48 protein-coding genes, 2 tRNA genes and 3 pseudogenes (1 of these 53 running past the window's edge) are annotated in these 56,840 nt (G+C 59.1%); 25 read left to right on the top strand and 28 right to left on the bottom strand.

Going from position 1 to position 56,840, the window contains the following annotated elements; translation table 11 throughout:
* The 6 genes from DK261_RS19550 to DK261_RS19575 all read right to left on the bottom strand — a co-directional run.
* On the bottom strand, window positions 1–2,143 hold a 2,143-nt coding region (locus tag DK261_RS19550), incomplete at its 3' end, for a pertactin-like passenger domain-containing protein (RefSeq protein WP_256597588.1).
* A gap of 540 nt (window positions 2,144–2,683) precedes the next feature.
* Window positions 2,684–2,757 (bottom strand) — tRNA-Gly (locus DK261_RS19555).
* 202 nt (window positions 2,758–2,959) lie between these two features.
* Window positions 2,960–3,844: an alpha/beta fold hydrolase gene (locus tag DK261_RS19560; protein WP_009047472.1), complete on the bottom strand. Its 885-nt coding sequence runs from the start codon at window positions 3,842–3,844 to the stop codon at window positions 2,960–2,962.
* A 353-nt stretch (window positions 3,845–4,197) separates the two neighbouring features.
* The gene (locus tag DK261_RS19565; protein ID WP_009047473.1) at window positions 4,198–4,890 is read right to left on the bottom strand and encodes a pseudouridine synthase; all 693 of its coding nucleotides are present in this window, start codon (window positions 4,888–4,890) and stop codon (window positions 4,198–4,200) included.
* A 33-nt stretch (window positions 4,891–4,923) separates the two neighbouring features.
* The gene (locus DK261_RS19570) at window positions 4,924–5,142 is read right to left on the bottom strand and encodes a cysteine-rich CWC family protein (protein WP_029526103.1); all 219 of its coding nucleotides are present in this window, start codon (window positions 5,140–5,142) and stop codon (window positions 4,924–4,926) included.
* Window positions 5,143–5,149: 7 nt separating this feature from the next.
* Complete coding sequence (locus DK261_RS19575; RefSeq protein WP_028681771.1) at window positions 5,150–6,637, bottom strand: sensor domain-containing diguanylate cyclase; 1,488 nt, start codon at window positions 6,635–6,637, stop codon at window positions 5,150–5,152.
* 259 nt (window positions 6,638–6,896) lie between these two features.
* Here DK261_RS19575 and DK261_RS19580 point away from each other — a divergent pair, with 259 nt between their 5' ends.
* A complete protein-coding gene (locus DK261_RS19580; protein WP_009047476.1) occupies window positions 6,897–7,343 on the top strand; it encodes a hypothetical protein in 447 nt (148 codons plus the stop codon).
* Between the two features lie 57 nt (window positions 7,344–7,400).
* On the opposite strand, the gene DK261_RS19585 is transcribed toward DK261_RS19580, so the two are convergent.
* A complete protein-coding gene (locus DK261_RS19585) occupies window positions 7,401–8,513 on the bottom strand; it encodes an enoyl-CoA hydratase/isomerase family protein (protein ID WP_110176177.1) in 1,113 nt (370 codons plus the stop codon).
* A gap of 131 nt (window positions 8,514–8,644) precedes the next feature.
* Here DK261_RS19585 and ung point away from each other — a divergent pair, with 131 nt between their 5' ends.
* Window positions 8,645–9,337: a uracil-DNA glycosylase gene (ung, locus tag DK261_RS19590; protein WP_009047478.1), complete on the top strand. Its 693-nt coding sequence runs from the start codon at window positions 8,645–8,647 to the stop codon at window positions 9,335–9,337.
* A gap of 172 nt (window positions 9,338–9,509) precedes the next feature.
* On the opposite strand, the gene DK261_RS19595 is transcribed toward ung, so the two are convergent.
* From DK261_RS19595 to DK261_RS19615, 5 genes are all read right to left on the bottom strand, one after another.
* Window positions 9,510–10,541 carry an AbrB family transcriptional regulator gene (locus tag DK261_RS19595; protein ID WP_009047479.1) on the bottom strand — a complete coding sequence of 344 codons (1,032 nt, stop codon included), beginning with the start codon at window positions 10,539–10,541 and terminating at the stop codon, window positions 9,510–9,512.
* Window positions 10,534–12,048 (bottom strand): tripartite tricarboxylate transporter permease, encoded by a 1,515-nt coding sequence (locus DK261_RS19600; protein ID WP_007930213.1) that lies wholly within the window; start codon window positions 12,046–12,048, stop codon window positions 10,534–10,536. The genes DK261_RS19595 and DK261_RS19600 overlap by 8 nt, the downstream gene beginning before the upstream one ends.
* Window position 12,049: 1 nt before the next feature.
* Window positions 12,050–12,508 (bottom strand): tripartite tricarboxylate transporter TctB family protein, encoded by a 459-nt coding sequence (locus DK261_RS19605; protein WP_106696711.1) that lies wholly within the window; start codon window positions 12,506–12,508, stop codon window positions 12,050–12,052.
* Between the two features lie 56 nt (window positions 12,509–12,564).
* A complete protein-coding gene (locus DK261_RS19610; RefSeq protein WP_009047481.1) occupies window positions 12,565–13,551 on the bottom strand; it encodes a tripartite tricarboxylate transporter substrate binding protein in 987 nt (328 codons plus the stop codon).
* An 81-nt stretch (window positions 13,552–13,632) separates the two neighbouring features.
* A complete protein-coding gene (locus DK261_RS19615) occupies window positions 13,633–14,925 on the bottom strand; it encodes an OprD family porin (protein WP_110176178.1) in 1,293 nt (430 codons plus the stop codon).
* Between the two features lie 235 nt (window positions 14,926–15,160).
* Between DK261_RS19615 and DK261_RS19620 the strand changes: the two genes are divergently transcribed.
* Window positions 15,161–15,832, top strand: a complete 672-nt coding sequence (locus DK261_RS19620) for a response regulator (protein WP_009042580.1) — start codon at window positions 15,161–15,163, stop codon at window positions 15,830–15,832.
* A complete protein-coding gene (locus DK261_RS19625; RefSeq protein WP_009047482.1) occupies window positions 15,825–17,210 on the top strand; it encodes a sensor histidine kinase in 1,386 nt (461 codons plus the stop codon). The genes DK261_RS19620 and DK261_RS19625 overlap by 8 nt, the downstream gene beginning before the upstream one ends.
* A gap of 17 nt (window positions 17,211–17,227) precedes the next feature.
* On the opposite strand, the gene DK261_RS19630 is transcribed toward DK261_RS19625, so the two are convergent.
* Both DK261_RS19630 and DK261_RS19635 read right to left on the bottom strand, forming a co-directional pair.
* Window positions 17,228–18,049, bottom strand: coding sequence for an HDOD domain-containing protein (locus DK261_RS19630; protein WP_016703253.1), 822 nt, complete (start codon window positions 18,047–18,049; stop codon window positions 17,228–17,230).
* 37 nt (window positions 18,050–18,086) lie between these two features.
* Complete coding sequence (locus DK261_RS19635; protein ID WP_110176179.1) at window positions 18,087–19,028, bottom strand: folate-binding protein YgfZ; 942 nt, start codon at window positions 19,026–19,028, stop codon at window positions 18,087–18,089.
* A 149-nt stretch (window positions 19,029–19,177) separates the two neighbouring features.
* On the opposite strand from DK261_RS19635, the gene DK261_RS19640 reads away from it, so the two are divergent.
* The gene (locus tag DK261_RS19640; RefSeq protein ID WP_007930227.1) at window positions 19,178–19,432 is read left to right on the top strand and encodes a succinate dehydrogenase assembly factor 2; all 255 of its coding nucleotides are present in this window, start codon (window positions 19,178–19,180) and stop codon (window positions 19,430–19,432) included.
* Entirely contained in the window at window positions 19,416–19,868 is a 453-nt protein-coding gene (locus DK261_RS19645) for a protein YgfX (RefSeq protein ID WP_110176180.1), read from the top strand. The genes DK261_RS19640 and DK261_RS19645 overlap by 17 nt, the downstream gene beginning before the upstream one ends.
* Here the strand turns inward: DK261_RS19645 and nadB are convergent.
* Complete coding sequence (gene nadB / locus DK261_RS19650; protein WP_110176181.1) at window positions 19,837–21,453, bottom strand: L-aspartate oxidase; 1,617 nt, start codon at window positions 21,451–21,453, stop codon at window positions 19,837–19,839. The genes DK261_RS19645 and nadB overlap by 32 nt on opposite strands.
* Window positions 21,454–22,023: 570 nt before the next feature.
* On the opposite strand from nadB, the gene rpoE reads away from it, so the two are divergent.
* From rpoE to DK261_RS19675, 4 genes are all read left to right on the top strand, one after another.
* Entirely contained in the window at window positions 22,024–22,605 is a 582-nt protein-coding gene (rpoE, locus tag DK261_RS19655) for an RNA polymerase sigma factor RpoE (protein WP_007930230.1), read from the top strand.
* A gap of 31 nt (window positions 22,606–22,636) precedes the next feature.
* Complete coding sequence (locus DK261_RS19660) at window positions 22,637–23,224, top strand: sigma-E factor negative regulatory protein (protein WP_016703250.1); 588 nt, start codon at window positions 22,637–22,639, stop codon at window positions 23,222–23,224.
* A gap of 8 nt (window positions 23,225–23,232) precedes the next feature.
* Window positions 23,233–24,195, top strand: a complete 963-nt coding sequence (locus DK261_RS19665) for a MucB/RseB C-terminal domain-containing protein (protein ID WP_041988725.1) — start codon at window positions 23,233–23,235, stop codon at window positions 24,193–24,195.
* Window positions 24,196–24,440: 245 nt separating this feature from the next.
* Window positions 24,441–25,868 (top strand): DegQ family serine endoprotease, encoded by a 1,428-nt coding sequence (locus DK261_RS19675; protein WP_009047488.1) that lies wholly within the window; start codon window positions 24,441–24,443, stop codon window positions 25,866–25,868.
* Window positions 25,869–25,944: 76 nt separating this feature from the next.
* On the opposite strand, the gene DK261_RS19680 is transcribed toward DK261_RS19675, so the two are convergent.
* Window positions 25,945–27,378, bottom strand: coding sequence for a M48 family metalloprotease (locus DK261_RS19680; protein WP_007930234.1), 1,434 nt, complete (start codon window positions 27,376–27,378; stop codon window positions 25,945–25,947).
* A gap of 97 nt (window positions 27,379–27,475) precedes the next feature.
* Between DK261_RS19680 and DK261_RS19685 the strand changes: the two genes are divergently transcribed.
* Together DK261_RS19685 and DK261_RS19690 are read left to right on the top strand one after the other, a co-directional pair.
* Window positions 27,476–27,715 (top strand): sulfurtransferase TusA family protein, encoded by a 240-nt coding sequence (locus tag DK261_RS19685; RefSeq protein ID WP_007930235.1) that lies wholly within the window; start codon window positions 27,476–27,478, stop codon window positions 27,713–27,715.
* Between the two features lie 41 nt (window positions 27,716–27,756).
* Window positions 27,757–28,827, top strand: a complete 1,071-nt coding sequence (locus tag DK261_RS19690; protein ID WP_007930236.1) for an AI-2E family transporter — start codon at window positions 27,757–27,759, stop codon at window positions 28,825–28,827.
* 71 nt (window positions 28,828–28,898) lie between these two features.
* Here DK261_RS19690 and DK261_RS19695 read toward each other — a convergent pair whose 3' ends face one another.
* Together DK261_RS19695 and DK261_RS19700 are read right to left on the bottom strand one after the other, a co-directional pair.
* Window positions 28,899–29,372: a peroxiredoxin gene (locus tag DK261_RS19695; RefSeq protein ID WP_009047490.1), complete on the bottom strand. Its 474-nt coding sequence runs from the start codon at window positions 29,370–29,372 to the stop codon at window positions 28,899–28,901.
* An 11-nt stretch (window positions 29,373–29,383) separates the two neighbouring features.
* Window positions 29,384–29,944, bottom strand: a complete 561-nt coding sequence (locus DK261_RS19700) for a glycine cleavage system protein R (RefSeq protein ID WP_007930238.1) — start codon at window positions 29,942–29,944, stop codon at window positions 29,384–29,386.
* 326 nt (window positions 29,945–30,270) lie between these two features.
* Here DK261_RS19700 and dapA point away from each other — a divergent pair, with 326 nt between their 5' ends.
* From dapA to DK261_RS33595, 8 genes and pseudogenes are all read left to right on the top strand, one after another.
* A complete protein-coding gene (gene dapA / locus DK261_RS19710) occupies window positions 30,271–31,149 on the top strand; it encodes a 4-hydroxy-tetrahydrodipicolinate synthase (RefSeq protein ID WP_009047491.1) in 879 nt (292 codons plus the stop codon).
* Window positions 31,150–31,166: 17 nt separating this feature from the next.
* On the top strand, window positions 31,167–32,279 hold the full coding sequence (gene bamC, locus DK261_RS19715) for an outer membrane protein assembly factor BamC (RefSeq protein ID WP_009047492.1): 1,113 nt from the start codon (window positions 31,167–31,169) through the stop codon (window positions 32,277–32,279).
* A 4-nt stretch (window positions 32,280–32,283) separates the two neighbouring features.
* Entirely contained in the window at window positions 32,284–33,042 is a 759-nt protein-coding gene (locus DK261_RS19720; protein WP_009042592.1) for an MBL fold metallo-hydrolase, read from the top strand.
* A 28-nt stretch (window positions 33,043–33,070) separates the two neighbouring features.
* Entirely contained in the window at window positions 33,071–33,781 is a 711-nt protein-coding gene (gene purC, locus DK261_RS19725; protein ID WP_038630839.1) for a phosphoribosylaminoimidazolesuccinocarboxamide synthase, read from the top strand.
* Between the two features lie 84 nt (window positions 33,782–33,865).
* Window positions 33,866–33,955 (top strand) — tRNA-Ser (locus DK261_RS19730).
* A 461-nt stretch (window positions 33,956–34,416) separates the two neighbouring features.
* Window positions 34,417–34,764, top strand: a pseudogene (locus DK261_RS33590) (phage tail protein); the annotation flags it as partial.
* 9 nt (window positions 34,765–34,773) lie between these two features.
* Window positions 34,774–34,968, top strand: a pseudogene (locus DK261_RS33940) (tail protein X).
* A 34-nt stretch (window positions 34,969–35,002) separates the two neighbouring features.
* A pseudogene (locus DK261_RS33595) lies at window positions 35,003–35,133 on the top strand (glycoside hydrolase family 19 protein); the annotation flags it as partial.
* 696 nt (window positions 35,134–35,829) lie between these two features.
* Here the strand turns inward: DK261_RS33595 and DK261_RS19755 are convergent.
* From DK261_RS19755 to DK261_RS19795, 9 genes are all read right to left on the bottom strand, one after another.
* Entirely contained in the window at window positions 35,830–37,398 is a 1,569-nt protein-coding gene (locus DK261_RS19755) for a hypothetical protein (RefSeq protein WP_124301216.1), read from the bottom strand.
* Window positions 37,392–38,519, bottom strand: a complete 1,128-nt coding sequence (rffA, locus tag DK261_RS19760; RefSeq protein WP_110176184.1) for a dTDP-4-amino-4,6-dideoxygalactose transaminase — start codon at window positions 38,517–38,519, stop codon at window positions 37,392–37,394. The genes DK261_RS19755 and rffA overlap by 7 nt, the downstream gene beginning before the upstream one ends.
* 33 nt (window positions 38,520–38,552) lie before the next feature.
* A complete protein-coding gene (locus DK261_RS19765) occupies window positions 38,553–38,927 on the bottom strand; it encodes an EamA family transporter (RefSeq protein WP_110176185.1) in 375 nt (124 codons plus the stop codon).
* The gene (locus DK261_RS19770) at window positions 38,924–39,841 is read right to left on the bottom strand and encodes a hypothetical protein (protein ID WP_110176186.1); all 918 of its coding nucleotides are present in this window, start codon (window positions 39,839–39,841) and stop codon (window positions 38,924–38,926) included. Before DK261_RS19770 ends, DK261_RS19765 begins: the two co-directional genes overlap by 4 nt.
* Entirely contained in the window at window positions 39,838–40,503 is a 666-nt protein-coding gene (locus tag DK261_RS19775; protein ID WP_110176187.1) for an acetyltransferase, read from the bottom strand. The genes DK261_RS19770 and DK261_RS19775 overlap by 4 nt, the downstream gene beginning before the upstream one ends.
* Window positions 40,500–41,135 (bottom strand): class I SAM-dependent methyltransferase, encoded by a 636-nt coding sequence (locus DK261_RS19780; protein WP_110176188.1) that lies wholly within the window; start codon window positions 41,133–41,135, stop codon window positions 40,500–40,502. The genes DK261_RS19775 and DK261_RS19780 overlap by 4 nt, the downstream gene beginning before the upstream one ends.
* Complete coding sequence (locus tag DK261_RS19785) at window positions 41,107–42,045, bottom strand: glycosyltransferase family 2 protein (protein ID WP_110176189.1); 939 nt, start codon at window positions 42,043–42,045, stop codon at window positions 41,107–41,109. The genes DK261_RS19780 and DK261_RS19785 overlap by 29 nt, the downstream gene beginning before the upstream one ends.
* Window positions 42,042–42,737, bottom strand: coding sequence for a WbqC family protein (locus DK261_RS19790; RefSeq protein WP_110176190.1), 696 nt, complete (start codon window positions 42,735–42,737; stop codon window positions 42,042–42,044). The genes DK261_RS19785 and DK261_RS19790 overlap by 4 nt, the downstream gene beginning before the upstream one ends.
* 1,029 nt (window positions 42,738–43,766) lie before the next feature.
* Entirely contained in the window at window positions 43,767–50,090 is a 6,324-nt protein-coding gene (locus DK261_RS19795) for a VCBS domain-containing protein (RefSeq protein WP_110176191.1), read from the bottom strand.
* Window positions 50,091–50,877: 787 nt separating this feature from the next.
* Here DK261_RS19795 and DK261_RS19800 point away from each other — a divergent pair.
* The gene (locus DK261_RS19800) at window positions 50,878–51,366 is read left to right on the top strand and encodes an Hpt domain-containing protein (protein WP_028681853.1); all 489 of its coding nucleotides are present in this window, start codon (window positions 50,878–50,880) and stop codon (window positions 51,364–51,366) included.
* A gap of 109 nt (window positions 51,367–51,475) precedes the next feature.
* On the opposite strand, the gene DK261_RS19805 is transcribed toward DK261_RS19800, so the two are convergent.
* Window positions 51,476–52,105 (bottom strand): response regulator transcription factor, encoded by a 630-nt coding sequence (locus DK261_RS19805; protein ID WP_009047547.1) that lies wholly within the window; start codon window positions 52,103–52,105, stop codon window positions 51,476–51,478.
* A 520-nt stretch (window positions 52,106–52,625) separates the two neighbouring features.
* Here DK261_RS19805 and DK261_RS19810 point away from each other — a divergent pair.
* The 4 genes from DK261_RS19810 to DK261_RS19825 form a co-directional block, all read left to right on the top strand.
* The gene (locus tag DK261_RS19810) at window positions 52,626–53,189 is read left to right on the top strand and encodes a fimbrial protein (RefSeq protein WP_009047548.1); all 564 of its coding nucleotides are present in this window, start codon (window positions 52,626–52,628) and stop codon (window positions 53,187–53,189) included.
* Window positions 53,190–53,213: 24 nt separating this feature from the next.
* Complete coding sequence (locus DK261_RS19815; protein WP_009047549.1) at window positions 53,214–53,981, top strand: molecular chaperone; 768 nt, start codon at window positions 53,214–53,216, stop codon at window positions 53,979–53,981.
* Between the two features lie 170 nt (window positions 53,982–54,151).
* The gene (locus DK261_RS19820) at window positions 54,152–56,719 is read left to right on the top strand and encodes a fimbria/pilus outer membrane usher protein (RefSeq protein ID WP_009047550.1); all 2,568 of its coding nucleotides are present in this window, start codon (window positions 54,152–54,154) and stop codon (window positions 56,717–56,719) included.
* Window positions 56,719–56,840 carry the start of a molecular chaperone gene (locus DK261_RS19825; protein ID WP_009047551.1) on the top strand. The gene runs 658 nt beyond the window's last position, so the window shows 122 of its 780 coding nt (coding positions 1–122); it begins with the start codon at window positions 56,719–56,721; the stop codon falls past the right edge of the window. Before DK261_RS19820 ends, DK261_RS19825 begins: the two co-directional genes overlap by 1 nt.

Raw genomic sequence — 56,840 nt, forward strand, 5'->3', positions numbered from 1 at the left:
AGGTCCCGACGTCCACGACCTGGCCCCTGTTGGCCAACGAGAAGGAGCCTGGACCGCCTTCGGTCTGGATAAGCTTCAGGGCGCCATTGGCCGTCGCAGGTTCGGTCCCGCTGTTGGCCACCAGTACGCGGTGATTGCCCTCGACGGTGCCTGCGACACGCAGCAGATCACCCTGGCCGGAGCCGATGTCGGTGCGCATTTCGAACAGGCCGCCACCCTTGAGATTGCCGCTGATGTCCAGCGTCTTGAAATCGCTTCCAGGGGTGTCGAAGGAAACGCTGCCCGTCGTGTCCAGGTCCGCTACTGCCGAGTTGCCGCGCACGCGCCAGACACTGCTGTCGTCGATGCTCAGTTTGTCCACGGTCCGCCCGTTCCGATCGAGCAGTGCGCCGGTCAGCATGGAATGGTCCTGCAAGCTCAGGCTCGCCGATCCGCTATCGATCGCTACATCGCCTTCGAGGCGGCTGCGCAGTGCATTGAGTTGCACGTTACGCGCGGCGATGTTCAGCTTGGCGTTGTCGCTGCCGGTCCATTCATCCTGTTGCAGGAGGGTGCCATTGCCGCCATTTCGCGATTTGCCGATGACCATACTATCGACCAGGTTCGCTGTCAGGCCGGAACCTTCGACGGTGATGCCATGCCCATCCTCGGTTTCGATATGGCTGTTGCGGATGGTGACTTCATTGTCGACTCCAGCCTTCATCGAGTAGGCCATTAAGCCGGCAGCGCCCGTACCGCTGGTGCGCATGTCAACGCCGTCCAGCGTGACCGTTGCGCCGCTGTTGCCCATCCTCAAGCCGGTGGCGAAATCTCCCGTGGTGCGTACTGTCGTCCCCGTGGCCTGCAGGCGACCGCCATTGACCAGCATGCCGTAGGCGGTCTTCCCATGGGTGGTCACCGAACCGCCTTCGAACGCGATATCGGACACAGCGGTACGCGACACCACACCGATGGCCGCCTGACCAAAGGTCTCGATGGCAACGTTACGGAGCGTACTGGTCGCGCGGCCGCCACTGCCGGTCCAGGCTTCGGATGAGTAGAGACCGTGGCCGCTGGTCCCGTGGGTGGTGATCGAACCGCCGTCCATGGTGAAAGTACCCGCGCGGTTGTCGACACCTACGCCATTGGCGCCGGTCATCTCGATGGTCGAGTCCTTGACGGATACGACCGCCTTGCTCGGCAGCCAGATGCCTGAAACCTGGGAACCGTTGCTGTCGATCTGTACGCGTTCCAGGGTGGCGCGACTCTCACTTTGTGCGTTGAGGCCATAGCCCGCCTCGGAATGAATCTTCACATCGGTCAACTTGGCTGTGGATTGGGTGATGCTGGCCCCCGAAGCGCTGCCCAGGTGAACACCGGAACTATAGGCGTCGATGGTGCTTTGGGAGAGCGAAAGCGTTCCCCCGGATGTCTCGATACCCCTTCCGCGGAGCGTGCGGATATCGGTATGGGTCGCAGTGACCGAGCCACGGTTGATCATGATGCCTCTGCTGCCCCATTGCGTGGCAGTGTCGTTGGCATTCAGCCTGGCCTTGTCCAGGACGATACTCCCACCGTCCTCGGCATTGACCGCGGCGGCTTCCGCTCCCCAGGCGGTAATTTCCAAGCCTTGAGCGGTAATTGTCGAACCTGCTCCCGCACTATTCAGGCCATGGGCGCCATAGCCCCGGGCGCTGATCGTCCCCCCGGTGACTTCGGCCTGGCCGCCCTCGCGGGCGTATACGCCGTGGGATTCCTGTCCTTCGGTGGTGATCGTGTTGCCATTCAGGGCGGCTTTGCTGCCGGCGTCCTGCACCACTACGCCTTGGGCATTGCGGTAGCCCTGGGTGTTGATCGTGCTATTGGACAGGTCCAGTGTCCCGCCCGATCTCAGGGTAATACCCGTGGCCCCGACTCCCGTATCGGCGATCCCGGATTCGATGCTGACGCGATCGCCCGCGAGAGCGTTGCCGGCCCCACTGATAAGGATGGCTGGAGCGACTTGCCGATTGACCACCGTATCGCCGGGATCGAGCAGCATGGATTCGCCATTGGGCGAGGACAGGTCGATGCTGGGATAGGTGGCCGCTGCTGCGGTCATGGAGAGTGACGGGAACAACACCGCCAGGATGGCGAGAGAGAGGCGAGTCGGCTTCAGTGTCATGGAGTAGGGCTCCGCTGGACGCCGCTCCACACGAATTATCGAATCATCAGACTGCGATATTGATGGATTTCATTCGTACAGAATCGATGGGCGTGAAGGGTTGGCAGGAGTGTCTCGACTGCGCCGACTCCACGAGTCGTCAACGATTCGTGAGTGTGCGACGAGTTCGAATGCGCAATTCTCCCCGCCGTTTCTGCACTGAGAACATAAGAAGGTTCTTAAAAACGGCCTTGTATGACACGGCGGCCAGAGCGTGTTTTTCCCGGCTCCCGCAGCGCTTCCAACGCAGGCAATGGCTGCCCCGCCGCGGCGTAACCCTTCAGTGGCTGCCAATACAATCGGGCAAACCATGGCTGCGACAAGGATGTTCATTGAGATGTTTCAGTAATATCTGACGCGGCAGGCCCAACAGAACCATCACGCTGGCGTGGGCTGGAAGTCTTGGTCGATTGGGGGAGATGGGGTTTTGCGTGTTCGCCTGGTAGTAGCGGCGTTTCCAGGCTCGTCCGCCTTGGGTCGAGACGTCCCGGAATGGGGAAGTGGAGCGGGTGAAGGGAATCGAACCCTCGTTATCAGCTTGGGAAGCTGGAGTAATGCCATTATACGACACCCGCTCGGAGCGGCTGACTTTGTACCAGAAGTGCGCGCGGATTTGAAGTTTTTCTTTACCGGGCCTGTGTCTGCGAGGCGGCGGGAGACGTGCACGGGCACGCTTCTACGCCGTCATCGCGGTGACGGGGCGAAGACCGTCTTGCGGTCTATCGCGAGCAAGCTCGCTCCTGCGGCAGGGGACGAGTTGCTCGCGATGACGCCACTTCAGATAGCCAGGGCATGGTGGTCCTGCAGGTAGTGATAACGCGGGCGACTGGTGTGCTGGGTCGGTTTGAGAAACCCCATCAGCGCGTTGCGGCTGTCCCGGCAGGCGGCCTTGTGTTCCATGTCGAGGAAGTGCCCGGCGGCCTGGATGGTGCTGAAGGTCGAGTGCCGGACATGGTTGCCGAACAGCCGGGCGTCATTGGCGGCGGTGTATTCGTCCCATTCGCCGTTCATGAACAGCACCGGTACGTCGATGTTCTTCGCCGCTTTCAGGTAGCACTGGCGGTCGCTGTTGAGGACATGGCTGATGTGGAAGTGCATCTGCCCGTATTCATGCTCGGCCAGGGTGCTGACGTGGCGATAGTTGAAGCGCTTGAACAACGACGGCAGGTGCTTGCCGATGGTCTCGTTGACCAGGTGCCCGACCCGGTCGCGGTCCAGGCTGCCGAGGTAATCGACACCGCGTTCGAGGTAGTCGCGCATCGGCTCGTTGATCACTGGCGAGAACGAGCTGATCACCGCCTTTTCGATGCGTCGCGGGCGCTGTGCCAGGGCGAGCAGCGTCGGCGCGCCACCCCAGGAAAACGACATCACATGCTCGGCGGCGAAGTGGTCGATCAGTTCCAGGAGGATCTGTCCTTCGACTTCCTTGGTGAGCATTTTCTCGTGTCTGTTGTGGGCTTTCGAACGACCGGCGTAGGGCTGGTCGTAGAGCACAACGTTGAACTGCGGATGCAGGTTCTTCACGGTCTGCGCAAAAGACGCAGTGGTGGCCATTGAGCCGTTGACCAGAATGATGGTCTTTTCTGCGGCATCTGCGCGATAGAACTCCGTGTAAACCCGATACTGACCTTGTATATCCAGCACAGCGATTTCTGGCCTCATGTCATAAGACTCCTGGCAAGCGGGTATGCGCGCAACCGAGGGTGCACGAGATTTGTGACAGGTAGGCATACGCCTGGAATTTTTGAGCCCATGTCGATCCGCAACAGATGGTCGACGGGTGTTGTTATAGGCGGGCAATTTGCCGGACAACAGGAATGAGCACAGGCGGCTCGGACGGCAAAGGATTTCTTAGAAGTATGTTCGTGACTCATCGGTCACATTTCGGCCGACGGACTGATTCAAGCAGGGAGAACGCCGTCTCGCAAGTGCCGTTGGTAAATTGTTCGACAACTTTCGGCTGAATGGTCATCGCATCGTCGATGGCTTACAGCGGCTACAGAAATTGTAGGTGCTCAGATCAGGCGGATTTCTTCATCGGTCAGCGGCCGGTACTCGCCGGGCGCCAGGTTTTCGTCGAGGGCCAGCGGTCCCATGCGTTCGCGGTGCAGGCGCAAGACCTTGTTGTCGAAATGGCCGAACATGCGTTTGACCTGGTGGTAGCGGCCTTCGACGATGCTCAGCCGCGCGCACCGGGGGCCCAGGATCTGTAGCTCGGCGGGCAGGGTGGTGAGGTCCTCGAAGGCGAAGTACAGGCCCCGGGCGAAGGTCTCGGCGTACTCCGGGCCTATGTCCTGTTCGGTCTCGACGTAATAGCGCTTCGGCAGTTTGGTCTGCGGCTGGGTCAGGCGTCGCGACCAGTTGCCGTCGTTGGTGAGGATCAATAAACCGGTGGTGTTGTAGTCCAGGCGCCCGGCGATGTGCAGCTCGTGCTTGTCCGGTTCGTCCAGCAGGTCGAGCACGGTGCGGTGTTCGGGATCGCGGGTGGCGCTGACGCAGCCCATGGGTTTGTGCAGCATGAAATAGCGCGGCGGCTTGCCGGCCTGCAGCACTTCGTCGTCGAGCTCGACCCGGCTGAATTCGCGCACCTCGGCGTGGGGATCGCTGACCACCTGGCCGTCGATGCGGATGCGCTTTGCCACCAGCAACAGGCGCACCTGCTGACGATTGAAGCGGGGCAGGTTACTGAGGAAACGGTCAACGCGCATGGCTATCGGCAGGCTGGCAAAGGGCTGCGCATCTTACGGGATCGGCCTGGCGGCCGCTTGCAGTTGCGCCTCGACCCGGGCGCAGCGCGGACACAGGCAGGCACGATCGCGCAGCTCCGGCGGCAGCGCCTGGAGCACCGCCGGATCGATGCTCACGCTGTAGCACCAGCAGGCCTGGTCGGCGGTACGCGGGTCGGCCAGGCTGCAGTCGTTGCGGGCGCCGCAGGCCGGGCAGAGGCTGGGGCTGTTCAGGGTCGGTTCATTCATAACGGGAGTGAGGCATTTCCACGCAGGTTCGGTTACGGCCAGTCTGCTTGGCACGGTACATCGCATGGTCGGCGCGCGACAGCAGGCTGTGCAGGGTATCGTCCGCCTGCAGCGTGGTCACGCCGATACTGACGGTCAGCTGCATGTTCTTGCCCTCATAGGCGTAGCGCTGTTGCTCGATCAGCAGGCGGATTTTCTCGGCAATCTTCAGCGCCGTGGCGCTGTCGGTGTCCTTGAGCAGCACGATGAACTCTTCGCCGCCCCAACGGCAAACGATATCGGATTTGCGCAGGCAGCTTTCCAGGTGCCGGGCGAAGCCGCTCAGCACCTGGTCGCCGGCGAGGTGGCCGTAGGTGTCGTTGAGGCGTTTGAAGTGATCCAGATCCAGCAGCAGGGCGGTCAGCGGCTTGGGCTCGCGCTGGGCTTCGAGCATGGCCTGGGCGGCCAGCAGGTCGAAGCCGCGGCGGTTGTGCAGGCCGGTGAGGCTGTCGAGGGTGGCCTGGGTTTCGATCTTGCGCTGGAAGCGCCTGACCACGCCGTTGAGCAGGGCCAGCACGATCAGGGTGATGACCAGGCAGATCAGCAGGTTGAGGTACAGCGAGCGGCGGATATCGCCCAGGGCGCTGCCCTCGTGCTTGTCGACGAACAGGTACCAATTCAGCTCGGGAATGAAACGCACATTGAGGAAGTGCCGCTGGTCTGGGGCGCTGTACTCGTAGCTGCCGCTGTGAGGCTTGGGCAGCCTGGCCTGCAGGTCGCGCAGGTTTTCCAGTTCGGACAGCGATTGGCCGGCCCGCGCGCCCTGCGGACCGCCTTCGGCCCCGGTGAGGACGATCCGGCCCTGGGTATCGACGAAATACACACTGCGCTGATAACGCTGCTGGTAGCGGTCGATCAGCTTGACCACCGTATCCACCTTGAGGCCGACACCGGCAACGCCGATGAAATTGTCCTGGTAGTCGTAGACCTTGTAATTGATGAAAAACGTCAGGTTGTTCTGGTTGGCCTGGTCCGGATCGACGTTGATTTCATACGGGGTGGCCATGTCGCGGACGCGGAAATACCAGGCGTCGGGAGGGGTATCAGGGGCGATTTTTTTCAGCACGCCCTTGGCGTGGTAGTAGGTCAGGGTGCTGTTGGAGACGAAGAACGCGGTGTAGGCGCCGTAGTGGGTCATGACTTCGTTGAGGTAGCGGGTCATCTGCTCGGGATCGCGTTCGCCACCCATCACCCAGTCGCGCATGAAGGTATCGCGGGACATCATCGAAGAAATCAGGATCGGTCGTACCAGGTCTTTCTGGATCTCCGAATACACGGTGTCGGAAGTCAGCGGCAGCTCGGTGTTGACGATATTGTCGCGGATCGAGGTTCGCGAGGCGTAATAGCTGAGCAAGGACGTGGCCATAAAACCGCCACCCAGCAGCACGATGAGCGTGATGATCAACCAGCGCTGCGAATACAGCGGGGAACTAAGCGGCATGGGCGATCCCCTGGCAGTGACCCGATGCAAGCATTCTAGTGGCTGCGTCGACGAGTAGCGGCGTGATTTGATAGCTCGCCAGCCAGCGAAAACCGGGCCTTCTCGGATCCAAAATCCTCGCCTGGCGACTTGTATCAAGGTGTAACCAAAATCGCACCAGACCCGGTTTTCGCGGTCAGATATTCCGTCAGCCAGAACATCCTTGGCTGCCGCCGGCCAGCGTCGCTGGCATGGCCCATCAGCGGTCCAGGAGGCCGCCATGTATCGTCGAATTCTTCTCACTGCGTTCCTGGGTTTGGCTCTTTCTGCCTGCGTTCCCTATTACGACTACGACGGAGGTTCCACTTACTACCGCTCTGAGGTCTATACGACGCCGGCGCCGGTCTACTACGGCGGTTCCTATTATTCTTCCGGCCGCGGCTATTACGCGCCGCGTTATTACCAACCTGCGCCTCGCTACTATCAGCCAGCGCCCCGGTACTACCAGCCGCGGTATTACCAATCGGCTCCGCGTTACTATCAGTCGGCGCCGCGGGCGGTTTATCGCGCCTACCCGAACCGTGGCTGGGATGGCCACCGCCAGGGCTGGAACAACGACTATCGGCGTCATGACGGCCGCCGCGACCATGACGGCCGGCGTGGCGGTCGAGACTGGAGCGATCGCGGCCGCGACGATCACCGTCGTGACCGTCATCACAACCGCTGATCTGCCCACAACGAACAAGCGGCGCCTGGTGCGCCGCTTTTTTCATGGCGGGCTTTTTTAGAAGTCCGACAGATCCGCCAAGGGGTGACGGCCTTCCCAGGCCTTGTGGAAATGCGCCTGCACCACGGCGGCGGGAACGCTGTTGATGTCCGGCCAGTGCCAGCGGGGCTTGTGGTCCTTGTCGATCAAGCGCGCCCGCACCCCTTCGCTGAATTCAGGATGCCGGCAGCAGTTCAGGCTCAGGGTGTATTCCATCTGGAACACCTGGGCCAGGGACAGGTGCCGGGCCCGCTGGATCTGTTCCCAGACCAGGCAGGCGGTCAGCGGGCAGCCCTCGCCGAGGGTTTTCGCCGCCCGCGCGAGCAGGGCATCCGAGTGATTGTGCAGCTGGCTGATGGCGCGCCAGACACAGCGTACGTCGCTGACGTCCAGCCACTCGTCGATTTGCTGGCGCCGTGGCAGCCACTGGGCCGCGGGCATCTGCGCCATGGCTTCCTGTTGCAGGGCCTTGAGCAGGCTGTTGAGCTGCATCGGCGTCTGCTCCTGCCAGTTGAGTTGCAGCAGCCCGTCGATCAGCGCTTCCTGCTGGTCGTCCCGCAGGAAGCGGTCGGCCAGGCCCAGGTCGATGGCGTCGCGACCGTTCATATGCGCGCCGGTCAGGCCGAGGAACAGCCCGAGCTTGCCCGGCAGGCGCGAGAGGAACCAGCTGGCGCCGACATCCGGGTACAGGCCGATGCTGATTTCCGGCATCGCCAGGCGGCTGCTCGGTGTGACGATACGAATGCTGGCGCCTTGCAGCAGGCCCAGGCCGCCACCGAGCACATAGCCGTGGCCCCAGCAGATCAGCGGTTTCGGGTAGGTGTGCAGGCGGTAGTCGAGGCGGTATTCCGCGGCGAAGAACTGCCCGGCCAGCGGCGGTACTTCGCCGGGGTGGGCCAGGCAGGCCTGGACCAGGCTGCGCACTTCGCCGCCGGCGCAAAAGGCCTTGGCGCCGTTGCCGCGCAACAGCACACAGACCACCTGCGGGTCCTTGGCCCAGGCTTCCAGGCGGTCGCTCAACAGATGGATCATCGGCAGGGACAAGGCGTTGAGGGATTGTTCGGCATCCAGGCTGGCAATTGCGATGCGTGCGCCATCGGTGCCGGTGAGTTCTTCGAAGTGCAGATTCATCGTGACCTCGATCGGGAATTTGAGCGTTCAGTATGATCGCTATAGGCGAAAGTGGCGGTTCTGCGTCAGATCAATTGACAAGCGTGGTGGGCTTTCCTAGGGTGCGCCCATTGATTTTACCGGGTGCAACCATGACCGATGACGACCGTATCAAACTCGAACCCAGCTGGAAGCAGGCACTGCGTGCCGAATTCGACCAGCCTTACATGGCGGAGTTGCGCGAGTTCCTGCGTCAGGAACATGCCGCCGGCAAGGAGATCTATCCGCCGGGCCCGTTGATCTTCAACGCGCTGAATTCCACGCCGCTGGACAAGGTCAAGGTGGTGATCCTCGGCCAGGACCCTTATCACGGTCCGGGCCAGGCCCACGGCCTGTGCTTCTCGGTACAGCCCGGCGTACCGGCGCCGCCGTCCCTGGTGAACATCTATAAAGAGCTCAAGCGCGACCTGAACATCGACATGCCCAACCACGGCTACCTGCAGAGCTGGGCCGACCAGGGTGTGCTGATGCTCAACACCACCATGACCGTACAGCGGGCCAACGCCGCTTCCCACGCGGGCAGGGGCTGGCAGCATTTCACCGACCGGATCATCGAAGTGGTGAGCCAGCACCAGCCCCACCTGGTGTTCCTGCTGTGGGGTTCCCATGCCCAGAGCAAGCAGAAGCTGATCGATGCCACCAAGCACCTGGTGCTGACCTCAGTACACCCGTCGCCCCTGTCGGCGTACCGCGGCTTTATCGGTTGCGGGCATTTCAGCCGGACCAACAAATACCTCGAGCAGAATGGCGAGACGCCGATCGAATGGCGCTTGCCGCCGGTTTGATGGAGGGTTGAAGGCCGTCATCGCGGGTAAGCCCCGCTCCTACAGAAACAACGCAAAACCCTGTAGCCGCTGCCGCAGGCTGCGATAGGTCCGAAGGACCTCGGCGATTCTGTATATTGCGCCCCCTTCGGGGTCGATCGCAGCCTGCGGCAGCGGCTACGGGGGACCGGCTTCAGTCCGGTTTCTTGTCCCAATGCCGGAACAGCGGCTCGGCCAGAAACAGCACGAACAGCAAGCGCATCACCTGCATCGCCGTCACCAACGGCACCGACAGTTGCAGGGTCTCGGCCGTCAGGCTCATTTCCGCGATGCCGCCGGGCATCATGCCCAATGTCAGCGAACGCAAATCCAGATGAGTCAGGGCGCTCAGGGCCACGGCCGCGAGGCTGGCGATCAGCATGGTCAGCGCGGTGCCGACCAGGGTGCGGCCCATGAACGAGGGCGCACGACGGAAGAACTGGCGATTGAAGTGACAGCCAAGGCCGCTGCCGATCAGCCACTGGCCGATCTGGCTGCCGCCGTCCGGCAGGCCGATGTGCAGGTCCCAGCCGATACTGACCGCGGCGCTGACCAGCAGCGGCCCGAACAGCCAGGGGTTGGGCTGGCGCAGACGCTGCCAGAGCCAGGCGAGCAGGGCGCCCGCCGGAAACAATACCGCCAGCCAGCGCCAATCGACGCTGGCCGGATGCAATTGGGGCACGCCTTCACCCAACAGGTACTTGAAGGCCGCCGGTACACACAAGACCACCACCAGCACCCGCAGGCTCTGCCCGGCCGCCACACGGCTGAGCACCGCGCCGTTGCGCGCGCCGAGGTTGACCATCTCGCCGGAGCCGCCCGGCATGCTGGAGAAGAACGCGGTGGCCCGGTCCTCACCGGTGCGCCGCAGCAGCCAAACCCCGACCACGCTGGACAGGCTGGTGACCAGGGCACCGAAGAAGATCAGGCCGAAATGGCTCATGACCTGCTCCATCACCACCGGGGTGAAGTGCAGGCCGATGCCGATCCCTACCACCCATTGCCCGCATTTGCGGCCGCCGGGAATTTCCCCCAGTTGCCAGGGCGTCAGGCAGCGCACCAGGATGATCGCCAGCAACGAGCCGACCATCCACGGCAGCGGCCAGCCGATCTGGCTGGCGAGGTAACCGCCGACCAGACCGACCAGGGGCGTACCCCACCACTGTTTGAAGCTGACCTCAGACATCGGCCACGGCGCGTTGCAGGGCCGAGCGCTTGCGCCAGATGCGGATCATCGGCATCAGCAGCATGATCACGGTCAGCACCCAGACGCCGACGGTGATCGGGCTGGACCAGAGGATTTCCATCGCGCCGTTGGAGATCGACAGCGCGCGACGCAGGTTCTGTTCCATCAGCCCGCCGAGGATAAAGCCCAGCAACACTGGCGACAGCGGGAAATCCAGCTTGCGCAGGATGTAGCCGAAGATGCCGATGCCGACCATCAGGAACAGGTCGAAGGTGGTGGCGTGCACCGCGTAGACGCCGATTCCGGTGATGATTGCGATCACCGGCACCAGGGCCCAGTTCGGCACGGCGAGGATGCGGGTGAAGACGCGGATCATCGGGATGTTGAGGATCACCAGCATGATGTTGGCGATGAACAGCGAGGCGATCAGGCCCCAGACGATGTCCGGTTGCTGCTGGAACAGCAGCGGGCCCGGGGTGATGTTGTACAGCGACAGGGCGCCGATCATCACCGCGGTGGTGCCCGAGCCCGGGACGCCGAGGGTCAGCATCGGCACCAGGGCGCCGCAGGCCGAGGCGCCGATCGCGGTTTCCGGAGCCGCCAGGCCGCGCTTGTCGCCCTGGCCGAACTTGCCGCTGGCGCCAGCGATGCGTTTTTCGGTCATGTAGGCCACGGCGCTGGCCAGGGTCGCGCCGGCACCCGGCAAGACGCCCATGATGAAGCCCAGCAGGCCGCAACGGATGTTCACCACGAACACCGACGCCGCTTCCTTGAAGTTGAACATCATGCGCCCGGTGGCTTTCACCGCTTCCTGGCCGCGATGGGTTTTTTCCAGCAGCAACAGGATCTCGCTGATGGAGAACAGGCCCAGTACCAGCACCACGAACTGGATGCCGTCGGTGAGGTGGATGTTGTCGCCGGTGAAGCGGTACACGCCGCTGTTGGCGTCGATGCCGACCGACGACAGGAACAGCCCGATCAGCGCCGCGATAAAGGTCTTGATCGGTCGGTCACCCGCCATGCCGCCGAGGCAGACAATGGCGAACACCATCAGCACGAAGTACTCCGCCGGGCCGAAGGCGATTGCCCATTTCGCCAGCAGTGGGGCGAACATCACCATGCCGCAGGTGGCGATGAAGGCGCCGATGAACGAGCTCCAGGCCGACAGCGACAAGGCCACCCCGGCCAGGCCCTGGCGCGCCATCGGGTAGCCGTCGAGGGTGGTCATCACGGTGGAGGCTTCGCCCGGGATGTTCAGCAGGATCGAACTGATCCGGCCGCCGTATTCGCAACCCAGGTACACCGCCGCCAGCAGGATCAGCGCCGACTCCGGTGGCAGGCCGAGGGCGAAGGCGATCGGGATCAGCAGTGCCACGCCGTTGATCGGGCCCAGGCCCGGGAGTAGGCCGACCACGGTGCCGATCAGGGTGCCGGTCAGGGCGGTGACCAGGTTGTAGGGGCTCAGCGCGACGCCGAAACCCTGGCCCAAATAGCCAAGCGTATCCATATCAGTTCTCCAGAACGTCGAGCAGGCCCAGGGGCAGTGGCACGTCCATCACCCGGTCGAAGAGCACGTACAGACCGATGGCCATCAGCGTGGTGACCACGGCGCTGGGCACCCAGCGGCCGCCGTACAGGCGCGCCATCGGAATGCCGATCAGGATGCTGCTGAGAATGAAACCCAGGGGTTCGAACAGACCGGCGAAGATCAGCAGCAGGACCACGCAGATGCTGATCTTGGTCAGGGTTTCACGGTCCAGCGGCGGCTCGTCTTCGCTGTGCTTGATCGGCGCCGGGCGAAACACCATGTACAGCAGCGCCAGGCCCATCAGCCCGAGCATCAGCAGGGGAAAGGCGCGCGGGCCGACCGGTTCGTAGGAAAAAGCGGCCTGGTAAGGCCAGGCCATCAGTGCCAGGCCCAGGCAGACCAGGAGCAGCAGCGAGGCGAAAATGCGTTGTAAGAGCATGGGAAACTCCTGGGCCCTACCCCCGCGAAAGGGGCAGGACCGCTAGACAGGGGCGATCACTGGATCAGGCCGAACTCTTTGGCCAGGGTCTTGTAGTCGGCCACCTGTTTCTTCACATAGGCGTCCAGTTCCGGCCCGGTCATGGCGAACGGGAAGAGTTCGCGCTGGTCGCGCAGCTTGGCGAACTCTTCGGAAGCCAGCAGCTTGTCGAAGGCGTCTTTCCACCAGGCGTAGTCTTCGTCGCTGACCTTCGGCCCGAGGTAGAAGCCGCGCACCACTGGCCAGACGATGTCGTAGCCTTGCTCCTTGGCGGTCGGGATGTCCTTCATTTCCGGCTCGTCCAGGCGCTTGTCGGAGAACACCGCGAGCAGGCGCATGTCACCGCTCTGGATGTGCGGCATGGAGTCGGAGATGTCGGTACTGCCGACCTGGATGTGCCCGCCCAGCAGTGCGGTGGCGATTTCGCCGCCGCCTTCCAGGGCCACGTAGCGCAGGTCGCGCGGGTTGATCCCGGCGGCCTTGGCGATCAGCGCGGTCTGCATCCAGTCCTGGCTGCCGACGGTACCGCCGGAGCCGATCACCACCGAGCTCGGGTCTTTCTTCAGGGCCTTGACCAGGTCGTCGAGGGTCTTGTACGGCGAGTCGCTCTTCACCGCGATGGCGCCATAGCTGGTGCCGACCGCGGCCAGCCAGCGCACCGCGCTTTCATCGAAGCGGCCGAACTTGCCCTGGGCCAGGTTCAGCAGCGAACCGCTGGACCAGGCCACCAGTGTGCCGGCGTCGGCCGGACGCTGGGCCACCACCGCGTTGTAGGCCACCGCGCCGACACCGCCGGGCATGTAGGTCACGCGCATCGGTTTGGTCAGCAGCTTTTCGTTGACCAGCGCGCTCTGCGCCAGTTTGCAGGTCAGGTCGAAACCGCCGCCGGGGGAAGCCGGGGCGATGCATTCCGGGCGCTTGGGTTCGCCACTGGCGGCGACTAGTTGACCGGCGAACAGCATACAGCCGGCGGCGAGGGCCAATTTACGCAGTGATGGGTTCATGCTTGTCTCCACAGGAGTTGTTGTTGTGTATTGCATGCCAGGGGCTTCGGCAGGTGTCAGCACTTGCCGAAGGTCGGTCGATTACCAGAGCGCCAGGCTGTAGCTCACCAGCAGGCGCACTTCATCCGCATCGCGGGCCGAATAGTTGGAACGGTAGGTGGCGTTGCGCAGGCGCACCGCGACGTCCTTGAAGGTGCCGCTTTGCACCACGTACTTGATCTCGGTGTTGCGTTCCCATTCCTTGCCGGTGTCGCCGTTTTTCAGGGCGATGTTGTCACCGCTCAGGTAGCGGGTCATGAAGGTCAGGCCGGGGATGCCGAGCTTGCCGAAGTCGTAGTCGTAGCGGGCTTGCCAGGAGCGTTCTTCGGCGCCGGCGAAGTCGTTGATCTGCACGAAGTTGACCAGGTATGGGTCGGCCCCGTCGAGGTAGGGGAAGGCGCTGTCGCCGGACATGTGCTGGTAGCCGGCGCTGAGTTTATGCCCGTTCAGGGCATAGCTCACCAAACCGTTGAGGGACTTGTTGTCGATCTTGCCGCCGCGGGCCTGGCCCTGGTCGTCACTGACGGCGAAGCGCAGGTCCGTGGCGAAGGTGCCCGGGCCCATTGGCTGCGAGGCGAGGAGGCCGAAGAAGTGCTGGTTGTAGACCTCGGCGAGCTGGGCGAAGTGGTAGCTGCCGGTGATCTTGTCGGTGAACTTGTAGTCCAGGCCGCCGAAGTCGAAGTGCTTGCCGGCGACGGTGCCGGCGAAGCGGCTGTTCTTGTTGTTGAGGGCGATGTCCTCGAAGTCGGTGCTGTCGCGATCCTTGGCTTTCTCCAGGCGCCCGCCGGTGAAGGTCAGGTTCTTGATTTCCTTGGAGGTCAGCAGGCCACCCTCGAAGGTCTGCGGCAGGATGCGCCCGTCGTTGGGCTTGATGGTCGGCAGTTCCGGGATCAGGCTGCCGATCTTCAGTTCGGTGGCGGAGATCTTCACTTTGCCGGTCAGGCCGACCTTGGAGTACTCGTCGGCGGCGCGCCCGTCGTCGTGGGTCGGCAGCAGCCCGGTGCCGGTGCGGTCGGGGCTGGAGTCGAGCTTGATGCCGAGCATGCCCAGCGCATCGAGGCCGAAGCCCACGGTGCCGTCGGTGTAGCCCGATTGCAGGTTGAGCATGAAGCCCTGGGCCCATTCGTCGCGCTTGGATTGCTGGGCACTGGTGCCGCTGCGGAAATCGCGGTTGAAGTACATGTTGCGGGTTTCGAGGGTGGCGCTGCTGTCTTCGAAGAAGGCGGCCTGGCTGATCGGTGAGAAACCGGCAAGGGCGGCGGCGCTGGCGAGGGCGGTGTGGCTGAGACGGGAAAAACGAACAGGCTGGCAGGCCTGAGGCTGCATGGACAGCATCGTGTTGTACTCCGTTATTGTTCTTATTGGCGAAAACGCTTCGAGGCGTTTTTCGGGAGGCCACCGGAGGTAGCCACGGAAGTCGAAACAATCCGTAACAGGACTCTAAAGGGCCAACCTTTCGCTAACCTTTCAGCAGACTTTCACGGTTTTCGGGCTTCACAGCAGCGGTCCCGGCTGTAAACTCCGCGGCAATAAAAAGTGCCGTCGATCCCCTGAACGAGGTAGGAAATCCATGCGCGTGCTTCTCGTCGAAGACCACCTGCAGCTGGCTGAAAGTGTCGCCCAGGCGCTCAAGAGCACGGGTTTGACCGTGGATGTGCTGCACGATGGGGTTGCCGCGGACCTGGCCCTGGGCAGCGAGGATTACGCCATGGCGATCCTCGATGTGGGCCTGCCGCGCCTGGATGGTTTCGAAGTGCTGGCGCGCCTGCGTGCACGGGGCAAGAACCTGCCGGTGCTGATGCTGACCGCGCGCAGCGATGTGAAGGACCGGGTCCATGGCCTCAATCTGGGGGCGGACGACTACCTGGCCAAACCCTTCGAACTGACCGAGCTGGAAGCGCGGGTCAAGGCCCTGCTGCGGCGCAGCGTGCTCGGCGGCGAGCGGGTGCAGCGCTGCGGAGTACTGGCCTACGACCTCGATACCCGGCGCTTTACCCTCGGTGAGGAACTGCTGACGTTGACCTCTCGCGAGCAGGCGGTGCTCGAGGCGCTGATCGCCCGGCCGGGGCGGGTCATGAGCAAGGAGCAACTGGCTTCCCAGGTCTTCGGCCTGGATGAAGAGGCCAGCCCGGATGCCATCGAAATCTATGTCCATCGCTTGCGCAAGAAACTCGACGGCCAGCCGGTGGCCATCGTCACCTTCCGTGGCCTCGGCTACCTGCTGGAAAGCCGCGATGCATAGGCCCAGCAGCCTGCGCTGGCGCCTGCTGTGGAACCTGGCGCTGCTGCTGGTGGTATTGATGCTGGCCAGCGGCCTGAGTGCCTACTGGAACGGTCGCGAGGCGGCGGACACCGCCTACGATCGGACCCTGCTGGCCTCGGCCCGCACCATCGCCGCCGGCCTGTCCCAGCGCGACGGCGGCCTGAGCGCCAATGTGCCCTATGTCGCCCTCGATACCTTCGCCTACGACAGCGCCGGGCGGATCTATTACCAGGTCAACGATATCCACCAGAAACTGATTTCCGGCTACGAAAACCTGCCCGGTCCGCCGCCGGGCACGCCGCGCACCGACGATTATCCGGCGCTGGCGCGGTTCTACGATGCCACCTATCAAGGGCAGAACGTCCGGGTGGTGAGCCTGCTCAAGGCGGTCAGCGAGCCGAACATGAACGGCATGGCGGAGATTCGCGTGGCGGAGACCGACGAGGCGCGGGTCCGCATGGCGCGCAGCCTGATGGCCGATACCCTGTTGCGCTTGGGCATGCTGGCCATGGGGGCCTTGCTGCTGGTGTGGTTCGCGGTCAGCGCCGCGTTGCGCCCGCTGGAGCGTTTGCGCAGCGCGGTGGAAGAGCGCCAGCCCGATGATTTGCGCCCCTTGCCGCTGGTCGAGGTGCAGCGCGAGCTGTGGCCACTGGTGCGGGCGCTGAATCACTTCACCGAGCGGCTGCGTGGGCAGTTCGAGCGCCAGGCGCAGTTCATCGCCGATGCCGCACACGAATTGCGCACCCCGTTGGCGGCACTCAAGGCGCGCCTGGAACTGGGGCTGCGGGCCTCGGAGCCCGAGACTTGGCGCAGTACCCTGGAAAGCGCCGCCCAGGGCACCGATCGCCTGACTCACCTGGCCAATCAGTTGCTGTCCCTGGCGCGGATCGAAAACGGTGCCCGGGCGATTGCCGAGGGCGGCGCGCAATTGCTCGATCTCAGCCAGCTGGCCCGCGAACTGGGCATGGCCATGGCGCCCTTAGCCCACGCCCGGGGGATCGCCCTGGCCCTGGAAGCCGACGAGCCGGTCTGGCTACGCGGCGAGCCGACCCTCTTGAACGAGCTGCTGAGCAACCTGGTGGACAATGCCCTGGCCCACACCAGGCCGGGCGGAAACGTGATCCTGCGGGTCAGCGCGCCGGCGGTGCTGGAGGTGGAGGACGACGGCCCGGGGATTCCGCTGGAAGACCGCGACCGGGTATTCGAGCGTTTCTACCGGCGTAACCCCCATGTCGCGGGTTCCGGCCTGGGCCTGGCGATTGTCGGCGAAATCTGTCGCGCCCATCTGGCGCAGATCAGCCTGCACGATGGCGCGCAGGCGGGGCTGAAGGTGCGGGTGAGTTTTAACGCGGGCTAGGGGCTTGCGGTACAGGTTCAGTAGAACATTGACCGCGACTCGGCCAGATCGCTGCACATCACCTTGTTCTCGGGATCGATCCCGAGCTTCTTGAAGGCCGGTACGCTGAGGAGATCGATCTTCGCCAGCGGATGATCGGTGTCCTTGTGGCAATACAGGCTGGCGACCTGCACCAGGTCGACGTAATCCACACGTGTGGACTGGCGCTTGAAGTCCAGGTACTGCCCCGGCAATTTGGCCAGCTGTTCCGGAAACTCCCAGACCTGTAGCAGCTTGTCGCCCAGTAACGGGTGGATGCGTTCGATCACGTGGTTGAGGCTGACCGGGTCGGACAGCAGCTCATAGTGATCTTCCGCATAGGTCAGGATCGGCAGCACGCCGATCTGATGCACCAGTCCGCCAAGGGCGGCCTGGTCGGGTTTCAACTGGGTATGGCTGCGGCACAGGGCATAGCTGACGCCGGCCACTTCCAGGCTTTTGCGCCAGACGTCGTGCATTTTCTGTGCGATCACCTCCGAGCGGGCATGGAAAATCTGCTCCATGACCAGGCCGATGGCCAGGTTGCTGCTGTAGTTGACCCCCAGCCGGGTAATCGCGGTGTGCAGGTCGGTGACTTCCTGGGTGGCGCGCAGCAGCGGGCTGTTGACCACTTTGATCAGGCGCGCCGACAGCGCCGTATCACGGCCAATCACTTTGCTCAGGGTACTGACGCTGATTTCCGGATCTTCAGCGGCCCGGCGAATCTGCAGGGCCACTTCCGGTAACGTTGGCAGAACCAGGTCATCGTTATCGATGGCCTCAACCAAATCCTGTTGGACCTTTTCCGCCAGCTCACTCATTTCTGTTCTCTAGGGGTATTGCAGGAAGTTGCGGCGATCAGCGCTGGATTTCTCGATCGCGATCCAGCTGGTAAGGCAGCTCCAGCAGCTGCAGCCCGGGACCTTCGAGCGCGCCGAGATGGAGATTGCCATCCTCTGCGGCTTCGGCTTGCAGTACGGCCAGGAGTTCAATGTTTTGTTCGGCGCGCGCGGCGATCACCACTTCGCCGATGGAGCTGCCGTGGGTTGGGGAGAACAGCGGGGTACCGGGTTCCGGCAACTCTTCGACGTTCAGGGCCAGGCGGTAGAGGCGGCGCTTGAGTTTGCCCAGGTACTGCATGCGCGCGACGATTTCCTGGCCGGTGTAGCAGCCTTTCTTGAAACTGACGCCGCCGATGGCCTGCAGGTTGAGCATTTGCGGGATGAACAGCTCGCGGGTGGCCGGCATGACCTGGCCGATACCGGCGCGGATCTGGCCCAGCAACCATTGGTTGAGATCGCCTTCGGGCAGTTGCGCGGCCAGCTTTTCGCGCAGGCCTTCAGCTTTATCTGCCGGGGCCCAGAGCTCGGCCCGGTCCGCTGAGACACGAATGGCGATCAGGCCGTCGTTGCGGGCGACCGCGCCGTCTTCCGCCGGCAGCTGCAGCCCGAGACCGGCCAGCAGCGCATCGGCGTTGCCCAGGCCGAAGCGCGCCCACAGGGCGCTTTCATCGCTGAGCTTGGCCTTGGAAAACACCGCGTATTTTTTCAGGTCCGCCAGTTGCGGCTCCAGCAACTCGGTGGCCATGGCCAGCAGGCAGCCATCGCCTTCGAGCAGGATGCGAAAGCTCGATTGCATGCGGCCTTTCTGGGTGCAACGGGCGCCCAGGCTGGATTGGCTATCGCTGAGGTAATTGAGGTTGCAGGTCAGCTGGCCCTGAAGGAACTTGCTGGCATCGGGGCCGCGGACGGCGAGAACGCCCTCGTGGGACAGGGAGCAGAAAAAAGCGGAATCAGCCATGGGTCATCGCAGGGTAAAAAGTCTGGCGAACATCATAAGGTGGTGCCCTTGAAATGGGTAGTTCACAAAGGATGGGTGGCGATCGACCAAAGCCGACTGTTCTGGCGTCCGTCGGACTGTATACTTGCGCTCTATTTGAGGAGCGCTCCATGGTCGAAGATGTTGAACTGAACCGCCTCTACTGGCACAGCCGCCGCGGCATGCTGGAACTGGACGTGTTGCTGGTGCCATTCGTGAAAGAAGTCTATCCGCATCTGAACGATGTTGACCGTGCCTGCTACGTCAGGCTGCTCGAATGCGAAGATCAGGACATGTTCGGCTGGTTCATGGAACGCTCCGAATCCGAAGATCCCGAGCTGCAACGCATGGTCCGCATGATCTTGGATCGTGTCCAACCCAAGTAACACCTTCGAATGCCGCTGGCAGCCTTCCAGGCAATTGCTGGCGGCCTATCTCCTGGCCCAGCTGTTCGCGCTGGGCGCCTTGCTGATGCTCGATATTCCGCTTTGGGCCGGTCTGTTCGGGGCTCTGCTGTGCCTGGGCCACGCAGTCTGGACGTTGCCGCGGCGGATTCTGCTGAGTCATCCCTCGGCTTTCAGCGGTCTGCGTCGCGATGTCGATGGCTGGCAGTTGTGGTGCGCGGGGCAGGGCTGGCGGCCGGTGCAACTGCGGCCTGACAGCCTGGCGCTGCCGTTGCTGGTGGTGTTGCGTTTTCGCTTGCCGGGCGAGCGCTGGGTGAGGTCGGTCTGTGTGCCGCGGGATGCGCAGGCGGCCGATGTGCATCGGCGCCTGCGCGTGCGGCTCAAGTTCAGTCGCCGTAGGTGGGCGGCACCAGAATAGTGTCCAGTGCCTGGGGCAGCAGGTTCGGGTAGTCGAGGGTGTAATGCAGGCCCCGGCTTTCCTTGCGCTCCATGGCTGAACGAATCATCAGCTCGGCGACCTGGGCCAGGTTGCGCAGCTCGATCAGGTCGCGACTGACCTTGTAGTTGCTGTAGAACTCATCGATTTCGTCCAGCAGCAGGCGCACCCGGTGCTGAGCCCGTTGCAGGCGCTTGTTGGTGCGCACGATACCGACATAATCCCACATGAATCGCCGTAGTTCGTCCCAGTTGTGCGCAATGATCACGTCTTCGTCGGAATCGGTGACCTGGCTGGCGTCCCAGGCGGGCAGGGCGATCGGAATGGCGATCTGTGGCAGTTGCTCGAGAATGTCGGCGGCCGCGGAACGGGCATAGACGAAGCATTCCAGCAGCGAGTTGCTGGCCATGCGGTTGGCGCCGTGCAGGCCGGTGAAGCTGGTTTCGCCAATGGCATACAGGCCCGGAACGTCGGTGCGGCCCTGCTGGTCGACCATCACCCCGCCGCAGGTGTAGTGCGCGGCCGGTACCACCGGGATCGGCTGCTTGGTGATGTCGATGGAGAATTCCAGGCAGCGTTCGTACACGGTCGGGAAGTGGCTTTTGATGAAGGCTTCCGGCTTGTGGCTGATGTCCAGGTACACGCAGTCGATACCCAGGCGCTTCATTTCATGGTCGATGGCCCGGGCGACGATATCCCGCGGCGCCAGTTCGGCACGCGGGTCGAAACGCGGCATGAAGCGTTCACCGTTGGGCAGCTTCAGGAGTGCCCCTTCGCCGCGCAGGGCCTCGGTGATCAGGAAACTCTTGGCCAGCGGATGGTAGAGGCAGGTCGGGTGGAACTGGTTGAACTCCAGGTTGGCCACCCGGCAGCCCGAACGCCAGGCCATGGCGATGCCATCGCCACAGGCGCCATCGGGGTTGCTGGTATAGAGGTAGACCTTGGCGGCACCGCCGGAAGCGAGGATGACAAAACGCGCACCGTAGGTGTCGACTTCGCCGGTGGCGCGGTTGAGTACATAGGCACCGAGGCAGCGATCGCCTTCCAGCCCCAGGCGTTTTTCGGTAATCAGATCGACGGCGACCCGCTGTTCCAGCAACTCGATATTCGGGCGTTGCCGGGCCTGGTCCAGCAATGTGGTGAAGATGGCCGCGCCGGTGGCGTCGGCGGCATGGATGATGCGGCGATGGCTGTGGCCGCCTTCGCGGGTTAGGTGGAATTCGAAACCACCGTCTTCATTGCCCGATTGTTCGTCACGGGTGAAGGGCACGCCCTGATCGATCAGCCACTGAATGGCCTCGCGGCTATGCTCGACGGTAAACCGCACCGCGTCTTCGTGGCACAGGCCGCCACCGGCATTGAGGGTGTCGTCGACGTGGGATTCGACGGTATCGGTGTCGTCCAGCACTGCCGCGACGCCACCCTGAGCCCAATAGGTCGAGCCATTGGCGAGATCGCCTTTGCTCAATACGGCGATGCGCAGATGACCGGGCAAGGTCAGCGCAAGGCTCAAACCGGCAGCGCCGCTGCCTATCACCAGAACATCGTGTTGAAACTGTTGGCTCATTGGAAGATTCCGCTCAAAAGCGACCCGGGTCGGGGTTGGCGCAAGACGCCTGGATCGGCGAGTCAAAGCAGCCATGCAGCCCACTAGTATATAGAGGGGGGGATCGGCACAATAGCGGTGCCTTCGTGGCATTATGAAATTATGGGCGCGGGAAAAGGCGGTGTTGCGAGGCAGTGGCGGGCGGTTAGATTTTTCCGTCAAATCGGGAAACTGGCGACTGTATCGAAGATGTAGCAACCTTTTTCTCTTCATGGTTACACAATGTTCGCCCTGCACGGCTATAAAGATTGGGAACTTTTGACACGGCCCCAAACTCAATAGAAGGTTGCCTGATAGAAGGGACAGCGTCGGTTTTATGCAGGACTTGTGTTGTGGTCATGCAACTCAATTCGACGACAGGATTATTCGCGCAGCCGGCCTTGCCCGCGCTGCGTTTTTCGTGCGTGCCAAATCAGAGCCCGCAGGAAACTTGCTTGGAGGGGGAGAACTTTTGCGAAAAGCCCGAGTCTATGTTTGCAAGCCTGATCGTTTAGTTATGCAAGCCTCCTCCGAGCTTATCGAGGAGTGTTCATGCTAACCCAGGAAGAGGATCAGCAGCTGGTCGAGCGCGTTCAGCGCGGCGACAAGCGAGCTTTCGATCTGCTAGTGCTGAAATACCAGCACAAAATTCTCGGGTTGATCGTGCGTTTCGTGCACGACACCCATGAAGCCCAGGATGTTGCACAAGAAGCCTTTATCAAGGCTTACCGTGCGCTTGGTAATTTCCGCGGTGACAGTGCGTTTTATACGTGGCTGTATCGTATCGCCATCAACACGGCGAAAAACTATCTGGTTTCACGCGGCCGCCGGCCGCCGGATAGCGATGTCAGTTCCGAGGATGCGGAGTTCTACGATGGCGATCATGGCCTCAAGGATCTCGAATCTCCAGAGCGCGCATTGCTGCGGGATGAGATCGAAGGCACCGTCCATCGAACCATTCAGCAACTGCCAGAAGATTTGCGTACGGCTTTAACTTTACGTGAATTCGATGGTCTGAGTTACGAGGACATTGCCAGTGTCATGCAATGTCCGGTGGGTACCGTGCGCTCCCGGATTTTCCGCGCTCGGGAAGCCATCGATAAAGCCCTGCAGCCGTTGTTGCAGGAAACCTGAGACAGCGGCGACAGCCAAGAGAGGAACCGCCATGAGTCGTGAAGCCCTGCAGGAATCGCTGTCCGCGGTGATGGATAACGAAGCGGACGAACTGGAATTACGTCGGGTATTGAATGCCGTCGACGAAGTGGAAACCCGTGAGACCTGGGCTCGTTACCAGATCGCCCGGGCGGCCATGCACAAGGAATTGCTGCTTCCGCGTCTGGACATCGCCGCGGCCGTTTCTGCTGCGCTGGCTGACGAAGCCGTACCGGCCAAGGCCACTCGTGGTCCATGGCGCAGCCTGGGTCGCCTGGCTGTTGCCGCGTCGGTGACCGTTGCCGTGCTGGCGGGTGTTCGCCTGTACAACCAGGACGAGATCGCTGGTGTCGAACTGGCACAGCAATCGAACCAACAAACCCTGGCCGCTCCTCAAGTAAAAGGCCCAGCGGTATTGGCCGGCTACAATGAGAGTTCGGAAGCCACTGGCCCTATGGCCAACGGCGTATTGCAAGGTCAGCCAGGCTGGCACGATCAGCGTCTGCCAAGCTACTTGCGTCAGCATGCTCAACAAGCTGCACTGAAGGGCACTGAAAGCGCTCTGCCTTATGCTCGTGCGGCGAGCCTGGAAAACCGTTAAGGAGGATCATGCGCGCCATCCCTCTACTCTCGCTTCTGCTCAGTGGCTGGTTCATCGTTCCAGCCCACGCCGACGAAGCTCAGGATTGGTTGAAACGTCTTGGGCAAGCCGAACAGCAGCAAAGCTTCCAGGGTACTTTCGTCTACGAGCGTAACGGTAGTTTTTCTACCCATAACATCTGGCATCGCGTCCAGGATGGCCAGGTCCGCGAGCGGTTGATTCAGCTCGACGGTTCCGCTCAAGAGGTTGTGCGTGTTGATGGGCGTACCCAATGTGTCAGCGGTACGCTGGTGGCTGGACTGGGGGATGCCCCCAACGCTTCGGCCCACTCACTCGATCCAGAAAAGCTCAAGAATTGGTACGACCTTGCCGTCATCGGCAAGTCGCGTGTGGCTGGGCGTGCGGCGGTCATTGTTTCCCTGACCCCACGGGACCAGCACCGTTATGGTTTTGAATTGCATCTGGACCGCGAGACGGGCCTGCCGCTGAAATCGTTGCTATTGAACGATAAGGGGCAGTTGCTCGAGCGCTTCCAGTTCACTCGCCTGGATACGGCTGATGTGCCGAAGGACAGCGAGTTGCAGGCCAGCGCCGAATGCAAGGCTGTGGCCCTGGACAGCGACAAGGCTTCCGCGGTGAAGGCTGCGCAGACCTGGCATTCCGACTGGTTGCCGCCAGGCTTCGAGTTGACCAGCAGCAGTGCGCGCAAGGATCCCGACACCAAGGCCATGGTCAACAGCTTGATGTATGACGATGGCCTGGCCCGCTTCTCGGTGTTCCTCGAGCCGCTCAACGGTGCGACGGTGACCGACACTCGCACTCAACTGGGCCCGACCGTGGCGGTATCCCGGCGCCTGACCACGCCTGAAGGCGAAATGATGGTAACGGTGGTGGGCGAGATCCCTATCGGCACCGCCGAACGGATCGCCTTGTCGATGCGTACCGACGCCGCTGCGCCCAAGGCGCAGTGAGTACAGCCCAGGTGTTCATCGAGCGTTAATGTTGGTTGTGTAAGAGGTCTGCAATGCCAGCTCTGCAATCGAGATATCTAAATGTTCGGTGAACATTTTCATTTGCAAAACCCCCTGTTTTTTCTTATAGGTCAGAGCCACTAGGTTCTGGCCTTGTTTGTCGTTTCCGGGACAAAAGGACTGCGCGAATCGCCTGGTATTTCTTGTCCCTATCGCTTAACCACGCTCGTTGTAATGGGAGCCGTATGTCGATACCACGTTTGAAATCCTATCTCTCCATTTTCGCTACTGTGCTGGTGCTCGGTCAGGCCGTTACCGCGCAGGCGGCGGACTTGCCTGACTTCACACAGCTGGTCGAGCAGGCATCGCCCGCTGTGGTCAACATCAGTACCACGCAGAAGCTCCCGGACCGCAAGGTTTCCGCCCAGATGCCAGACCTCGAAGGCTTGCCGCCGATGCTGCGCGAGTTTTTCGAGCGTGGCATGCCGCCGCAGCCGCGTTCGCCACGGGGCGATCGCCAGCGTGAAGCCCAGTCCCTGGGTTCTGGCTTCATCATTTCGTCGGACGGTTACATCCTGACCAACAACCATGTGATCGCCGACGCGGATGAAATTCTTGTCCGCCTGGCTGACCGCAGCGAACTCAAAGCCAAGCTGATCGGTACCGATCCACGTTCCGACGTGGCATTGCTGAAGATCGATGGCAAGGACCTGCCAGTGCTGAAACTGGGCAAATCCCAGGACCTGAAGGCCGGCCAGTGGGTGGTGGCCATTGGTTCGCCATTTGGTTTCGACCACACCGTGACCCAGGGCATCGTCAGTGCCATCGGTCGTAGCCTGCCGAACGAAAACTACGTGCCGTTCATCCAGACCGACGTGCCGATCAATCCGGGTAACTCCGGTGGTCCGCTGTTCAACCTGGCCGGTGAAGTCGTGGGTATCAACTCGCAGATCTACACCCGTTCCGGCGGCTTCATGGGTGTGTCCTTCGCCATCCCGATCGATGTCGCCATGGACGTTTCCAACCAGCTGAAAGCCGGTGGCAAAGTCAGCCGCGGCTGGCTGGGCGTGGTCATCCAGGAAGTGAACAAGGACCTGGCGGAATCCTTCGGCCTGGAGAAACCGGCCGGTGCGCTGGTGGCCCAGATCCAGGATGACGGCCCGGCGGCCAAGGGCGGCCTGCAGGTGGGCGATGTGATCCTGAGCATGAACGGTCAACCGATCATCATGTCGGCGGACCTGCCGCATCTGGTCGGTGCCCTCAAGGCAGGCGCGAAAGCCAACCTTGAAGTGATTCGTGACGGCAAACGCAAGAACGTCGAATTGACCGTTGGTGCGATTCCGGACGAAGACAAGACCCTGGATGTCATCAGCAAGTCCGGTGCCGAGCGCAGCAGCAACCGTCTGGGCGTTGCGGTGGTCGAGTTGACCGATGAGCAGAAGAAAGCCTTCGACCTCAAGGGTGGTGTGGTGATCAAGGAAGTCCAGGATGGCCCAGCCGCGCTGATCGGCCTGCAGCCGGGCGATGTGATCACTCACCTGAACAATCAGGCGATCACTTCAACCAAGAACTTCACTGAAATCGCCCAGGCGCTGCCAAAGAACCGTTCGGTCTCGATGCGGGTTCTGCGTCAGGGGCGCGCCAGCTTCATTACCTTCAAGCTGGCCGAGTAATCCGCTTAGCGGGTTGATCGCGCAATAAAAAGCCCGCCTCGGAAGAGGCGGGCTTTTTTGTGGGCGCCGGTCGGGCTCAGCGCATCATGTCCTTGACCATCTGCTCCTGGTCCATCAACTCACGCTGACGTGCGTCGATCCGCGAAGACAGGGGAAAGTTGCTGCCGGCGCGGCGTTTGGCGAAATCCAGCTGCTGGATCGCCTGGCGATAGTCGCCGACCAGGGCAAAGTATTCGGCCCGCGCCTGATGCAGGCCGATGATGTTGCCGGACAGGCCACGGGTTTCCGCCACCGAGTACCAGACGTCCGGATCATCGGAGCGGGTCTTGAGCAGGCTTTCCAGAGCCTTTTCGGCGTCCGCCGGGCGATTCTGCTTGAGCAGCAGATCGACCCTGACCTGGTTCAGTGGATAGTTGCCCGGGTACTGCGCAAGCATTTTATCCACCCGGGCCTGAGCGTCGGAAAAACGGCTGGTGGCGGTATCCAGATCGATCTGGGCCAGGTTGTAAGTGATGTCGTTAGGCTGCTTGGCCAGCAGTTGCTTGAGGTTTTCCCGGGCATCGTTGAACTGGCTGCCCTTGATCTGGGCGATGGCGAGTCCGTAGCGGGCGATGTCGTTTTTCGGGTTTTCGTCGAGCTGGGCACGGAAACGCTTGGCGCCCATGCCGGGAGACTCTTCGTAGATCAGTTGCACGCGTGCGCGGATCAGCTGGTAGCGCAGGCTGTCTTCCTTGCCGCCAGCCTTGGCCTGTTCGGCACGGTTGCGGGTGTCGGCGATCCGCGATTCGGTGACCGGGTGAGTCAGCAGGAACTCCGGCGGCTTGGCGTCGAAGCGGTACTGACGCATCAGGCGTTCGAACATGGTCGGCATGGAGCGCGGGTCATAACCGGCCTTTTCCAGGTTGAGGATGCCGATACGGTCAGCTTCCTGCTCGTTCTGCCGAGAGAAGCGCCGTTGTTCCTGGATGGCCGCGGCCTGGGTGCCGGCAATGGCGGCGATCCCGGCGTCGCCACCGCCCGCCGCAGCGATCACAATACCGGCCAGCAGGGCGGCCATCATCGGCACCTGCATGCGTTGCGAGGCCTCGACGCCACGGGCGAAGTGGCGTTGCGACAAGTGCGCCAATTCGTGCGCCAGCACCGAGGCGTATTCGCCTTCGGTCTGGGCATTGAGGAACAGCCCGCCGTTGACCCCGACAATCCCGCCGGGAGCGGCGAAGGCGTTGAGCTGCGGGCTGTTGATCAGGATGAACTCGAGGCGCCGGTCGTTGACTTGGCTGGTCTCGACCAGCTTGTAGACGCTGGTTTCGACGTAATCCTTGAGTTGCGGGTCGTTGAGTTGCGAAACCTGGCTGCGCAGCAACGCCAGCCAGGCGCGGCCCAGTTGGTGTTCCTGTTGGGGCGAGACAATGGCAGAACTGGCATCACCGAGTGACGGCAGGTCGTCGGCGAAGCCTGGTGAGGCGAGCAGGCAAGCGAGCGTCAGCAGGGTAGGGCGCAAAAAAGTCATGCACAAAGCCTTAGTCGACAAAGAGTCTACTGTAGCCGGACACCAGGCCTTGGACCAGATATTCTAGGCACCTCGACGACCCTCCCGGAGTGACGCAATGACTGATGCTGTAGCCCACGACGCCGAGCTCGATGCCAGCGGCCTGAACTGCCCGCTGCCGCTGCTCAAGGCCAAGATGGAACTCAATCGCCTGGCCAGCGGCGCGGTGCTCAAGGTGATCGCCACGGATGCCGGTTCCCAGCGCGACTTTCGCACCTTTGCCCGTTTGGCCGGTCATACCCTGCTGCGCGAGGAAGACGAAGCCGGGGTCTATCGTTACTGGCTGAAGAAGGCCTGAACCGCCCCGGAAATCATCGCGCCTCTGTCTAAGGATCATTGATGTTCAAAGTGTTACGCGACTGGATTCAGCGCTACTTCTCCGACGAAGAGGCCGTGGTGCTGGCCGTTCTGTTGTTCCTGGCCTTCACCGCCGTGCTGACCCTGGGCGGCATGCTCGCGCCGGTATTGGCGGGGATGGTGTTGGCCTACCTGATGCAGGGGCTGGTGCTCACGCTGGAACGCTGGCGCTTGCCAGGCGGGGCGGCGGTAGGCCTGGTCTTTGCCTTGTTCATGGGGCTGCTGCTGGTGTTCATCGTGGTCGTCGTGCCGCTGCTGTGGCATCAGTTGATCACTTTGTTCAACGAGCTGCCGGGAATGCTCGCCAAGTGGCAATCGCTGCTTCTGCTGTTGCCGGAGCGTTACCCACACCTGGTGTCCGACGAACAGGTGTTGCAGGCGATCGAGGTGGCGCGTGGCGAGATCGGCAAGTTCGGCCAGTGGGCGCTGACCTTCTCGCTGTCCAGCCTGCCACTGCTGGTCAACATCATGATCTATCTGGTGCTGGTGCCGATCCTGGTGTTTTTCTTCCTCAAGGACCGGGCGATGATCAGCCAGTGGGTGCGCGGTTACCTGCCGCGCGAGCGGGCGCTGATCACCCGGGTGGCCCAGGAGATGAACCGGCAGATCGCCAATTACATTCGTGGCAAGGTGATCGAGATCGTCATTTGTGGTGGAGTGACCTACATCGCCTTCGTGGCCTTGGGGCTGAACTACGCGGCCCTGCTGGCATTGCTGGTGGGGATTTCGGTAGTGGTGCCCTACGTCGGGGCGGTGGTGGTGACCGTGCCGGTAGCGCTGATCGCCTTGTTCCAGTGGGGCTGGAGCGACCAGTTTATCTATCTGATGGCGGTCTACGGGATCATTCAGACCCTGGACGGCAACGTGCTGGTGCCGCTGCTGTTCTCCGAGGCAGTGAACCTGCATCCAGTGGCGATCATCTGTGCGGTGCTGCTGTTTGGCGGGTTGTGGGGCTTCTGGGGCGTATTTTTCGCGATTCCCCTGGCCACCCTGTTCAAGGCGGTACTGGATGCCTGGCCGCGCAAGGAGCCGGTCGTGGCGCCCTTGCTCTAGAACGGCTCTGTCCTGGAAATGAAAAGGGGGCGGCTGATTCAGCCGCCCCCTTTTTTAGTCGTTTACCCCGCTCAGGCCTTGTTCAGCGCCTGCGCGGCAGCCAGTACCGCATCCACGTGGCCTGGCACTTTCACGCCACGCCATTCCTGGCGCAGCACGCCATTCTTGTCGATCAGGAAGGTGCTGCGATCGACGCCCATGTATTCCTTGCCGTAGAGCTTCTTCAGCTTGATCACGTCGAACAATTGGCAGACGGCTTCGTCCTTGTCGCTGATCAGCTCGAAGGGGAATTCCTGCTTGCACTTGAAGTTCTCATGGGACTTCAGGCCATCGCGGGAGATGCCGAACACCTCGGTGTTGGCGGCCTTGAACGCGGCGTATTGATCGCGAAAGCCCTGGCCTTCGGTGGTGCAGCCCGGGGTGCTGTCCTTGGGGTAGAAGTAGATCACCACCTGCTTGCCCTTGAGCGCGGCGAGGCTGACGGTCTGACCGCTGGTGGCCGGGGCTTCGAAGTTGGCAACAGGTTGGTCGATGGCAACGGCCATTGGGGCTTTCCTTACATTGGGTTCTGTGGGCGCCAGGGTTCGATCAACGCATCGAGATTCATGGCGTCGGCGAAGTCCAGGAACTGATCGCGTAGCCAGCTGATCTGGGTGCCGGCCGGCAAGGTCACGGTAAAGGTGGCGTTGAGCATGGTGCCGCCGGTCTGCGGAGCCTGATAGGTGTCGCAGGTCAGGTTTTCCAGCTCGACATGGTGGTCGATGAAGAACTGGCACAGTTCGTTGACGATGTCCGGGCGGTAGGCGGCGCTGACGTAAGCCACATAAGGCAGGGCCTGCGGGCGGTTTTCCAGGGCCGCGCTGCGTACCACGTTGACGGTGAAGGCGTATTTCTTCGCCAGCGACGGCAGGCCGGCCTCCAGGCGCGCCAGGGCATCCCAGCTGCCGGAAACCTCCAGGACCAGCGCGCTGCACTCGCCGTGGCGGGTCAGGCGGGAGGTCACCACGGCACAGCGGTTTTCATGGCTGGCGCGGCACAGGACGTTGGTCAGCTCCATGGGGTTGGCGCCGAGGGCACTGATGACAAGGAATTGTTCGCGGACTGTGGGGGTGGACATGCAGCATTCCTAAAGCGATGAGCGGTCGATACTTTTACAGGCTCGAGTACTGGGTAAACGTCCGGATGCGGTTTCAGAAGCCCTGAACCGCCCGGTTGCAACGAACTCCATAAAGGCGAGAGCGAAGGGCGGCAACGCGGGATTGGGGCTTCGGATGCCGAAAAGGGAGGCTGGAACCCGGCGTACGAGCTTAGCAGTACCGATCAAAGTCTGAAGGGTAGCGAAATACATCGCTCAGGGGAATGCTCGCAGCGCGGTACTTCGCTTGTGCAAGCATCTTGGCGCCAGTACCATTACCGCTCTCTTTTTCCGGCAGGAGCGGTTGCATGATTGCGGGCAGTATGGTGGCACTGGTCACACCCATGGATGCACAGGGTCGTCTCGACTGGGACAGCCTGAGCAAACTGGTGGACTTCCACCTGCAAGAGGGCACCAACGCCATTGTGGCGGTCGGCACTACAGGTGAGTCGGCTACCCTCGATGTGAACGAACACATCGAAGTGATTCGTCGCGTGGTCGCTCAGGTTGCAGGGCGCATCCCGGTGATCGCCGGTACCGGCGCGAACTCGACGCGCGAAGCGATCGAACTGACCACCAACGCGAAGATCGCCGGTGCCGACGCGTGCCTGCTGGTGACCCCTTATTACAACAAGCCGACGCAAGAAGGCCTGTATCAGCATTTCCGTGCCATCGCCGAAGCCGTCGATATCCCGCAGATCCTCTATAACGTGCCGGGTCGCACCGCTTGCGACATGAAGGCCGAGACTGTGATCCGCCTGTCGACCGTGCCGAACATCATCGGCATCAAGGAAGCCACCGGCGACCTGCAGCGCGCCAAGGACATCCTGGCCGGCGTGAGCAGCGACTTCCTGGTGTATTCCGGCGACGACGCAACCGCCGTCGAACTGATCCTGCTGGGCGGCAAGGGCAATATTTCGGTGACCGCCAACGTGGCGCCAAAAGCCATGAGCGAGATGTGCGCCGCCGCGATGCGTGGCGATGCCGCCACCGCCCGGGCGATCCACGAGAAGCTGATGCCGCTCAACAAGACGCTGTTTATCGAATCCAACCCTATTCCCGTGAAATGGGCCCTGTGCGAGATGGGCTTGATGGCGAACGGTATCCGTCTGCCGCTCACCTGGCTCAGTGCTGCCTGTCACGAACCGCTGCGGCAGGCCATGCGCCAGTCCGGCGTATTGGTTTAATTGAGGAAGTACTACGCATGAAGCGATTGGCCGGACTTTCCGCACTTGCCTTGATTATCTCCAGCACCAGTGGCTGCGGTTGGATCTGGGGGCCGGAAGGCTACTTCCGTGACCGCGGCAGCGATTACCTGCAAGCGCAACAGACCGCACCGATGCAACTGCCGTCGGATGTCAGCACCTCCAAACGCCTTGATCCGCTGTTGCCGATTCCGCGCAACGTGGCCGACGACACCGTCAAGGGCGAATACATCGTGCCGCGTCCGCAGCCGCTGGGCTCGGTGGCCGATGCCAGCGACTACACCCTGCAGAAGAGCGGCGATGCACGTTGGGTCATGGCCCAGCACGCCCCGGCCGAAGTCTGGCCGGTGGCCATGCAGTTCTTCCAGGACAACGGTTTCCGTATCGACGAACAACGCCCGCAAACCGGCGAGTTCAGCACCGCCTGGCAGCGTTCCGACGAGCTCTCCGCATCCATGGCCAAGCGCCTGGGCAGCGTAGGTTCGGCCGATAACGAAACCCGCGTGCGGGTGCGTATCGAACCCGGCGTGCAGCGCAATACCAGTGAAGTCTACGTGGTCAGCGCCGAGCGTCCTGTCGGCAGTACCTCCAACGTCGATTTCACCAACCGTTCGGTCAACACCAGCCTGGATGCCGCGCTGGTCGACGAAATGCTTGCCAGCATGAGCCGCAGCGCCGAGAAGGGCGGTTCGGTCTCCCTGCTGGCCGCGCGTGATTTCGATACCCCGAGCCGTGTCAGCCTCACCGAGGACGGCAGCGGCAACGTGGTGCTCAACCTCGGCGAAGACCTTGACCGCGCCTGGTCGAGCGTCGGCCGCGCCCTGGAACAGGGTGAGTGGCGCGTTGAAGACATCAACCGCAGCCTGGGCCTGTACTACATCAACCTGGCGGAAAAAGCCGAGAAGAAAAACGACGAGCCGGGCTTCTTCGGCAAGTTGTTCGGCAGCGCACCGGCCAAGGAAGAAATCGAAGCCCGCGCCGAGCGTTATCAGGTTCGCCTGAGCAAGGTGGGCGACAACGTCCAGGTCACCGTCGAGAAAGACATCAACACCGTTGCCCCGCCTGAAGTGGCGCGCAAAGTGTTGACTGTGATTCAGGACAATCTGGGCTGATCCGATGCGTTTCGCCGTTCTCGGCAGTGGTAGTCAAGGGAATGGCACGCTGATAGCCAGTGACGACACCTACGTCCTGGTGGATTGTGGTTTCTCCTTGCGCGAAACCGAGCGGCGCCTGCTGCGCCTGGGGGTAGCCCCCGCGCAGCTGAGCGCGATTCTGGTAACCCACGAACATGCCGACCACGTGCATGGCGTGGGTTTGCTGTCTCGGCGCTACAATTTACCGGTCTACCTCAGTCGCGGCACGTTGCGCGGGATGCGCAAGCCGGTGGACGCCGCGGGTTTTCTCGCCGGGGGCGAGACGCTTCAGGTCGGTGCCTTGAGCATCGACGTGACCCGCGTCGCCCACGATGCGCTGGAACCTGTGCAGTACGTGTTCAGTGACGGCCAGCGGCGTTTCGGCCTGCTGACCGACCTGGGTTCCTACTGCGACACAGTGATCGACCGCTATCGCGGGCTGGATGCCTTGATGATCGAGGCCAATCACTGCCGCGACATGCTGGCCCGAGGTTACTACCCGTATTTCCTCAAGCAGCGGGTCGGTGGGGAAATGGGACATTTGAACAACCATCAGGCCGCAAGCCTGGTGGCCGAGTTGGGCTGGCAGGACCTGCAGCATCTGGTACTGGCCCACCTCAGCAGCAAGAACAACCTGCCGCAGCTGGCCCGGCAATGTTTTGTCGACACCCTCGGGTGCGACCCGGACTGGCTGCAACTGGCCGATCAAGATTCAGGGCTCGACTGGCGCCACATCGCCTAGCCCACCTACTTAGCAAGCGGAGCCCATCATGAAAAAACGTGAAGAACTCTACCGTGGCAAAGCCAAATCGGTTTACAAGACCGACGACGCCGACCGCCTGGTCCTGCTGTTTCGCAACGACACCTCGGCGTTCGACGGCAAGCGTATCGAGCAGCTCGATCGCAAAGGCATGGTGAACAACAAGTTCAACGCCTTCATCATGCAGAAGCTCGAAGAGGCCGGCGTGCCGACCCAATTCGACAAACTGCTGGGCGACAACGAGTGCTTGGTGAAGAAGCTGGACATGATCCCGGTCGAGTGCGTCGTGCGTAACTACGCCGCCGGCAGCCTGGTCAAGCGCCTGGGTGTGGAAGAGGGCCTGAAACTCAACCCTTACACCTTCGAGTTGTTCCTGAAGGACGACGCCAAGGGCGACCCGTTCATCAACGAATCCCACGTCGTGGCGTTCGGCTGGGGCACCGCCGAGCAACTGGCGCGCATGAAAGAACTGTCGCTCAAGGTCAACGAAGTCCTGAGCAAGCTGTTCGACGACGCTGGCCTGCTGCTGGTGGACTTCAAGCTGGAGTTCGGCGTATTCCACGGCCAGATCGTCCTGGGCGACGAATTCAGCCCGGATGGCTGCCGCCTGTGGGACAAGGAAACCCGCAAGAAGATGGACAAGGACCGCTTCCGTCAGGGCCTCGGTGATGTGATCGAAGCCTACGAAGAAGTCGCAAACCGTCTGGGCGTACCGCTGTAATCGACGCAACCGACTGATAGCACGGAAAAAATTTGCCCGAGGGGCTTCGCTTCGGGCAAAGGTGCTGTTATGATGCGCGCCGTTGGAGAGATGCCAGAGTGGCCGAATGGGACGGATTCGAAATCCGTTGTACCTTCGCGGGTACCTAGGGTTCGAATCCCTATCTCTCCGCCATTATTCATAACGTCTAAGCCCCTGTAATCATTAGAGATTACAGGGGCTTTTTCGTTTCCGTAGATTTGATCTGGGCATCTTTAGGGCAAAAGATAACGTTGCGAACCGCCCACATCTCTCGGTTTTACTGGAGCATCACCTCGATGGCAGACTTCGGCCTTTTCAGGTGTGCGGTAAACCAATTGTTCAGTGTCTTGCCGCTTCAGAGTAAGCCGCTGGTGGGGCTGCAAAAAACTGACTTTTTCTTCGACGCCACCTGCAACAAGACCACTCGCGCCGTGCCGCAAATCGATGAGTGCATAGGGTAGTTGAAGGAACGGGCGGCGTGGGTGTCCACCGCGATCAATAAGATCACTGGCAAGGTCAGCCCATCGCAGGCCAACATCGTTTCGAGCACTTCTCTGGTCGGCGATGCCACGCTGTTACCGGAAGTGGTTCAGTCGTTCCCGCACTTGCTGATTGTGCGGCCGCTGGATCTCAACGCACAGCTGTACTACTTCAGTCTGGACCCAGCGGTCTTTGACGAACTTCGGCGCTCAACGGAATTCTGCTGGGCTTCGCAGGAATGCTTGGCCCGAAGGTCGGCACAGCAAGCAGTGGGTATGGGTGAGGAAAAAATCACCCTCAAGGGAACAATCTTCCCAGGCTTCAAGGGTGGGATCAAACACTTCGACACCCTGCGCAGTATCGGTGCCCGGTTGAGATCCCTGACGCCTGGATATAACGACGTGCTTGGCGCCTGGTGCCTGAAGAGCGTCGAAGAACAGAGCGTGCTGCTGGAGAGCGGGGTTCTGCGCAGGCAGGCGTTCATCTTGGCTATGGCTACGATCTACAGAGTGTCTGACGGGGATCTGCTGTACCACGCCTATGGGGATCTGGAAGGCACCGTCGAGGAGGTACTGGATGCCAATCAGGGGCTGGCCGATGAGCCGTAATCCTATCGTGCCTGCATCGTGATCGAGCTACCGGATTTGCCGGCACCCAGCAATGATGGAGTGATGTTGTGGAGCTGATGCCGGTCATCGGCGCAGGTCCATTTAGTTCATGCTGAACTCCTTGGTGGATCGGGATGAGTTCGAAGCAATCACCTGCAAGATCATGGTGGTCTCAACGGTCTAGAAGATCGACTACAGCTGTGGAGGTGGGCGAGGGCAGTGTTATGCGTATCGTCGACCTGAGCTCAGCCCTTGCCGGCAGTTGACCTCATTGGTCGGCGGATCTGTCGCGTTGGTCTGGAAGGTTCAGGGTTGACGCTAAGACCAACAACTCGCCGAACTGGCCAGCCCGCACAAGGACGATCTGATAGTCATCAGCAGTGTCACTACTGACCAGTTGCGCACGGTATAGGGCAATCGCTTAACCCTTGAGCTGCGGTTGTCGACCGGCGAACAAACCCACTACAAGGAGCTGGGGGATGCTTGCGTGATCGTCTTGCCACTTCTGATCTGTGGCTGTCAGTCTTCCTCGCCGAGGATCTATCCAGTTGCTGCTCAGTGCCAGCCGGTACCGCAGCCGGCGGCGTGTTTCATGGCGGAACACGAGCCTGACTGCTCCAGTGCATGCTCAAGGATTTATCACCATCACCGATGCTGGCGACCAAGGGCTGATCGTCTTGGCGGCCTGTTAGGTCTATGCCTAAAGAAGTCTCGGTACCGAAGTAAAAAGCAGCCTGTTAGATGCGTCAACATCCAGCAGGCCAACAATCAAAGCCTTCCCCTCGTGGGGTTCAGCCTTTGGATAAGCTAGGACCAGGGTGTTGAAGAATAGCGGCCGCATTCTCTTCAAGTTGATGAAATAGGGCTGTGTTTTCGTTTTTTGGAGGTCTTTATCATTTGTAATGATCTCTCGTTGGATAATTAGTTTTCCCATACTTTCTACAGGACTAGTGATTCGCAATGCATATCGGTATGCCCCGTCCTCTTATAAATGGTACCGCCAAAGTTTCCGTATGATTTTTCCGGCGCAATTGGGATCGTCGCGACTGCGGTGTAGAGTTTTGAGCTTTCAACCGCTTTTTTAATGATGTCTGAGCCTGGTAAATCTGTTCTGGACGTAGTCATGAGGACGTCAGGAGGGCAGGACTCCAGGGCACGTTTTAAGGCGTGTTCGTCAAGCCCATACTTTATTGCCATGGCACTCAAGTGATTCGACTCGTAGGCCGGTGGTAGTAAACCCGTAAGAGGGAAAAGGGAGAACATGAACCCACTGATGCTGAGCGTTCCGTGAGGCGGAGCCGCTTTGAGGATTGCATCGGCCGCCAATAAATAGTTGGACTGAGCGATGGTCTCGGGGCGCCACGCGTTGTTTGTGATGCCTTCAAGATTTTCCTTGTTAGCTATCCAACTGTTTGAAAGAGGGACAAACTTAGGTAGAAGTAATGGTGTACAAACTACAATGAATGTCGCCGTTATAGCTAGTTTCACCGCCTGCAACCGAGCGATAATTAGTTGCTCCCAGGCCAACGCGCAAAGACCGGCAAGTCCTGGCAGGCAGACAGCGAAGTGGTAGGGGAACCCTATCTTTGAAAGAGGCTCCAATAGCGGCACGATAGCGACGCTCGTCCAAAACAAGAAGCGTTTTAAATAATTTGTTTTGCGATAATAAACAGAATGCGAAATTAGTCCGAAAATGGCTATTCCTGTAATGCAAAGGGCGACAGTAGCTTCATTGGCGGAAAGGGTGCCGTTTGTAATCATAAGAGGGATCGTTTGGTCCTTCATTGATGCATAAAAATTGCCGGCATTTATATAAGCATCGAGGAATGACTGTACTCCTCCGCGCGCAATCAAAACTGTACCAACGATAACGGCACCGCCTAGTGTGACACCGATGGAGAACCTGACAAACGTTCGCCATCCATGAGCTACTAGAGTAGCTATCGCCCCGATGAATAAAAAAGGTAAGAACGTTTCTCGAAGTAGAATGGAAAACGCGCCCAAAACGCCTATCCAGAACCAAGAGTGTGTGTTTCTGTCGGCGCTTCGGGCCCATAGCATTGCGATAAGAAGGGGGATGTACGCTGCAAATATACTGTTCTTGAAGCCGGACTGGATGAAGAGCGGCTGATTCATTGTGAAGAGAAATATGGCTGATATCAAAGCAGCCCCAATCCAACTCCGCGATTCCTGTTCGATAAGTTTGTAAAAAAGCAAGCCCGCCGCCAGAGCAACGATCAGATCAATGAGCCGCAGTAACATCATGTGGTTGAATGATAGATCGAAAACCCAAGACAAAAGCATCGGATAAAGCATCAATGTACCGGTGTCGGGAAGTCCACGTCCAGCTGCTAGGCTTGAAAAGATAATCTGTGAAAAATAAGCAAAAACACCTTCGTCGGTCGAAGGCAAAGCGCCTAAAACAGTAAGTCGAGGAAGCCCGATAGCTACGAGTACCACAAGCCACTGGAGTGCCTGCTGGCTTGGTATAGTCCAACGGTTCAGCATGAAAGTGTCTCAACTACTCTGCGTTGTTGCTCTTCGGTAATACCGGCCCATAGTGGCAGGCGAACTAGGCGCTTGGACTGGTAATTGGTGACTTCAAGATCACCATGAGTGCGACCATACCGTTGGCCAGCAGGAGATGAGTGCAGGGGAATGTAGTGAAAGACCGAACTGATTTCCTGACTTTTGAATTTGTTGAGAACCACTTGCCGTTCGATATCAGGGGCTAGAAGCACGTAATACATATGAGCGTTGTGTTGGCATTCTTCAGGAATTATCGGGCGGCGAAGAATGCCGCGGGACTCCAGTGGCTCCAGCAGTTTGTGATATCGGTCCCAACTGGCTAGGCGCGCTTGAGTGATTCGATCTGCTTCTTCCAGTTGCGCCCAGAGAAAAGCAGCAATTAGTTCTCCGGGAAGAAAAGAAGAGCCAACTTCTTGCCAAGTATACTTATCAACTTCGCCTTTGAAGAATCGAGTGCGGTCGGTACCCTTTTCTCGGATGATCTCAGCGCGCAGGGCCAGTTCTGGATCATTGACCAAAAGAGCACCACCTTCACCGGAAATCACATTTTTGGTTTCATGGAAACTATAGGCGCCCAAGTCACCAATGCTTCCTAGCTCTCGCCCTTTGTAGGTGGCCATGACCCCTTGAGCAGCATCTTCCACAACTTTGAGGTTGTGATTCCTAGCGAGAGCTATGATGCTGTCCATTTCGCAGGCGACACCCGCATAGTGAACTGGTGCAATAGCCCTAGTGCGATCGGTGATTGCTGACTCTATGAGTTCTTCGTTGAGGTTTAGCGTGTCTTCACGGATATCCACAAAAACCGGAACTCCCCCTCTTAATACAAAAGCATTGGCTGTGGAAACAAAGGTATAGGAGGGCATGATGATTTCATCACCTGGTTCAATGTCGAGCAGCAGCGCAGACATTTCCAGAGCCGCGGTACATGAGTGTGTAAGCAACGCCTTGCTACAGCCGGTGCGCTCCTCTAGCCACTTATGGCAGTGCTTGGTGAACGGCCCATCACCTGCTAAGCGTCCATTGAAGTGGGACTCGGCGATGTAATAAAGCTCTTTACCTGTCATGTGTGGCCAGTTGAAGGGGATGTGTCGATTCATCTTCTAATATCCTTTGATTTGACGATAGCTTTACTATCCACGAGCAGCAACAATGGTACCAACAACAATCAAAATAACTCCTAACGCTTTTTGAGGTGATAAAGGCTCAGTTAATATCCAACCACTCAGCAGCAAGACAATGACGAAGTTGAGGCTCATGAATGGATAGGCGTGACTTAGGTCGAACTTGGTCATCGCAGCCATCCATGCCAGGGAGGCAAGAAAAGCAGCTGCAAAGCCCGAGAAAATTGCAGGGTCGAAAAGAAGTGAAAGGAGAAACTTAAATTTCCCAATACTATCTACAGGGAGTGAGCCAAAATTTGAAATTCTCCATTTAAGAATAAGCTGACCATATACAGTAAAGAGTATAGTGGCGAAAATGTAGAGATAGTCAACAGCACGAGTCATTGAAATTGCTCCAGAATGGCTAGACCAAACCCGGTTCTGCCATAGTCATTGCCGTTATAGAGCATGTATCGCTGTCCTTTATGATCAAAAACAAACGGGTATTCAATCATTTCAGAGTCCCATCCGGCTGGAGAGACGTCAATGCCTGCTTTAGTGTCAAGTCGACTCCAATCTTGCCCGTCATGCGACTCCGCGTATCCTATGCGATATGAGTCTCCTCTATGCGAGTACCACATCCGCCAACAGTCGTTATCACGAATCACAGAAGGCCTTGAAATTGCATATTCATCATCGCTTGCATAGTCTATGGAAATAATACCTTCCCGTTTCCACTCAATCCCATCCTGTGACTCGGCGTATTTAATGTGGTAGCGATGTTCTGGCTTACCGTTTCTCATATGCCATCCAGTGCAGGATAAATACCACATTTTCCACATATCCTCTCCTGGAAGAACACAGCAGCTCGCACAGAAGTGAGGCTCCTTCATTGAGCGATCAAGTATTGGGCCGTTTGCATATCTAGAATATTTATTTCCATCTAGGCTGGTAGCCAATCCTATGGAGTTTCTAAATGGAACAGTTTTTCCTAGATTCCATCCTATATAGTAGAGGTGTTTTTTATCTTTGTGTTCGGTTAGCCATGTCGCCATCGCTCCACTGTCGTCAAATTCGCCAAGATAACCGGGGGAAAGGATGGGTGTGGTTGATAGTTCAATAACTTGATTTGGGGTGTTTATGTCTATAATTACATAGCCAGTAAAGCTTCTATTGTTTCTGTCTCTTGAGCTGAAGTAAATTTTGAAAAGATCACCGCCAATACACTCTGCGACAGGAACAGCTGCATGGGAATGCAGCCAGTCTTGTTCGCCCGATGGGCAAAAAACCAAGCCGAGTTTCTTCCATTGAGTTGTCATATACCCCTCAATTTTGTGCTGGGTACCTTTGAGCGGTTTGTACTTGCGCCAACATAAACTCCCTCCGACTCGGCGTCCGTGAGTAACAATGTTCCGGCTCCAATGACACACTTGTCACCAACTTTAATGTGGTCGCGTAGTGTGGCATTGACCCCGATAAAGCACTGCTTGCCGATGTGAACACCCCCAGAGATAACGACCTGAGATGCAATAAAAGTATGGTCCTGGATAGTTGAATGATGGCCAATGTGGTTACCACTCCACAAGGTGATATTGTTGCCAATAGTCACAAAGGGTTGGATGGTGTTGTTTTCAAGGATAAAGCAGTTGTCTCCTATCTGGCCTTCATTCAGCACGGTGGCATGACTGCTGATGTAATTGGCAAGTGTGTACCCGAGATTTTTTGCGGCGAGATACTTTTCTTTTCGTACGGCATTGAGTTTGGAATAGCTCAGGGCTATAAACATATCGTGGCTATTGGTAGCATAGTGGTCGACGATATTTTCAAATGCGACGACGGGTAGTCCACAAAAGGTGGGAGCCTCGATATAACTACCGTCTACGGTGAAGGCCACAATTTCATAAGCGGAGTCTGTGCTGAAGTAGAAATAAGCCAGCTGCGCGATATCGCCAGATCCGAATATAACTAATCTCTTTTTCATTGCATTTTCCTTACAAGTATTGTGAATTCATACAGGCCGTAGTCATGAAGAAGGGCAACTTGTCGGGAGTAGCGTTGTTTGCATAGATCAAATAAAAAACAAGGGTCTGCGTAGTACAGATCACTCCGTTTCTTATCTTCGTCAGAGTAAGAAGTTAGGCAATTGAAGGCGAACCCCAGGCGGCTTGTTCGGTCTAGAACGTCAAGGGTGTTTTTAAGATAGGTCAGCCATTCGGCGTCAGATCTGCCCAAGCGAACGTTGAAGATTCCGCTAGCAATGCCATAGTCCGTCACACAGTCGGGTTCGGAGGCAGAAATGAATCGAGTTTCAGGCACTCCTATGTAGCGTTGCGTCGCGGCTTGGATCATTTCTTTTGAAACATCTACGCCGAGATACGAAAACGCCTGGTTTTTATTTTTTAGGTAATCTACCAGCGCGCCGTAGCCACAGCCAAGGTCAGTGATAGAGAATTCTTGCTGGTTGTTGATGACCTTGCACAGTTGTTCGAAACGCAGCGCCTGGCCCTGCTCACCGTTCCAGTCGACCCCGTTTGGCGTTTCACCATGCAGTGCGAGCTTTTTCGAGTAATAGCTTGCTACTTCGTCAAGCAGTTTCGTCTTGTCGCTGTGCATAAATCTGTCTCACAATGGTATAGGGGCGTTGTTTAGACTCGGAAAATATTTTCGAAAGATAAATTCCCACTACGCCGATAAACGAGATGATCATTCCGCCAAGAAGCCAGATAGAGGCCATGACCGATGTCCATCCACTCATCGGCTTCGCGAGGAACATCCAGTGTATTGTCAAGTAGGCAATGTAAAGTACAGCGAAAAATGAAATCGAAATACCAATGTAGAAAATACTGACCAAAGGAGCATTGCTGAACGAGGTCACAGAGTTAACCAATACAGACATTTTTTTTCTGAAGGTATAGGTTGTTTGACTGGTGTTGCTTTTCTTGACTATTTGAGGTTGTTGATCAAATCCGGTAATATGCCAGAGCCCGGCGATAAATACTTCCCGTTCCTCATGCCGTAGTAAGGAGTCGACATAACGGCGTGTCATTAGTCTGGCAGTGACGACGTTTTTCGGCAGTGCTATCCCCGTCAGAGCTTGAAAGAAACGATAGAACCAGCGGCCGCTCCAGCGTTCAAACCAACCTCCTTTGCGTTGCTCTTGCACGCCATAGACGACATCGCAGGCTCTTTTTTGGAGTTGTTCGGCAAAGGTGAGCAGGTACTCCGGGTCCTCTTCAAGGTCAGTATCTATCAGGAATACTTTTTCTCCTTTGGAGTGGGAAAGGCCGGTCATCATAGCCTTGTGATGGCCGAAGTTTCGTGAGAGATCGACCAATACAACATGATGATCTCGCTCAGTGAGCGAGATGGCGATATCAAGGCTGTTGTCTGGTGATCCGTCGTTCACGAGTACAACTTCGTAGTCGTCTCCCGCATATTTCATTGCGGCAGCGCTCACGCGCGAATGAAACTCCTCTATATAAGGTGCCGACTGATAAAGAGTCGCTACAATGGATAGTTTCATTGAGTAATATGCCTCATTTGGCGATGAGAATCTTTTCCGCAGTTGAAGAGCAGATCAAGGATCGTGACACCATGGGTAAACTCGCCCCATAATTGCGGATACTCCGGATAGCCTGCATAGTCGAACCAGGTCAGTTTGATATTCATCGTTTCGAATACTTTTTCATCTATGTAATTCCTGGCGGCTGGACCAGAGATATATTCCATACCACCCGCTTGCGCGCAGAGGCCGGCAAGGCGCTCCGTTTTACCATCTACCTGTACATAGTCCCAAGAATTACTGATGATGGTTTTTATTTCCAGATAATCGCAAATAGCTTGAATAAAGCGCTGATTAAGCTCTGAAATATGAGTGTAAGAGTTGTTCAGGTAGAGGGGTTCCAGCCATTTTGAGATTTCATGGAAGTGCGGTGCGCGACTGTAATTTTGAACTAGTGATTTCCAGTGTGCAGCGGCCCATTCGGCACCGTCGATTTCAGTTTCTCTTATTTTCTGGTGGTACTTTCCTTTAACTAAGACGGGCACGGTCAACCATTGTACCCCTTGCGGGGTTTTGATCTGATTACGATTTCGCCAGTCACGCCGTGTATATTGCATGTCGTCATAGAGGATGAACTCATCCACTGATGCGATCATGTCAAAATATCCTTTCCAAGGGATGTAGTTGGATTGAAGTATTGCAACTTTTTTCAAAGTGCTTTTCCCTTGTGCTGGTAAATGTTCATTGAGTAATTAAAGTTATAGATGATAGTGGATCTTTTTGTTTTGTGGGGTAGAAGGAGTAGATAGAGTCACAGAAATACTACTTCACCAATTCTAAGGAGTGGCATATTAATCTGCGAGGGGGTGGAGCGTCACCCTTTTCATGGGGATTTTTACCTGGCCGTAGGTGTCGAAAGATTTGCACTATAGGGTGAACAGCCAGGCCGTTAGTGAATCACGGTACTCAGCGCACCTCTGCATGCGGATTTTAGATTGGCCATCGCTAAGGTTGCTTGGCGTGACCAAGAACTCAAATGGCAGTCCAGAGCCTCAACGGTTTTGAATGGGGCAAAAATGGGGCGAGCCATATGCCAAACCATGTCATTCAATACCCTCTATGCATTAATCCAATCAGGCAAGAATGGGCATTTCAGCCCCAAATCATGGGCCCATCCTGCCGAAGCCGCCATACACCCCCAGCACAATTGGCGTTTGCTTGGTAAGACGTGTTGGGTGTGTTGTTTAACATCCTCGGCGCCAAGGAGGATGTGATGCCTGTTATTGTATTCGGGTACTACCATGGACACTTAACAGAAACGTTTCTCAATCATTTTGACGACATGTTCACGTCAGCTTCTTCTATCACTAAGAATGCACTTGGGGACAGCCTTGGGGCGGTGGTGCTTAGTCGGTCAGGGTCATGCGGAGGAAAGCTGCTTAACATTAGGGCAGATTTAGGGCAAGCAGCAGGCCGCTTCTGCCTCATACAGGCCGTTTGGGTTGATGGAAATATCTTTAAATACAGGTCTATAGCGGTCTAGCTAGCCCTGGGAAGGGGTTCGAATCCCTATCTCTCCGCCATATTTAACGAAAAAGCCCCGTTTTTACGGGGCTTTTTCGTTTCTGGCTGTTTTTATTCTCCCGCTTGTTCCCCCCTTTGGATTTAGAAACGCTGACTGAGGGGGCTGCTCGATCCACATCGAGAACACTTACCCTCCCAGTCAGCTCCAGCCCAATGCATCACGCGGTCAGCGTCTGGTCGGCCTCTCCGAACCAGGTGCGCACCAGATCGGGATTGGGTGTGCCAATGTGGTCGAGCACCGCGACATCGACGAAGTGCTTGCCATTATTGGCGCCATCGGGATCCACCTGCACCGTGATGTCGCTGCCGGACTGCGCCAGTTGGACAAAGTCGGCCACCTGGCTGGTGCCGCTGACGAAGTTGGCGTTGAGCAGCGTGGAGAGGTCGAGGGTGTCACCTTCGGCGAAGTTGTAGTCGAGGATATGGTCGCCGCCTTCATTCGCGTTGAGGTAGGCGAACATGTCGGCTCCCGCGCCGCCGCTGAGGCTGTCCTCGCCGCCACGACCCACGATGATGTCGTTGCCGTCGCTGCCGCTGAGCGTGTCCGCGAGCATGCTGCCCACCAGTGTGCCGCTGGATTGGCCGTGGTAACTGACCTGGGTGCCGGCTTCGCCGCCATCGGTGACCTGGAAGTCTTCCGCCGAGTAGTGTCCCAGCAGGTTCACCTCGGCTCGATGTGCGCCGTCGTCCACCGTCAGCAGGCCGCCGGCGCCAGAGGCGTTGGCGGTGTAGCTGAGCTGGGTATTGGCACCGAAAGCGAGATCGCCGAACGTTAGCAAGTCATCGCTCTCGAGGCCGAGGATGCCGACCAGCGAGCCCGCTGCTTCAGCCTGGGCGATCACCAGCGAGCCGGCACCTGCGCCGTGAAAGGCGACGGAGGTGTGTGCGGCACCGGCGAAGGTCAGGCTGGCGTCGCCGTCGATGGTCGCGCTGCCATTGCCGGTCACGTCGGCCAGCAGGCGCAGGTCGCCACCGTTGGCCCACAGATGGCCGGTGTTTTCGACCGCGCTGGTCACTGTCATGCCGCCTGTGCCGGTGGACTCCAGTACACCGCTGTTGCTGATGGTGTGGGTGCCGGTGTCGAGCACCAGGCTGTTCATGCCGCTGGCCAGGATCAGCCCCGCATTGGCCAGTATCATTTGCCCGGCACCCAACTGGCCGGCGCCGGAAATGCGGTTGTCGACATTGGTCAGCACGGTGTCGGCGCTGCCGCCGAAAATCACATTTTGCGCGTTGTCGGATAGCAGTACCTGGCCGCCACCGGTCAAGGTCGCGCCACGGAACAGAATTTCCAGGCTGGTCTCGTTGCCGGCGGAGCCGAGTTCGATGGTGCCGCTGTTATGGAGGCCGCCACCGAACGGCATGATCGCGCTGTCGGCGATGGTGAGGGTACCGCTGTTGTGGGTGAGTGGGTCCGTATCGAACCGGAAGTTCGCTTCGCCCAGGTCCGTCGCATCGACACCTCTCAGGGTGACCGTCTGGCCGGAGCCGATGCTGACCAGGGCATTGCCGTTTGCGTCGTTGCTGATGCTCAAATCAGCGAAGGCGGTGACGCCTGTGAAGCCGATCAAGTCGATCTTGTCCGCCGCGACGTCGAAGTTGTAGATCTGGTTGTTGCCGATCGGCTGGGCGAAGACGAACGTGTCGGCACCGGACGAGCCGCTCAGGTTATCGTCAGCGGACAAGGCGAAGATCGGCGAGCCCGGGGCATAGACTTCGACGTTGTTGAACACGTAGGCGCTTGCGCTGCTGCCGTCACTGTTGCTCCAGTACAGGTTGACCTCAAGCACCAACGCACCCGCGAAGTCGCTTGGGGTTGTCACGGTCAAGGCACCGGGATCGTTGGTCTGCACGGTCCAGGTGCCGTCGCCATTGTCGGTTCCTGCATTGAACACCCACCCCGAAGGAACGCCGCTGATGGCCACCGTTACGGGGCCGTCAATCTCGGCCGGTGGAATGTCGAGGGCCAGGTTGATGGGCTCGCCGGCAACGCCTGCCGGAAGGTTTGCACTGCTCCCGGCAGCCCCAGCATTACCCGCCAGGTCGGTGTAGCTGTTCGCGGCAACGTCGACTTTCACGCTACCGCCCAGCGTTCTGGTCAGCGTCGCGGTGTAGGTATCGCCATCGACCTGGGTAAAGTTACTGAAGGTTCCTCGGGGCGCTCCGCTCGTCTTAGTCACCGAGACATCCGAAAGGCTGAAACCGCTCACTGCCTCACTGAACTGGAATGTGACCGTCGACGTAGAGCCGATCGAGCTGCCCAAGGCCGTTCCCGTCACTGTCACCGTTGGCGGTACGCTATCGACTGGCGTCTCGACAACGTTCTGCACGTTTACCGTAAGGGTCTGCGTGTCGGTTCCGCCATTGCCGTCAGCCACCTGGACGTCCACAACGTAGGCATTGTCGCCGTCGGTACCCCCGATATCCTGGGCATTTTCGTAATCGGGGGCCGAATTGAACGTCAGCACTCCGCTCGAACTGATCGAGAATTTGCTGAAGTCCGTGCCGGCCGTATTCAGGATCGAGTAGCTCAGCGTCTGCGCGGGTAGATCGGCATCGCTCGCCACCACCGTCGTGACTGCCGTAGTGTTCTCCGCCACGTTGACCGAAGCCGTCGCACCCCCGCCGTTGGAGGTGATCACCGGGCTGTTGTCGTTGACGCCCGTCACGGTTACCACGATCGCCTGGTCGTCAAACAGCGTGCCGTCCGACGCCCGCACAATCACGTCATAGACATTGTTCGTTCCCGAATCGGTCGGTGCTTCAAAGTTGGGGGCAGAGATAAAGCTCAATGCACCTATGCTGGTAACGATTGAGAACTTCGCGGCATCCGCTCCGCCGGCGATGCTGTAGCTCAATATCTGTGCCGGCAGATCGGCATCGGTTGCCGCCACGGTCGTGACCGCTGCAGTGTTCTCCTCCAGGTTGATCGAAGCCGTCGTACCACCACCGTTGGAGGTGATGGTCGGCAAGTCATTGCTGCCGGCGATATGCACGGTAACCGAGGTGAGGGTGCCGTCGGCACTGCTCACAGCGAAGGTGTCGGTGTAGGTGGTGCCGGCGGCGAACTCGTTGTGCGCGGAGTCGGCGACGTAGGTCCAGGCACCGCCGGTGTCGATGGAGAATTTGCCGTAGTTGCCAGCGGTGTCGGTTTGGGCAATGAAGGTTGCGGCGCTGTCGACGTCGCTGATGGTCAGGGTGCCGGCGGTGGAGATGTCGACGGCGGCATTGGTCTCGGTCAGGTTGGCGATGTCGGCGGACAGCACGGCCGCATCATTGGTGCCGAGGATATGCACGGTGACCGAAGTGAGGGTGCCATCGGCACTGCTCACGGCGAAGGTGTCGGTGTAGGTGGTGCTGGCGGCGAACTCGTTGTGCGCGGAGTCGGCGACGTAGGTCCAGGCACCGCTGGTGTTGATGGAGAACTTGCCGTAGTTGCCAGCGGTGTCGGTTTGGGCAATGAAGGTTGCGGCGCTGTCGACGTCGCTGATGGTCAGGGTGCCGGCGGTGGAGATGTCGACGGCGGCATTGGTCTCGGTCAGGTTGGCGATGCCGGCGGACAGCACGGCGGCATCGTTGGTGCCGAGGATATGCACGGTGACTGAAGTGAGGGTGCCGTCGGCACTGCTCACGGCGAAGGTGTCGGTGTAGGTGGTGCCGGCGGCGAACTCGTTGTGGGCGGAGTCGGCGATGTAGGTCCAGGCACCGCCGGTGCCGATGGAGAACTTGCCGTAGTTGCCGGCGGTGTCGATTTGCGCCTGGAAGCTTTCCGGGCTGTCGATATCGCTGACGGTCAGGCTGCCGCCGGTAGTCAATGGAGCATTGGTTTCGCTCAGCGTGACGCTGGCCGAGGACAGTACGGCGGCGTCGTTGGTACCGGTGACAGTGATCGTCACCAGCTGGGTGTCGACACCGCCCAGGCCATCGCTGACCTGTACGCTGAACACTTCGTCATGACTTTCGCCCGCCTTGAGCGATTGCACCGCACCGGCAACGCCATCGGTGCCGTTGGCCAGGGTGTAGGTCCACTGGCCGGTGCTGTCCACGTCAATCGAGCCGTAGCTGCCAGTTGGCGAGCCATTGATGGTCCAGATAGCGGAGGCATCGTGATCGATGTCGGCCGAGCTGAATTGGCCGCTGACGCTGAGGGTGGTGTCTTCCTGCACTGCGCCGGCATCGTTGCCGGTGGCGAAGCTGAGTACCGGCGCATCGTTGCTGCCGGTGACAGTGATGGTCACCTGTTGGGTGTCGACACCGCCCAGGCTGTCGCTGACCTGCACGCTGAACACTTCGTCGTAACTCTCGCCCGCCTTCAGCGACTGCACGGCACTGGAGACTCCATCGGTGCCGTTGGCCAAGGTGTAGGTCCATTGGCCGCTGCTGTCCACGGCGATCGAACCGAAGGAGCCGGTGTTTGCTCCGACGATGCTCCAGGTAGCGGTGGCGGCATGATCGATATCGGTCGAGCTGAATTGACCGCTGACGCTGAGGGTAGTGTCTTCCTGCACTGCGCCGGCATCGTTGCCGGTGGCGAAGCTGAGTACCGGCGCATCGTTGCTGCCGGTGACGGTAATGGTCACCAGCTGGGTGTCGACACCGCCCAGGCCATCGCTGACCTGCACGCTGAACACCTCATCATGACTCTCGCCGGCCTTGAGCGATTGCACCGCACCGGCAACGCCATCGGTGCCGTTGGCCAGGGTGTAGGTCCACTGGCCGCTGCCGTCCACGGCAATCGAACCGTAGCTACCAGTTGGCGAGCCATTGATGGTCCAGATAGCGGAGGCATCGTGATCGATGTCGATCGAGCTGAACTGGCCGCTGATGCTGAGGGTAATGTCTTCCTGCACGGCTCCGGCATCATTGCCGCTGGCGAAGCTGAGTACCGGCGCGTCGTTGCTGCCGGTAATGGTGATGCTGACGGTCTGCGTCGCCGATGTAGCGTTGGCCGCGTCGCTGTTGTCGGTGGCGACCACCCTGTACGAGAAGGTGATGGTTTCACCCGCGCCGAGGACGTCGAGGTTCTGGCTGCTGCTGTAGTCCCAGCTGTTCTGATCGACCGAGAAGCCGGCCACCAGTGCCGAAGCCACGTCCGCATTGAGAGTGCCACCGCTCCAGGCGATGTCACCGTTGGCGGTGTGCGACACCGTCACCACGTCGATGTTGTCCAGGTCGGCAAAGCTCAGGGCGCCGCTGTCGTTCAGTGTGGCCGCAGCGTTGCCTTCGCTCATGGCGCCGGTAGTGTCGGCAATCGTCAGCGTCGGCCGGTCGTTGGTACCGGTGAGGGTAATGGTCACGGTCTGCACTGTGCCGTCGCCGATCGCCACGTTATAGGTCTGGGTGACGGTCTGGCCTTCGCCCAGGAACTGCAGCGCAGTGTTGTCTACCGCGAAGTGCCAGCCCAGCGAGCCGCTGCCCGTGCCGGTGCTGTCGTTCAGCGGGTCTGTAGTGAAGCTGCCCAGGTAGCCCGAAGCGCCCGGCGTGACGGTAACGCTATGGCTGTCGATCAGGTCGGCGTCGGTAAAGGTGATGTTGCCGCTGGCAGCGTAGTCGCCGCTGTCTTCCTTGGCATCTCCGCTCTGTACGCCGCTGGTGATCTGCACCTGGTCGTTGGTACCGGTGATGGTGATGGTCACATTCTGCGTTGTCGACGAGCCATGCCCGTCACTGATGGTGACCACATAAGTTTCGCTGACCGTCTGACCCTGAGCCAGGGACTGGGCTGCCGCGTTATCCAGGGTGTAAGTCCAGTTGACGGTGCCGTTGGCCGTATCGGCGGCTTCCGTCACAGAGGCGAGGGCGAAGTTGCCCAGCGCTGTGGCATTGCCTTGTGCCGCCACGAACGAGGCGGTATGCGTGTCGCTCAGATCGACATCGCTAAAGGCAATCGTGCCCGTCGCGCTGTGCAAGTCGGTCGGGCTCGCTGTCGTGGCCGCATCTTCGGTCACGGTACCGGCCTGTGTGCCGAGGCTCATCGTCACACTGTCATTCGCACCTGCAAATTGCACCTGCGCAGTGGCCCAGCTGAGCGTGCCATTGCCGAGACGAATCGCGTACGTAAAGCTGTCTGTCAGGGACGCTCCGGCAGCAAGCGCTTGAAGTTGCGCCTTGAAAGCCGTCGATAAGGTCGCGGCGTCGTAGCCGACTTTTCCATCCGACGTAATCCAGATTTTTGCACCATTGAAGCTGGTGTCGGAACTCGTCGCCTCGACTCTGCTCGTGTCCTGGACCAGGAGATCGGCCGGAGCATAAATCTTGGTAGCAGTAGAAAGGCTGGTCGCGTTATCGAGTGACCAGAGTGTCTTTGCATTGCCGCCCAGGTCATTGGACATGACGTCCAGATACACGATCCCCAGCAGGTCTTCAGTGATGGCTGCGCTGCTCGTGCCAATGACACCTGTAGTGAAAATGTCGTCCTGCGCCTGCGGTGTATTGGAAAACGAAGTGGTGGTGCCGCCGCTGGTCGTTGTAGTGGTAGCCATGTCTTTCTCCCGAGAATGCTTTTTTTAGAATCGCCAGGTCCTGCTGACAGGACGAAGTCCCATGCTTGTACCGCTCAGGGTGTCAAGGAGCGGTGCGAGCTGATCCCGGACATCGTCGGCCGTCTGGGCCTGCCGGAAGAGGGACGCAGGTGGCGTGCAGGTGAAGAAGTTCGCCGTACTTGAAAAGCGAGTCGCAGGAGCGGTTGGGCGAACATGAGCCCAAGCCTGGAGCTGCGCTGCGCAGGGTGCGCAATAGCCTGAGAGCACCCATATGAAAGGGACTCCTGAAGTAATGGCTGGATGAATCTGGGTCATTCTGATTCAGGGATACGGCCATTCCTGATATCAGTTGGATAGTTGTTTAGTTGTGGGGTCAGGCCTTGTAAAGGTGTTAACCGGGAGTAACAGCACGAAGTGCCAATATTCCGACAGGCGGGTGTTTTGGTGTCAATATTGTGTCGATGTGTTTTTGGCGAAATGCTCGCAGGTACCCGGCACTGATGCGGCTCAATTGGCTGAAACCCTTATGCGGCAAGGGCTGGCTGGCTCATGCCAGTGCTGGGTGGCCGCAAGTTGCAGCGTCAGTTATTAAAAAAAACCGGCAGAGCATTTTTCTGGCGGTTTTTTTTCATGCTCTCCGGACTTCAATGTCTGGGGACTCCCTCAGTAAAGCCGCCCTATTCAGCGCTTTGAGAAACGTCTGATATTCGCCTCCAGGAGTTTTGCCTAGCCTGACCCGTATTCGATGAACGGGCTGCGGCATATTCAAGTGAGCAAGGAGGCAGATATGAATAGGCAGGATGCACAGGCCGGCGCAACGCCGGAGACACCAAGCTTCAACGCAGGGGGAAGCGTGGATGAGGAGGTGTTTCACGCTATTCGGGTCGGTTCCGCCGAGTCGTTGCTGGAGGTGCTTGGCAGGCTCATGGACCTTGCTGGCGACAATGAGCAAGTCGCCCGACGGCTCATCGAGGAGGTACGGACTTACCAGATCAAAGACCTTGAACTGTTGCGGGCGTACTGCGAACAAAAAGATCGGCAAGCCATTGCCAGGCTGTGCCACAAGATGGCGGGTGCGGCTTGTGTATTGAAGTACCAGCCGCTGATCTCCAGCTGCCAGCGCCTGAGGGAAATCAGTATCGCAGGGACCTGGCCAGTGCTGCTGGAAAGGGCGCAGTGGGTCGAGCAGGCGCTGCTCAACCTCAAGGACATCTGTCTTGTAGCCATACAGGATGATGGGCCAATCAATCTGAGAGAACTGCCTCGTGAGCGCTGATTCCTCTGCTGCTCCAAGGGAGTAGTGCTCGATGTCCCGTCGCAAAACCGATAAGACGCTGATTCTGGAACAGACAGATGTCCATGCGTTGCTGGGGGTCGCAAGAGGCCTATATGATTCCTTTCTGCCTGGCTATTTCAATCAGGGCCAGAAGGTTGGTGGTGTTGAACTTCTTCAAGAGTCTTACTTTGTAAGTACTGACCGTTTTGTGACTGATAAGCAGAGTCGCTGCAATCTCCCTGTTGTTAAGACCCTGTGCCAATAACCTTAATGTGGTGATTTCCCTGTTGGTCAGCTGGGAGGCGGCAATGCTTTGCATCTGGTTGGTGTGAATGCTTTCCTGCAACAGGAGCAGAGAACTTTCAGGAAAATAGGTATGTCCTGATAACAATGCTTTTACTGCATCTCCCACCTCATCCAGCGCTTCGTCCTTGCAGATGAACCCTGCTGCGCCCCCATGCAAACAACGTACGGCAAAGTTCTTTGAGTCGCTGGAAGTCAATATCAGTGTTTTTACCAGGAAGTTATTGGCCTTGAAGTGAGTAAGTACGGATAGCCCGTCCAGTTGCGGTAGATCGAGGTCAAGTATTACCAAGTCCGGCTTATGGGTACGAACAACTTGAATGGCGTCGACGCCATTGTCTGCCTCGGCGGCGATATGGTGCCCGTTACGCTCAAGTATGACTTTCAATGCAATCCTGACCAGGGGGTGGTCGTCGACTATGACTATGGATCCCATAGTGTGCTCTCTCTATATTGGTTATGCGTGTAGGTTTTATATTCTTACTCTCTATATTCAATTCTTCTCATTGAGGTTGGGCCTTTTTGTCGGCGCTCATTGCGCAGGCCTACGGGTAGACTCCTTTAATTTTTTATTGAGTAGCGAGTTGGCCTGGTTCAGGCTACTGCGACGCGAGCACTTGGTAGAGTTCAGCTAACACGCGCGCGTTGAAGAAGTACACAGTCTTGTCTCATAAGTAAAGACGAAATCAATGAGCGGTTTATTAAGATATTTCTGATGGGTGCTTCGGCCGTCTCTCAATTCAAATTCGAAGGCTGATCGGTAAGCTACGGCTTCCTTTGGGGGTTCTTCATGGGGCACCTAAAGGAGCTTGCTATTGTTGTCGACCCATTGACTTAGACTTTGAGTGAGAGAGGCTTGGGCTGCCATGGCCGGTGTGATTTGGTCATGGCTGAACCGGGAGAACAATCAAATAGATTGCACTTCTTTTGCCGATCAACGTGAACAAGGAAATCACATGAAACGCACATCTTTACTGTCCCTGGCAACTTCCAGCTTGATGCTTGCTGCGCTTGTTCCTTCGTTATCTCATGCCACTGATGGCGTGGTTAACTTCTCTGGCAGCATCTCTGACGTGACTTGCAATATCAACGGCCAGGCACCGGGTGAAAACAACATCACCAACGTGGAACTGGGGCGCATCTCTCCTTCGATCTTCAAGGCCATTGGCGATGCTTCTCCGTTCGAGAAGTTCGCGTTGGTGCTGTCCGGCGCGCAATGTGCCAATGGAACCAAGGTCGTCGTTGATTTTGACCAAGTGGGCAACGTCGACTCGGCGACCGGAAACCTCAAGCTGATCGGCGCAGCGCCTGCCACCGGCGTGCAGATCCAGGTGTTCAACGACAATGTCGCTGCTGGCACGAAAATCCCGCTCGGTCAGTCGGAAGCCACGCCACAGGTCGCCACCGTTGCAGCCAACACTGCAACCCTCAAGTTCAAGGCGAACTATGTTGCGACCGCGGCTAGTGTTGGTGCGGGTTCGGGTAACTCCTTCGTTCGATACACCCTGTCGTATAAGTAAAGACCAGCGCCCGAGGAGTGATTCATGACGCCGAAAGCGCGTATTTTTTCTTCTTTCGTTCTCGGCGTCATGTTCTTGGGCGTATGTTCTGGAATCGTACAGGCGTCGGTAGTCATCCAGGGTACTCGGCTGGTTTATCCGTCGGATGCTCGTGAAGTGACAATAAAAGTGAACAATACCGGTGCCTCTGCTGTATTGGTCCAAAGTTGGATTGATGATGGCGATTCAACTAAGGGGCCCGAGGAAATGAAAGTTCCATTTTTGGTGTCCCCGGCGGTGATTCGCCTGGATTCGGACAGTTCAGCTTCACTGCGTGTTTCCTTCACGGGTGAAAAACTTGCAGAAGATCGGGAATCCTTGTTCTGGCTCAATGTACTGGAAACACCTCCACGCAAGGAAGTCGATGAAAATGTCTTGCAGTTTACCTTCAGAACCCGAATCAAAGTGTTCTTTCGACCCAAGAACCTGAAGTCGGATGTGGACTTGGTGGCGAACAAGCTCGATTGGCAATTCAAACAGGCCAGGCATCCAGATGGAAAAGGTAAAGTCGAGAATCGCCTGGGAGTTCAGGTGACTAATCCGACTGCATATTACGTTTCTTTCGGCAAGATAGAAGTTGCTCTGGATGGGCGACGGGTTGCAGTTAAAGATGAAATGATCGCACCTTTCAGTAGTGGGTTTTTCCCATTACCCGAACGGGCTCCTCAGACCTATCGCAAAGCCTCTGTTCATTACGAGGTCATTAATGACTTCGGTGGGCGGCGGGTGCTTGAAAAACCATTGCCCCTGTAACTTTTCTCACCCTGCAGTTTTTGTCATCTCTATGACCTGGCTGCATGCCGGTATCGAATATGTTGAACGTCCAGCGTAGTCATCTGGCTGTTTTTGCTTGTGCGTTAGTTTCGTACGGTTGGAGCCCAGTTCGGTTTTTTCTAGGTCTTGTTTCTACGGCGGCGATTGTCATGGCGACTGAAACATGGGCCGAAACTTCCACTGCCGAGCCTGCGGGGCAGGGCGTGGTATTCGATTCGCAGATGTTGTTTCAGACCGAAGGTGCCCCCATCGATACCAGCCGTTTTGAGCGCCAGGGATTTCTCATTCCGGGCAATTACCGCATCGACCTGCTGGTAAATGGCCAGTGGCGTGCCACGCAGAACATCGAGTTTCGCGACACCCATGGGCCGCAAGGGGGCCAGCCCTGTTATGAGCGTTCGTTGCTGGTCCGTGCCGGTATCGATCTGGACAAGGCTTCGGCGCAACCTTCCGCCGAAAGCATGCCGGAGGGCACCTACTGCGCCGACCTGGCTCGCTACATTCCTGGTCTCACCACGAAGATCGATCTCAAGAAGCTGACGATCGATCTTTCGGTCCCGCAATATTTCCTGCAGAAAGGCCGGTCGAAAACCTATGTCGATCCGGCGAATTGGGATCGCGGCATTTCTGCAGGGCTGCTCAACTACAACACCAACCTGTTCAGTGCACAGAATAACGGCCGAACCCAGACCGACGCTTACGCCGGTCTGAACATGGGGCTCAATATGGGGTCGGTGCGCTTGCGGCATAACGGCACCCTGACCTGGTCTCCGGAAGCGGGTAGCCGTTATCAGCGTGGCTCCATCTACGGCCAGACCGAATTGCCGGCATGGCGCTCACAGTTGCTGGTGGGCGAAAGCGTCACCAATGCCGATCTGTTCGACTCCGTATCGTTTCGCGGCGCCCAACTGACCAGCGATGACCGGATGCTGCCCGACAACGAGCGTTTTTATGCGCCTGTTGTCCGGGGGACGGCCAGCTCGAACGCCAAGGTCTCTATTTATCAACGTGGTTACTTGATTTCGGAAACGTCCGTTGCGCCGGGACCGTTCGAAATCAGCGATCTTCAAGCCGCCAGCTTCGGCGGCGACTTGAACGTCACTGTGACCGAGGCCAACGGGAAGAGCAGCAGCTTTACCGTGCCCTTCGCCACGACTGTTCAATTACTGCGCCCTGGAAACTCCCGATACAGCTTCACCGCCGGCCAGATCATCGATCCCGGGCTGCGCGGCAGTAACCAGTATGTGCTGCAAGGGACAGCCCAGCACGGTCTGGATAACGACATTACCGGATACATCGGCAGTGCTGTCACGGGCAGTTATATGTCGGTACTGATGGGGAGCGCGCTCAATACCGATGTGGGGGGCTTTGCCTTCGATGTGACCCAGGCCAAAACCAACGTGCCCAGAAGGGGCCGTCTGAAGGGGACGAGCCTGCGTCTTTCCTATAGCAAGAACCTGCCCAATAGCGGTACCAACTTCTCGTTACTGGCTTATCGCTACTCGACCCGTGGTTATTTGGGACTGCATGACGCGGTCGCGTTGCAGGACTTCGTCGAGGACGGCGAACGGGTGGAAGCCTTCTCCCGAATGCGTGACCGGCTGGATGTGAATATCAGCCAGCAGTTGAAGGCCACTGGCGGGCATTTCTATGCCAGTGGTTCGGCGCTCAATTACTGGAATAGACAAGGCAAGACCCTGAGTTTTTCCACGGGTTATAGCAATCAGTGGCGGGGCAACAGCTATTCCTTCGCCGTACAGCGCACCTTGGGACAGAACCGGTCTTCAGGACGTCGGGCAGTCAGTAGCAATACGACCTTGAGTTTGACCCTTACGATCCCGCTGGGCCGTGAGACCCGGGGCGCAACGGTGCTCAATAACTTCGTCAGTCACGACCAGAGCACGGGAACCCATCTGACCAGCGGCGTTTCCGGAACAGTGGACGACGCGGGCAAAGCCTCCTATGCCGTGGCCGTTTCCCGTGATGACAAGCAACGGGAAACCAGCCACAACGCCAGTCTCAATTATTCCTTGCCCCAGGTGGCCTTGAGTTCCAGTTTTTCCCAGGGCAGCGATTACCGCCAGGCGTCCATCGGCGCTTCCGGCGGCATGATCCTGCACCCCGGAGGGCTGACGTTTGCCCAGACCCTGAGCGAGACCAGCGGCCTGGTCTACGCGCCTCATGCCAAGGGCGCAGGGGTCGGCTACAGCGGCGCGCGGGTGAATGGCAGCGGTTACGCAGTGGTGCCCAGCCTGACGCCTTTCCAGCTCAACACCGTGGATATCGACCCGCAGGGCATGCCCGACGACGTCGAGCTGCAGGTGAGCTCGCGCAACACCGCGCCGGTGGCGGGGGCCGTGGTGATGCTGTCGTACCCGACCCGCAAGGCGCGCTCGTTCCTGATCAACAGCCTGCAACCCAATGGTGCGCTCCTGCCGTTTGCCGCGATCGCCACCGACGCCGAGAGCGGGGTGGAAATGGGCGCGGTCGGCCAGGGCAGTCGCCTGGTGCTGCGCAGCGAAAAGAACCAGGGTTCGATCCGCGTCGAATGGGGTGACCAGCCCGGGCAGCAATGCCTGATCGACTACCGCCTGCCCGAGCGCGATGCGGCGCCTGCCAAGACTGTCGAGGCGAAGGGTTATGAGGTGTTCGACCTGCCATGCCGCCCGGTACCTCCCGACGCTGGCGGGGCACCCGCCCAGGCGAGGAACGGCTGATGCAACAGGCATGCGGCTTGCGCGGCCCCTCGGCGGTGGCTCGGCGGATCCGTGGCGGCCTGCTGTCGGCCTGGTTGCTGATGTCGCTGTGCGTCGACGCCCAGGCGGCGCTGGCCATTAC

It is taken from the genome of Pseudomonas sp. RW409 (genome assembly GCF_003184125.1).
Taxonomy (GTDB): domain Bacteria; phylum Pseudomonadota; class Gammaproteobacteria; order Pseudomonadales; family Pseudomonadaceae; genus Aquipseudomonas; species Aquipseudomonas chlororaphis_I.

What these genes read in the sequence shown, in the direction of transcription:
- DK261_RS19675 (WP_009047488.1), top strand. Translation starts at nt 24,441, where the DNA reads ATGTCGATACCACGTTTGAAATCCTATCTCTCCATTTTCGCTACTGTG.
- DK261_RS19595 (WP_009047479.1), bottom strand. Translation starts at nt 10,541, where the DNA reads ATGTCTGAGGTCAGCTTCAAACAGTGGTGGGGTACGCCCCTGGTCGGT.
- DK261_RS19770 (WP_110176186.1), bottom strand. Translation starts at nt 39,841, where the DNA reads ATGACAACTCAATGGAAGAAACTCGGCTTGGTTTTTTGCCCATCGGGC.
- DK261_RS19780 (WP_110176188.1), bottom strand. Translation starts at nt 41,135, where the DNA reads ATGCACAGCGACAAGACGAAACTGCTTGACGAAGTAGCAAGCTATTAC.
- DK261_RS19765 (WP_110176185.1), bottom strand. Translation starts at nt 38,927, where the DNA reads ATGACTCGTGCTGTTGACTATCTCTACATTTTCGCCACTATACTCTTT.
- DK261_RS19800 (WP_028681853.1), top strand. Translation starts at nt 50,878, where the DNA reads ATGAATAGGCAGGATGCACAGGCCGGCGCAACGCCGGAGACACCAAGC.
- DK261_RS19805 (WP_009047547.1), bottom strand. Translation starts at nt 52,105, where the DNA reads ATGGGATCCATAGTCATAGTCGACGACCACCCCCTGGTCAGGATTGCA.
- DK261_RS19695 (WP_009047490.1), bottom strand. Translation starts at nt 29,372, where the DNA reads ATGGCCGTTGCCATCGACCAACCTGTTGCCAACTTCGAAGCCCCGGCC.
- DK261_RS19690 (WP_007930236.1), top strand. Translation starts at nt 27,757, where the DNA reads ATGTTCAAAGTGTTACGCGACTGGATTCAGCGCTACTTCTCCGACGAA.
- DK261_RS19560 (WP_009047472.1), bottom strand. Translation starts at nt 3,844, where the DNA reads ATGAGGCCAGAAATCGCTGTGCTGGATATACAAGGTCAGTATCGGGTT.
- DK261_RS19795 (WP_110176191.1), bottom strand. Translation starts at nt 50,090, where the DNA reads ATGGCTACCACTACAACGACCAGCGGCGGCACCACCACTTCGTTTTCC.
- DK261_RS19565 (WP_009047473.1), bottom strand. Translation starts at nt 4,890, where the DNA reads ATGCGCGTTGACCGTTTCCTCAGTAACCTGCCCCGCTTCAATCGTCAG.
- rpoE (WP_007930230.1), top strand. Translation starts at nt 22,024, where the DNA reads ATGCTAACCCAGGAAGAGGATCAGCAGCTGGTCGAGCGCGTTCAGCGC.
- DK261_RS19575 (WP_028681771.1), bottom strand. Translation starts at nt 6,637, where the DNA reads ATGCCGCTTAGTTCCCCGCTGTATTCGCAGCGCTGGTTGATCATCACG.
- DK261_RS19720 (WP_009042592.1), top strand. Translation starts at nt 32,284, where the DNA reads ATGCGTTTCGCCGTTCTCGGCAGTGGTAGTCAAGGGAATGGCACGCTG.
- DK261_RS19660 (WP_016703250.1), top strand. Translation starts at nt 22,637, where the DNA reads ATGAGTCGTGAAGCCCTGCAGGAATCGCTGTCCGCGGTGATGGATAAC.
- DK261_RS19630 (WP_016703253.1), bottom strand. Translation starts at nt 18,049, where the DNA reads ATGAGTGAGCTGGCGGAAAAGGTCCAACAGGATTTGGTTGAGGCCATC.
- DK261_RS19820 (WP_009047550.1), top strand. Translation starts at nt 54,152, where the DNA reads ATGGCGACTGAAACATGGGCCGAAACTTCCACTGCCGAGCCTGCGGGG.
- DK261_RS19755 (WP_124301216.1), bottom strand. Translation starts at nt 37,398, where the DNA reads ATGCTGAACCGTTGGACTATACCAAGCCAGCAGGCACTCCAGTGGCTT.
- DK261_RS19810 (WP_009047548.1), top strand. Translation starts at nt 52,626, where the DNA reads ATGAAACGCACATCTTTACTGTCCCTGGCAACTTCCAGCTTGATGCTT.
- DK261_RS19615 (WP_110176178.1), bottom strand. Translation starts at nt 14,925, where the DNA reads ATGCTGTCCATGCAGCCTCAGGCCTGCCAGCCTGTTCGTTTTTCCCGT.
- DK261_RS19580 (WP_009047476.1), top strand. Translation starts at nt 6,897, where the DNA reads ATGTATCGTCGAATTCTTCTCACTGCGTTCCTGGGTTTGGCTCTTTCT.
- DK261_RS19815 (WP_009047549.1), top strand. Translation starts at nt 53,214, where the DNA reads ATGACGCCGAAAGCGCGTATTTTTTCTTCTTTCGTTCTCGGCGTCATG.
- DK261_RS19640 (WP_007930227.1), top strand. Translation starts at nt 19,178, where the DNA reads ATGGTCGAAGATGTTGAACTGAACCGCCTCTACTGGCACAGCCGCCGC.
- rffA (WP_110176184.1), bottom strand. Translation starts at nt 38,519, where the DNA reads ATGAATCGACACATCCCCTTCAACTGGCCACACATGACAGGTAAAGAG.
- DK261_RS19685 (WP_007930235.1), top strand. Translation starts at nt 27,476, where the DNA reads ATGACTGATGCTGTAGCCCACGACGCCGAGCTCGATGCCAGCGGCCTG.
- DK261_RS19785 (WP_110176189.1), bottom strand. Translation starts at nt 42,045, where the DNA reads ATGAAACTATCCATTGTAGCGACTCTTTATCAGTCGGCACCTTATATA.
- DK261_RS19600 (WP_007930213.1), bottom strand. Translation starts at nt 12,048, where the DNA reads ATGGATACGCTTGGCTATTTGGGCCAGGGTTTCGGCGTCGCGCTGAGC.
- DK261_RS19610 (WP_009047481.1), bottom strand. Translation starts at nt 13,551, where the DNA reads ATGAACCCATCACTGCGTAAATTGGCCCTCGCCGCCGGCTGTATGCTG.
- DK261_RS19625 (WP_009047482.1), top strand. Translation starts at nt 15,825, where the DNA reads ATGCATAGGCCCAGCAGCCTGCGCTGGCGCCTGCTGTGGAACCTGGCG.
- purC (WP_038630839.1), top strand. Translation starts at nt 33,071, where the DNA reads ATGAAAAAACGTGAAGAACTCTACCGTGGCAAAGCCAAATCGGTTTAC.
- DK261_RS19775 (WP_110176187.1), bottom strand. Translation starts at nt 40,503, where the DNA reads ATGAAAAAGAGATTAGTTATATTCGGATCTGGCGATATCGCGCAGCTG.
- bamC (WP_009047492.1), top strand. Translation starts at nt 31,167, where the DNA reads ATGAAGCGATTGGCCGGACTTTCCGCACTTGCCTTGATTATCTCCAGC.
- DK261_RS19700 (WP_007930238.1), bottom strand. Translation starts at nt 29,944, where the DNA reads ATGTCCACCCCCACAGTCCGCGAACAATTCCTTGTCATCAGTGCCCTC.
- DK261_RS19605 (WP_106696711.1), bottom strand. Translation starts at nt 12,508, where the DNA reads ATGCTCTTACAACGCATTTTCGCCTCGCTGCTGCTCCTGGTCTGCCTG.
- nadB (WP_110176181.1), bottom strand. Translation starts at nt 21,453, where the DNA reads ATGAGCCAACAGTTTCAACACGATGTTCTGGTGATAGGCAGCGGCGCT.
- DK261_RS19680 (WP_007930234.1), bottom strand. Translation starts at nt 27,378, where the DNA reads ATGACTTTTTTGCGCCCTACCCTGCTGACGCTCGCTTGCCTGCTCGCC.
- DK261_RS19665 (WP_041988725.1), top strand. Translation starts at nt 23,233, where the DNA reads ATGCGCGCCATCCCTCTACTCTCGCTTCTGCTCAGTGGCTGGTTCATC.
- ung (WP_009047478.1), top strand. Translation starts at nt 8,645, where the DNA reads ATGACCGATGACGACCGTATCAAACTCGAACCCAGCTGGAAGCAGGCA.
- DK261_RS19585 (WP_110176177.1), bottom strand. Translation starts at nt 8,513, where the DNA reads ATGAATCTGCACTTCGAAGAACTCACCGGCACCGATGGCGCACGCATC.
- DK261_RS19635 (WP_110176179.1), bottom strand. Translation starts at nt 19,028, where the DNA reads ATGGCTGATTCCGCTTTTTTCTGCTCCCTGTCCCACGAGGGCGTTCTC.
- dapA (WP_009047491.1), top strand. Translation starts at nt 30,271, where the DNA reads ATGATTGCGGGCAGTATGGTGGCACTGGTCACACCCATGGATGCACAG.
- DK261_RS19620 (WP_009042580.1), top strand. Translation starts at nt 15,161, where the DNA reads ATGCGCGTGCTTCTCGTCGAAGACCACCTGCAGCTGGCTGAAAGTGTC.